The sequence below is a fragment of the Xanthobacter sediminis genome, from assembly GCF_043195015.1.
Classification (GTDB): Bacteria; Pseudomonadota; Alphaproteobacteria; order Rhizobiales; family Xanthobacteraceae; genus Xanthobacter.
Genome location: NZ_JBAFWH010000001.1, coordinates 286,657 through 344,327 on the forward strand (window position 1 = coordinate 286,657; position 57,671 = coordinate 344,327).

Genomic DNA, 57,671 nt, shown 5'->3' on the forward strand with positions numbered 1-57,671 from the left:
CATCGCCCGCACGGACGCCGCCGCGAGCGAGGGGATCGAGGGCGCTGTCGCCCGCGCGAAGCTCTATGTGGAGGCGGGGGCCGACGCCATCTTCCCCGAGGCACTCAACGATGCCGAGATGTTCCGCGAGTTCGCCCGCCGCATGCCCGGCGTGCCGCTGCTCGCCAACATGACGGAGTTCGGCCGGACCCCCTTCTTCACCGCCGCGGAGTTCGAGGCGATGGGCTATCGGCTGGTGATCTGGCCCGTCTCCTCCCTGCGCGTCGCCAACAAAGCGCAGGAAAAGCTCTACGTGACGCTGGCCCGCGACGGCTCCACAAAGGCCATGGTGGGGGAGATGCAGACCCGCGCCGAGCTCTACGACACCATCAACCTCAAGGCCTTCGAGGCTCTCGACGCCTCCATCGTCGCCACCGTGGTGCCGACGCTCGCGGCCCAATAGGCGGGCGCGGTGGGCCGGCTTCCACCGCCTGACTCTCCCGGCCGGGCCATGGAGAGTCAGGCGGCGGTCGGCCGCGGCGTCTCGCCCGCCACCACGCGGTTTCTTCCGGCCGCCTTGGCGGCATAGAGCGCTTCGTCAGCGATGCGCAGCAGGTCCGCTTGTTCCTGCTCGCCCGCGCTGCGCAGGGAGGAGACGCCGATGCTGACCGTCACCTGGCGCAGCTCGGGGACGCTGGGGCTCGGCGCCATGGTCATGACGGCGCGGCGGATTTTTTCGGCGACCATTTGCGCACCGGTCGCGTCGGTAGCCGGCAGCAGCACCACGAACTCCTCCCCGCCATAGCGCGCGGCGAAATCGCCGGGCCTGCGGATCGAGGCCGCGACCTGCCCGGCGAGCCGGCGCAGCACCTCGTCTCCCACGGAATGGCCGTGGACGTCATTGACCCGCTTGAAGTGGTCCACGTCGATCATCAGGACCGACAGGTCGTTGCCCATGCGGGTGGCTCGGCGCAGCTCGTTGGGAAATGCCATGTCGAACGCGCGGCGGTTGGGGATGCCGGTCAGCGCGTCGGTCACGGCCATGGCCTCCAGCTGCTCCTCCATCTCCTGGCTGCGCATCAGCGCTTGCCGCAGGGCCCGGAACAGCACCGCTATGAGGATGCAGACGGCGACGGTGATGGCGGCCGTGGCAAGCGCGCGCTCGTGCCATTCCTTCATCGCGGCGCTTTTCGAGATACCAACCGTCAGCAGCAGGGGAAAGTCCCCGATCTGCGCGCTCACGTAATAGCGGCGCACGCCATCGATGGCCGAGCGTTCGGCCAGCGGCGTGCCCGGGTGCTGCAGAAGCTTCTGGAATACGGAGGAGGACGCGATGTCCGTGCCGCTGTGGACGTCGTGACCGGCGGGGGGCTGGCGGAACAGCAATATTCCGTCTGTCCGCATCAGGCCCACGACGCTGTCGGGGCCGAGGTTGATCTGCTGGACGAGGTCTCGGAAAAACGCCATGCGGATCGAGCCGATGGCGGAGCCGGCGAAGCTGCCGTCGGGCTTCGTGATGCGCCGGCTTACGGCGACGCTCGGTTCTCCGTTGCCGATGCGGCTACCGAAGGGCTTGCTGATGAACGTGCCGCGCCCCGGTTCGAGCTGAGCCTGAAAGTAATCCCGGTCCGCGAAATTGCCGGAGCGTGGGGGGATGGCACCGGAATCGAAGCGGATGTTGCCCTCCGGGTCCAGCACGAGGAGCGCGCCCAGGTAGCGGGCGCTCGCCGCGCGGTCGAAAAGCAGCATGTTGCGCATCTGCGGGTTCAGGTCGTCGAGGCCGTCGAGCTGCGACGCCGCCTCGAGGCCGATCAGCGACAGCTCGATGATGTCGAGGTTGCGCTTGATGTTCGCCGCCAGCGTGCGCAGCACGTTCTCTTCGGAGCGCGTCGCGAGCAGCCAGGTCGCTTGGTAAGAGGTATAGAGAATGTAGCCCTGGACCGACACGATGGTTGTGACGAGCATTGCCACCACCATCGGGAAGATGGGGCCCCCTACAATGCGCTTCCATCCACGGCCCATGCGGCATTCCCTTTGGGAGGTCGCTGTGCTTCCTCCTTTGCCGCTTCAGCAATGAGGAAAGAGGGCGGATCTTTCAATCGCCCATCTCCATTTCCCATGGTTCACTTGCGTGAAAATTGCTTAGCGGAGCGGATATGTTCTCATCCAAAGCGGAGGCTTTTTCGCTGAAGGGCGAGGGATACAGGGATTGCAACCAAGAGTGCCGCCGGCGCCGAGCTTGTAACTTCGTCGCAAGGCAAGTGCCCGTGGCACCGGCCGCCGGCGGGAAGGGGCCAGGAAGCGCCATGCCGGCACCGAGGCCTGTGTTTCGTCATCTTGTCGAAGTCTCCCCTTGGCCGATCGCTGGGCCGGCGAAAAGGGACAGAACAGGACCGCCTCATCGGGCCAGGGTCGTTCCGAGGCACGCAGGGTGTCCAGCATCGATCCCCTCCGTCGTCGTCGCCAGATGGGGCTGTGGATACTACGCCGGCTCGCGTCGCCCGTTCTGTCGCCTTCTGGCAGCGGGCAGAGCGCGGAGATGCCTGCGGATGCGGCGCGCAGACATGCCGACGCTGTCACGGCCGAGCCGCGCGCGAGCGGCGCCAGTTTCCTCCAAATGTCAAATAGTGCATTGCAATGTATCATATTTTAGAGTTGGGCGAGCCCCTCCTGCTCTGCTCCGGCGCGGCGCGAAGGCGGCATGTCTCCCGTCGAACGGGCGCGCCCGAAGTTGCGGCAGGGCGCTCAGCATTTGGACAAATCACTGAGATTTCAGGTTAAAGCTGTTCCAAAAGAAAATGCACCGTTTAGCAATAAGTTGAATTTGCTTGAGTTTCCTCCGGGGGGATGATTTTATCTCATATGGGGGCGGTGGGAACAGCGTCAGGGTTGCGCGGTGTCTGGTAGAGAATCCAGGCCGAGAGCAATTCTGGAAGGAAAGGGCAGGTACATCGCGTGCCGTGATGGTTGATGCGGTGGCTGCATGGTGACAATCACATCGGTGTGAGATGTGGAACCTTTGCCGGCAGAAAGAGAGCTTCACATCATCTGGTCATGGTGCCGATAACTTAAAATAATACCCCCACGTCAAGCGGCGGTTGCAGGTCGCAGCCTGTGATATCAATCGGTTGAGCAGTGAGGGTCTTAAATGTCCATAACCAACGATGTCCTTTCCATGGGGGGCTATGCCGGCTCCTCACCGGCAGGCGCGGGGCGTGGCGCCGGCTTCCTGGCACGGTTCAAGATCTTCACGAAGATCCTGATGGTGGTCGGCGTGCTTTCGCTCGCCGCGCTGGCAATCACGGCCATTGGCGTGCGCTCGCTCAGCACGCTTAATTCCACCGCCCAGTCGATGAGCGAAGTTTCTGAATCCGCGCTGAACGGCGCGCGCCTTTCCATCGGCATCACCGTTCTCAGTCGGGGTGAATACCGCATCGCCATTGATCCGAGCGAGCAGGCCCGCAAGGACATCATGCGTCAGGTGGAGGTGGAGCGCGCCGGCTTCTACAAGAATTTGGAGACGCTCTCCGCCAGCCTGACCAGCCCCGACGACAGGGCGCAGCTGGACGAGATCCGCGCCTTGTTCGACACCTACATGGAACAGATGGCCGCCACCGTGCGGACCGCCGAGACCATGCAGGATCAGGAGGTCAGCGAATCCACCGCGGTGCTGCGCGAATCCGCCCTCAAGGGCCGCGCGGCCGCCGAGAACGTGCGCAAGAGCGTCGCCGCTCTGGTCCGCGCGCTCGATCTGCGCATGAGCCAGTCCGTGGCCGGGGCCGATGCGGAGTATCGGCATGCGTCCACCGTGATGATGGGTGGGGCCGCCATTGGCATCCTGGTGTCGCTGGTTCTGGGCTATCTCATCGGCCATTACGGCATCGCCCGGCCCATCCGCGGCATCGTCAACGTGCTGCAGCAGATCGCCCGGGGGGACTACAACACGGTCGTTGCCGGTACCGATCGCGCCGATGAGGTGGGCGAGGTGGCCAAGTGCGCCCTGGTCTTCAAGGAGAGCGGCCAGGAGAAGGTGCGCCTGGAGCGCGAGGCCGAGGAAGCCAAGATCCAGGCCGAGGCGGAGAAGCGGGCCGCCTTGGCTCAGCTCGCTGAGAGCTTCGAAGCTTCGGTGGGCGGCATCGTGGATATCGTCTCGTCTGCCGCGACCGAGCTTGAGGCTTCCGCCCAGACCCTGACCGCGTCCACGGAGGAGACCTCCGCCCAGAGCGGCGCCATGGCGGCCGCTTCCGAGCAGGCTTCCGCGAATGTGGAGACTGTGGCTGCAGCTGCCGAGGAACTGGCCGGTTCCATCGCCGAGATCGGCCGCCAGGTAGAGGAATCCGCGCGCATGGCCCAGGCCGCCGCGACCAATGCCGATGCCACCACGGCCAAGATGGAGGCCCTTTCCGCCTCCGCGACCAGCATCGCCGCGGTGGTGGACCTCATCAGCGCCATCGCCCAGCAGACCAACCTGCTCGCCCTCAATGCCACCATCGAGGCGGCGCGTGCGGGGGATGCGGGCCGGGGCTTCGCAGTGGTGGCTTCCGAGGTGAAGAGCCTCGCGGAGCAGACTGGCAAGGCAACGCAGCAGATCGCGGATCAGATCACCGCTATCCAGTCCTCTACCCACGATTCCGTGGAGGCGATGGCTGCCATCAACAAGGCGATCGAGGACATCAACGGCGTCTCGGGCATGATCGCCGCAGCCGTGACCCAGCAGATGGCGGCTACCGGCGAGATCGCCCGCAACGTGCAGCAGGCCGCCGTGGGCACCAAGCAGGTCTCGGAGAACATCGAGAGCGTGAGCATCGCGGCCCGCGATTCCGGAGCGGCATCGACACAGGTGCTCGCCTCCGCCGAGGAGCTGGCCAGGCAGTCCGAGCGCCTGCGCGGCGAGGTGAACGGCTTCCTCGCCAACGTGCGGGCGGCCTGACGCGCGCACTGCGAACCGTCGAGGCGCCCACCCGGGTGGGCGCCTCGTGCCATCTGTGCGATGTCCTGCCGCATTCGGGCTCGGAGGCGCCGTCCGAAAGAGGACATTTCATCAGCGGCTTCGCCGGATGCCCAGCGGACGGAGCATGTGGGTCAGGCATCGGGCTGGCCGATCGCTCTTTCTTTGTCGGTGTGGCGTGCTGACGTCGAGGCTGCCGCCGCCACCGCTGCCGATTCCTTGTCGGTCGTTCTTTAAATCTGGCAGAGGTCGGGCGCGCCACTGCCACTGCGGCCTTCGTGCAGGACCGCCCGTGTGCAGATTTGCTGTTCGGGCTGCGTGAGCGTGAGGCCTTGGGAACAGGCGGCCCGTGGCTGCGGCCAGGCCTGCCGCGCGGTTTTCGTCGGCGTATGGCGCATCCTTACTATAGTGGGGCGAAGCCCAATTGCTGCCGGGCAGGTCCTCGCCCTTGCTTGGCGCCACTCAATTCTCGCCTGAGGGTCTGGTGAGTCTGACCAAAGGCGCGAGAGTCTTTTCCCGGGTGCTTTGGTGTCAGGCGCGGCGTGCGGGTGCACTGCCGCTGAGGCGCTGTTCCGGCGTCCGCGATGCCCTGGTGAGAACCGACCGCAGCCGCATGCGAATTGCCGAGGGCGCGGGCCAGGAGGCGGCACGTCGCAGCATCTGCGGTGCCGCTTTGCTTCTCGGAGGGCGACGTCTTCTGACATTTCGCCAAGCTGGGCGCCATGCTGGGGCGCGGGCTCAGAAGGGGCGGCTTCAGACGTTCATTCAGCGCAGCGTGCGCTCGCGCAGGCGCGGAACCTTCAGACGCCGCTTTGTCGCCGTGCCCGCCTAGTGGTCTGCATTCTGGAAGAAGATGGCTCCCCGAGCAGGACTCGAACCTGCGACCATTCGATTAACAGTCGAACGCTCTACCAACTGAGCTATCGGGGAACAGGTCGTTGCCGACCGAGGAGGGCGATATAGCAACCGGTTTGCCGCTTGTGAAGTCCTAACATCGGGCTGGCGGCACTTGCCTGTGGAAATCCCCCGGCCGCGAAGGCCGGGGGAGAGATGTCGTCACGCGCGCAGGAGGTCCTGCGTTCCGGCGTCCGCTTCGGGCTCCTTGTGCTCGTGGGCGAACTGGAGATGGTAGAAGCCATAGTAGCGGCCGCGCTTGGCGAGCAGCTCCTCATGGGTTCCGGCCTCCACCACGCGCCCGCCGTCCACCACGCAGATCTTGTCGGCGCGCACCACGGTCTGCAGGCGGTGGGCGATGACGATGGTGGTGCGCTCGTGCTGGAGCGCGTGCAGGGCCTTCTGCACCTCCGCCTCCGATTCGCTGTCGAGCGCGGCGGTGGCCTCGTCGAGCAGGAGGATGGGGGCATCCTTCAGGAAGGCGCGGGCGATGGCGATGCGCTGGCGCTGGCCACCGGACAGCTGCGCGCCGTGCTCGCCGACACGGGTGTTGTAGCCGTCCTCGAAGCCCATGATGAAGTCGTGCGCATGGGCGGCACGGGCCGCGGCCATGATTTCCTCATCGGTGGCGCCGGCTCGGCCAAAGCCGATGTTCTCGCGGATGGAGCCGGAGAACAGGTAGACGTCCTGGCTCACCAGCGCGACGGCGGCGCGCACGGACCGGCGCGTCACAGTGCGCGTATCCACCCCGTCGAAGCTCACGACGCCCGACTGCGGATCGTAGAAGCGCTCGATGAGGTTGATGACGGTGGTCTTGCCGCCGCCGGACTGGCCCACCAGCGCTGTGGTCTGTCCAGGCTCGGCCAGGAGGTCGATCTCGCGCAGCACCGGCTCGGTGGGGCGATAGCCGAACACGACCTTGCTGAACTCCACGCGGCCGCGCGGCCGCGGCAGGTCGGGCGTGCCGGCCGGCTCCGCCTCGGGCGCGGGCGAATCGAGGAGGGCGAAGAGCATGCGCGCGCCCATCACCTGGCTCACCAGCTCCACATGCAGCCTGGAGAGGCGCTTGGCCGGCTCGTAGGCGAGCAGCAGCGCGGTGAGCACCGAGAAGAACTGGCCGGGCGAGCGGCCCACCACGATCACGTTGTAGCCGGCGTAGAGGATGACGCCGCCGATGGCGAGGCCGCCCAGGGTTTCCATCAGCGGGCTGGACTTGGCCTGGGTGCGCACGAGGCGGTTGGTGTTCAGCTCCAGGTCGTCAATGAAGGCGCGGGTGCGCTCGCGCATCTCCGGCTCCAGCGTGTAGGCCTTCACCGTGCGGATGCCCTGGAACACCTCCAGCGCGATGGACGAGAGCTTCACGCCGGACTGGAAGCCCGTGGCAAACAGCTTCTTCGCGCGGCGGATGAGCTTGCGCGTACCGAGCACTGCAGTGGGCATCACCACCAGGGCGATCACGGCCAGGAACGGGTCCTGCGCGATGGCGACCGATGCCAGCATGATGAGCGACACCAGATCACGGCCGATGGAGGAGATCACAAGCTCCAGCGTGCCCCGGGCGCCGGCGGCGCCCATGTTGAAGCGCATGGAGATCTCGGCCGTGTGCGACTTCGAGTAGAAGGACACGTCCTGCTGCATCAGCTTGTCGAAGGCGCGTTTCTGGTTGTCGGCGACGATGCGGTTGCCGACCTGCGCCATGGCGATGGTCTGGCCGTAGGCCGAGATGCCCTTGATGATGGAGAGCGCCATCACCGCGCCCGTCACCAGCCACACGGCTTCCGGAGTGGGATGCACGAAGATGGCGTTGACCGCGTCGTTCATGAGATAGGCGAGGGTGGCGGTGCAGCCCCCCATCATCGCCATGAAGACGAAGGCGAGGGCGTAGCCCTTCCAGTGCAGCTTCCCGTCCGAGAGCAGGAGCCGCCGCACGACGGACAGCGTCTCTTCGCTGCTGACGCGCTCCTTCGGCGGGTTGTCCGTTTTTGCGTTCATGCGCTTCTCCAGCGGAGGGCGAGGGGCCGGCCGCTTCGCGTGCTGTTCAAGCGCCATGGCCGCGGCAAGTCAATTGCGCAAGACGCCCCGCAGGCGATCAAAGCAGGCAGGCGGCCTTTGCCGCATGGGCGGGATGGTAGCCCGCAATGGCATGTCCGGCATGCCGAATGGAGGCCACGGAGGGAATCGAACCCCCGTACACGGATTTGCAGTCCGCTGCGTAACCACTCCGCCACGTGGCCTCACGAAGTGCGCTTCTTACGGTGCCGCATCGGCCAGCGCAAGGCCGGGCTGTGGATTTCCTCGGCGTTCAGCATGCGCGCTATGTTCTGTTGGCGTGCGGCGCACCTCGTGGAGCGTCGCGATGCGTTGGCTTTGTGCGCGGAACGCAGCCATGCGGTGGCGCTTCAGGTGTGCGTTCGGCATTCGCGCAGTATCAGTGGCGGACGAACTGCATCCATTGCGGACATTAAGAAGCATGGCGGGGCCAAGAAAATCGTGTAAAATGTAAAATAATACCATTTAAATATGGTTGAGAGCTGACGCAGGGTTATATAAATCACCTCTCGTCAACCGCCGGTCAGTCTGCCCACCGTCGAGTATCCTATGCGTGTTCGGTTCAATTCCAGTCACATCGTCGCGGCAATCATTGTATTTGCGATCTCGGTGGCGAGCTATTGGGGGTATCTCGAATACTCATTCTTCCTGTCGCGGCAAGATGCGATAGAGGCTGGGAGGCTGCGGGCGCAGCAGATCAGTGAAGCCGCGAGGCAGCAGCTTTCGGCCACATTCCGTGGGGCCGATTATTTGTTGCAGAACGTCCGCAGGGACTATTCACGCGCGCCTGAAGACTTCGGGCTTCTCACCACCCAGGCGCTCGCGCTCCTGCCGGCATCGGCCGAAGCGCAGATCGCGGTCTACGATGCCGGGGGGCGTCTCGTCGTTTCCAGCGGCGTCGCGCCGGTCTGGGGCGACATTTCCGCCATGCAGTTCTTCGAGGTGCTGCGGATGGAGCCGCCGGACGACCTCCTTGCGGTTGGGGAAGCAGCACGGATGCCGGGAGCCGCGCGCTGGGCTGTTCCGATGGCCCGCCCGATTCTCAATGCCGCGGGGTTTGCGGGCGTTGTCGTGATGACGGTCTCGCCGAAGTTTCTTTCAGATGAACTGGCCCTGGTGGTCCTGGGCAACGACGACACGGTGGGTGCAGTCCATATTCCTGACGGCACCTATCTCGCCCGCAGTAGCGAGATCGATATGCTGATGGGGCGCGCGGTGAAGGCCTCGCGGCCCTACCTGCGGCCGGATGCGCCGGTGCAGGGGGTCTTCACGGCGGCGGCGACCCATGAGCCGATCGAGCGCATCTATGCCTGGGCGCGGCTGAAAAACCTGCCGGTGGTGATTTTCGTGGGTCTTTCCACGGCCGATCTCCTGGCTCCCCTGGATGAGGCCATCACCGCACATCGCTGGACCAATCTGATCGGGACGCTGTCCCTGGTGGGGCTCGTCGCGGGCCTCGCCTTCCTCTCGTTCCGCGATATTCGGCAGCGGGCGGCGCTGATCCGTCAGGAGGCGCTCTATCACGCCTTGTTCGACCAGAATCACTCGGTAAAGCTGCTCTCCGATCCCCGCGACGGGCGCATCCTTGCGGCGAATGCCGCCGCTGCGACCTTCTACGGCTACAGCCGCGAAAAGCTCGCCAGCATGAACATCTCCGACATCAACTGCCTGTCGCGGGAGGAGATTGTCCAAGCCATGTCGGAAGCCAAGCTGGGCGAGAGGCCCTCCTTCGTCTTTCCGCACCGGCTCGCCTCAGGCGAAATCCGCATGGTGGAGGTATTTTCGGGGCCCATCACGGTCGGTGGCACCACGGCGCTTTATTCCATCATCCACGACGTGACCGACCGCTACGAGCTGGAGCGCAGCCTGCGTGAGAGCGAAGCGCGCTATCGCGGCATCTTCGAGGCCGTGCCTGCCGGCCTCATTCTGGTGGACGAGGCGGGCGCCATCACCGCGTGGAACGAGCGGGCGCTTGCCATCCTGCGCACCGATGAGCCGAGCCTGATAGCGCGCAGCACCGCGCTGCTGGACGCCCAGGGCGAGGTGGTCCCCCTCGATCGGCGTCCTTCCGTGCGCTGCCTCTCGGAAGATATCTCGGAGGAGCTCTTCTCCATCCGCGACGACAAGAGCCGCCTGCTTTGGCTCAGTGTCGAAAGTCGCCGCTTCAGCGCGGACGGCGACGCGCCGAAGGGCGCCATCCTTGCCTTTTCGGACATCACCCGTGCGGTGCAGCTCGAAAGGGAAGCGCTTATCAGCGAGCGCGTCTTCGAGGCGGCGGCCGAAGGAATCATGGTCACAGACCGCAGGTGGGAGATCATCCGCGTCAATCCTGCGTTCCACGAAATCACCGGGTACCAGGCGGCGGAGGTGATCGGCCAGAAGCCGAAGATGCTGTCGTTCAGGCGGAACGGCCTCAGCTTCTACAGGCCGATCTTCAAGAGCCTCGCCGCCAAGCGCCGGTGGGAAGGCGACATCACGAACAGGCGTCGTGACGGCGGCGTTTCCGTGGAGCGCACCGTGGTCAGCGCGATCGTGCAGCCCGATGGCCGGCTTACCGGATATGTCACGCTGTTCTCGGATGTGACCGCCCGCAAGAAGCAGGAGGAGGAGATCTGGCTGCGCGCCAATTTCGACGCGCTCACGGGCCTGCCGAACCGCACCCTGCTCGCCGACAGGATCGAGCTGGTGCTCGGTCGCAGCCGCCATGATGCGCGGCTGGTGGGGGTGCTGTTCATTGATCTCGACCGCTTCAAGCCGGTGAACGATCGTTGGGGCCATGCCTCGGGCGACGAGCTTCTCCGCCTGGTGGCGCGCCGGCTTTCGGGGGCCGTGCGCGCCGAGGACACGGTGGCGCGGGTCGGGGGTGACGAATTCGTGGTCTTCCTGCCGACCGTGGCGGGCGAGGCGGATGCCATGACCGTTGCGGCAAAGCTGCTCGATCTGCTCCAGGCTCCGTTCATGCTGGCCGAGGGTGAGGCGCGCATCTCAGCCTGCGTCGGCGTGGCGGTGGGGCGCGCCGGCGTGGTCAGCGCCGAGAGCCTCATTCGCCGTGCGGATGCGGCCATGTACCGTGGCAAGACCAGCGGCCGCTCGCGCGTGGTCGCGTTCGCCGAGCATGAAGACCTGCACGAGGACATGCACGGGGAACTGCACCAGGCTTGAGGCGTCTTGCCTCAGGCCTCTTCGGGCAGCGGTGCGATGCGCGTGCTGTCCTCTCCCTTGTGCACGGCGATGCCCATCCGGAAGCTCATGGCCATGCGCTCCGCATGGGCGATGGCGCGCAGCGCTGACTCGGCGTCTAGCGCGCGCCGTGCCACCGGTCGGAACAGGCTGAGCCAGCGGGCGAAATGGGCGTCGCCCACGGGGCCGAGCGTGAGATGCGGGGGCAGGGGGCGTCCATCGTACCTCCTGCTCTTGCGCAGCACCGAGGACCAGAAATCGCACATCTTGGCGAGGTGTGTCGGCCATGCATCCGGTGCGATTTTCGCATCGAACACCGGACCGATGAGCGGATCCGTGCGCACGGCGTCGTAGAATGAGTAGACGAGATCCCGGATCGCCTCCTCGGAAGGTGCGTCGGGCATGGGCTGGGCCAGGGGAATGCTGTCGGTCATGGCGGTCCTCTCCGGCGGAGCCAAGGGTCACGCAGATGGTGCTTGGGAAATGCGCCGGCGCAAGGTCCGCGCGCCCGTGTGCGACGCGCTGCCACGGCCGTGCCCGCTGGCGCCTTGCAAAAGAGGCGGCAATGTGGCTCTTGAAGTCGAGCTGACCCGCCGGGCCGCATCGCCAAGGCGCCCGGGCATGGTGGTCCGGAGGGAAGACATGATCGATTTCGTCGAGCTTCGCCGCGGCATGGTGGACGGGCAGGTCCGCACCAACGACGTCACGGACCATCGCATCGTCGGTGCCATGCTCGATATTCCGCGCGAGAAGTTCGTGCCGTCGGCGCTGAAGTCCCTCGCCTATATCGACGATGATCTTGAGATTCGCCCAGCGTCCGGCGCGGCCCCCGCCCGCTACCTTCTGGAGCCCATGATCCTTGCGCGCCTCGTTCAGCTCGCGGACGTGGACGAGAAGGACCACGTGCTCGATGTCGGCGCCGGCACCGGCTATGGCGCCGCCCTGCTGTCGCGCCTCGCCCAGCAGGTGGTGGCTCTGGAGGAGGACGCAGAGCTGGCCGCGTCCGCGGACAAGACCCTCTCCGAGCTCGGTGTCGGTAACGTGGCGGTGATGCGGGGGCCGCTGGCGGCCGGCTGGCCTGCGGAGGCCGATTACGACCTCATCGTCATCGAAGGCGCGGTGGAGGTGATTCCCGATCGCCTGTTTGCCCAGCTTAAGGAAGGGGGGCGCCTGGTCGCCGTGATCGGCGCCGGCGGCGCGGGGCGTGCCACGATTTTCACCAAGATCGCCGGCCATCCCAGCGAGCGCGTCGCCTTCAATGCGGCGGTGCCGCTTCTGCACGGCTTCAAGGCCGCTCCACGCTTCGTTTTCTGAGTCACCTGTGGCGCGTTTGCCGCGGTAATCCGAAAAGCGACGGGGGAATCGAACCACTCGGTTTCGTCTCCCGCGCGGTGCAGATATCTTGCTGCTTCGTTACCGCGCGGCGGGTGCGCAGGGCGCATCGGGTGGCGTGCCGTGCCCGGTCCAGGAGATGTAGATGTCGGTTGCGACAAGCATTCGCCGAAACGTTGTCGCTTTCCTGGCGGGATTCGGGGGTGTGGCGCTGTCGGTTGCGATGGCGCAGGCCCAGTCGCTCGATTCGGCGCTCGCTTCCGCCTACGTGAACAACCCCACCCTCAATTCCCAGCGCGCAGGGACCCGCGCCACCGATGAGAACGTGCCGAAGGCCCTTTCCGGCTATCGGCCCACTCTCTCGGGCTCGGCCGCCGCGGGCTTCGAATCTCAGCGCCAGAACATCACCGGCAGTGGCGTGTCGAGCGGCAACATCTGGGCACGCCAGTTCGCGCTGACGGCGACACAGACCATTTTCAACGGCTTCGTGACCGGGAACTCGACCCGCTCCGCCGAGGCCCAGGTGCGCGGCTCCCGCGAGACGCTTCGCAATACGGAGCAGTCGGTGCTGCTGAACGGCGCCACCGCTTATATGAACGTCATCCAGGCCATCGCCCTGCTGGACCTTCAGCGGCAGAATCTCGCGGCCCTGGAGCAGGAGCTGCGCGCCACCCGCGACCGCTTCAACGTGGGCGAGGTGACACGTACCGACGTCGCCCAGGCCGAGGCCCGGGTCGCTGACGCGCAGTATCAGGTCAGCCAGGCGATTGCAGACCTCTCCTCGGCTAAGGCGGTCTACCGTCAGGTCATTGGCGTGGAGCCGGGTACCCTGACCACGCCGAAGTCCATCGAGTGGATGATTCCCAGCACCGTCGCCAAGGTGATTTCTTCCGGCCTCGGCACCCATCCCGCAGTGAAGGCGTCCGAGTTCGCGGTCGATACGGCGCTGTTCCAGGTGAAGGTGGCCGAGGGTGCGCTGGCGCCGACGCTGCAGCTTCAGGGGCAGCTCTCGCAGAGCTATGATACCTCGCTGTCCCTGCAGTCGCAGGGCACCGCTGCGGTTGGCCTCAACCTGAGTGTTCCCATCTACCAGGGTGGCCAGGAATACGCGAACATCCGCCAGGCCAAGGAGCTGCTGAGCCAGGCCCGGATCGAGGTGGACGTGAACCGGGATGCCATCCGTTCCCAGGCCGTGCAGTACTGGGGTGCGCTGGAGGCTTCCAAGGCGCAGATCCAGGCGGCCCAGGCGGCGGTTGCGGCTAATACCCTTGCGCTCGAAGGTGTGCGTGAGGAGTGGCGGGTGGGCCAGCGCACCACCACCGACGTGCTGAACGCCCAGCGCGAGCTGACCAACTCCCGTTCGGCACTGGTGACCGCGCAGCGCGACCGTGTGGTTGCTGCTTACACGCTGATCTCCATCATCGGCCGGCTCGATGCTGTGTCGCTAAAGCTGAAGGTGAACGTCTACAATCCGGCGGTGCACTATGAGCAGGTGCGCGACAGCTGGGCTGGTGTGCGCACGCCCGACGGTCAGTAGGGGACAGGATGCGTCGGCGCTGGCAAGGCGCCGAGCGCCGGTGTCATAATCCAGAAGCTGATGATTCTGGTCAGCGGGGCGTGAGGCCGTGCAGCCGGCGCCCGTCGTTTCCGGCCGAGGTCGCGACATGCCTGCAAATCCGAAGGCGCAAGAGCCGTCGATGGAGGAAATCCTCGACTCCATCCGTCGCATCATCGCCGACGACGACCCCGCCGAGATGGATTTGCCGCATCCGCAGCCGATGACGCCCGTACGGCGCGGTGCTGTGGAGCACGGCCAGCAGCGCCCGCCTGCTCCTGCCGGTGATAGCCGCATTCCCCCCGCCCAGCCCCATCGTCTCTATGGCCGCACGCCCGACGGCGCCGCGTCCATGCAGCCGGAGGGCCCGCGGGGAGCCTATCCCCGTCAGGATGTGGATGACGCGCGGTTCACGCCTGCACAGCATCGCCACGGCCGCCCGTTTCCCGCATCTTCACCGGCCGCGCAGACAGCGCGTGGCCCGATCGCGGGTGTCGACCAGCGCAGGGCCACGCCCGCGAACCCGGAGCCGCCGTCCTGGGGCGGCATGGCGCGCGGAAACCCTGTGCCGGCAGCTCCCACCGCGGCCGAGCCGGCGGCGCGTGTCGTCCCCGAGCGCGACGCTTGGGTCGGCGATGTTCCCGTGCGCGGCAGCCGCCCGGATGCAGTCACCCGCGAGGCGCGGCCGCTGGCCTTGGATGGCCGGGCGGAGATGTTCCCCGCTGCGGATGAGCGGCGCCCCTCCGTCGCGCCTCCGGCGCGGGCGGCGCTTGATCTGCCGCCTGTCCGCCCGCAGACCAATGGTGGGAGCGCGGGCGCCACTGCCGTGCACGTGCAGGCGGCTCCTGAAGCGCCGTCCATGGAGCCGCCGCACCGGCAGATCGCCAATCCTGCTCCGATTCGCCCGGATGGGCCTGCCCCGGACCGGCGTGCGCAGCTGCCCCGCAAGGATCTGCTCTCGCCGGCAGTGGATGCCGCGGTCGCTACGGCCTTCAGGTCATTGGGCGATCTGGTGCTTCCGCAGCAGGAACGCACGGTGGAGGATCTCGTGAAGGAGATCCTGCGGCCGATGCTGAAGGAATGGCTGGACCAGAATCTCGCCGGCATCGTCGAGCGGCTGGTGCGGGCGGAGATCGAGCGCGTCACCAGTTCTCTGCGCTGAGTGCATGGCATCTCCGCCCCCGCTTTGGCCGGGGGCGCAGGACTGGTCTGATGCGCTGCGCAGTTGACGTTTTCTTTCCCGTGCGGCTTTAACCCCCGACGAAACCCATCTCGTTCCGAGCGCGACGGATGCCGGTTCCCGTCTGGCTTAGGCCGGTGCGGGCGGGGCGTCGCGGCCGTGGAGCTTCAGCCCATGCTCGAAAAAGTGTTCGATCCCGCATCCGTCGAGGCCCGTATCGCCGAGGCGTGGGAACAGGAGGGCGCCTTCCGCTGCGGTCGTCCGGAGCGCAAGGACAAGCCGGGCTTCTCCATCGTCATTCCGCCGCCGAACGTCACCGGCTCCCTGCACATGGGCCATGCGCTCAACAACACGCTGCAGGACATCCTGGCCCGCTTCGAGCGCATGCGCGGCAAGGACGTGCTGTGGCAGCCGGGCACCGACCATGCCGGCATCGCCACCCAGATGGTGGTGGAGCGCCAACTCGCCGCGCAGAAGCTGCCCGGGCGCCGCGACATGGGCCGCGCCGCCTTCATCGAGAAGGTTTGGGCGTGGAAGGCCGAATCGGGCGGCACGATCGTTGGGCAGCTCAAGCGGCTCGGCGCCTCCTGCGACTGGTCGCGCGAGCGCTTCACCATGGACGAGGGGCTTTCCCGTGCCGTGCTGAAGGTGTTCGTGCAGCTCTACCGCGAGGGGCTGATCTACAAGGACAAGCGCCTCGTCAATTGGGACCCCAAGCTCATCACCGCCATCTCCGATCTTGAGGTGGTTCCGGTGGAGATGAAGGGCAACCTTTGGCACTTGCGCTATCCGGTGGAGGGCGAGAAGGGGCGCTTCATCGTGGTCGCCACCACCCGGCCGGAGACCATGCTGGGCGATACCGCCGTGGCGGTGCACCCCGAGGACGAGCGCTATCGCGATCTCGTGGGCAAGAATGTCATCCTGCCGCTGGTGGGCCGGCGCATTCCCATCGTGGCCGACGAATATTCCGACCCGGAGAAGGGCTCGGGCGCGGTGAAGATCACGCCTGCGCACGATTTCAACGACTTCGAGGTGGGCAAGCGCCATGCTCTGCCCATGATCAACGTGCTCGACGCGGAAGCGCGCATCGACACCTCCGGCATCCGCGACGACCATTCAGGTCGCCCCGAGGCCTATGTGGAGACGCCCGACGCCGCCGGCATCCTGGCGCACCTGCAGGGCCTCGACCGGTTTGCGGCGCGCAAGCAGATCGTGGAACTGCTCACCAATCTGGAGCTCTTGGAGAAGATCGAGCCCCACACCCACATGGTGCCCCATGGTGACCGCTCCAATGTGGTCATCGAGCCCTGGCTCACCGATCAATGGTATGTGGATGCCAAGACGCTGGCGCAGCCGGCGCTTGCCGCCGTGCGCGAGGGGCGTACCGGCTTCGTGCCGAAGAATTGGGAGAAGACCTACTTCGAGTGGCTGGAGAACATCCAGCCCTGGTGCGTCTCCCGGCAGCTTTGGTGGGGCCACCAGATCCCGGCCTGGTACGACCCGTTCGGCAACGTGTTCGTGGCGCTCGACGAAGATGAGGCCTTCGAGCAGGCGTTGAAGCACAATGTGGGGAACGAGACGCTCTCGGCCGAGGAGGCGGAGGGGCTGATCCACGATGCGGACAAGCGGGCCCAGTTCCTCACCCGCGACGAGGATGTGCTCGACACCTGGTTCTCTTCCGCCCTGTGGCCCTTCTCCACCATGGGTTGGCCGGATGAAACCGACGAGCTGAAGAAGTTCTATCCCACCAGCGTGCTGGTGACGGGCTTCGACATCATCTTCTTCTGGGTGGCCCGGATGATGATGATGGGCCTGCACTTCATGGATGGCGAAGTGCCGTTCAAGGACATCTACATCCACGCCCTCGTCCGCGACGAGAAGGGCGCCAAGATGTCGAAGTCCAAGGGCAACGTCATCGACCCGCTCGACCTCGTGGACAAGTACGGGGCCGATGCGCTGCGCTTCACGCTGGCGGCCATGGCGGCCCAAGGGCGCGACATCAAGCTCGCCACCTCGCGCGTGGAGGGCTACCGCAACTTCGCGACCAAGCTCTGGAACGCGGTGCGCTTCGCGCAGATGAACGGTTGCGTGCGGGCGGAGGGCTTCGATCCGGCGAAGGTGGAGGCCACGCTCAACCGCTGGATCATCGGTGAGGCGGCCCGCGCCGCTTCCGAGGTGAGCGAGGCGATCCTGGCCTATCGCTTCAACGATGCGGCGGGAGCGGTCTACCGCTTCCTCTGGAACGTGTTCTGTGACTGGCACCTGGAGCTGGCGAAGCCCGTTCTTTCCGGCCCCGACGGCGCTGCCAAGGAAGAGACCCGCGCGGCTACCGCCTATGTGCTCGACGTGGCCATGGCTCTGCTCCACCCTTTCATGCCCTTCCTCACCGAAGAGCTGTGGGCGGAGACGGGCAAGGAAGGCCCCGCGCGCGCGAGCCTGCTGACGCTAGCGCCGTGGCCGGATCTCGCCGGCCTCGAGGCGCCCGATGCGGAGGCTGAGGTGGGCTGGGTGGTGGATCTCGTCACCGAGATTCGTTCTGTCCGCGCGGAAATGAACGTTCCGGCCGCGGCCCAGGTGTCCCTGGTTCTGGTGCAGCCGGGTGCGGAAACCGCCACGCGGGCCGCGCAGTGGGACGATGCCATTCGCCGTCTGGCGCGCCTCGGCTCTGTCACCGTCGCCGATGCCATGCCGGCGGAATCGGTGCAGATGGTGGTGCGCGGCGAGGTCGTGGCCCTGCCTCTGGCCGGCGTGGTGGACCTTGCTGCCGAGCTTTCCCGCCTGAAGAAGGAAGAGGGCAAGCTCGACCAGGAGATCGCCCGCATCGACGGCAAGCTCTCCAACGAGAGCTTCGTGGCTCGCGCGCCGGAAGAGGTGGTGGAAGCCGAGCGCGAGAAGCGGGCGGAATATGTGCTGCGCCAGGAGAAGGTGCGGGCCGCCATCCGGCAGCTCTCCGCGAGCTGAACCTGCCCGGACGGCGCGGCTCTCGGGTCGCGCCGTGGGGCGTTGCAGCCGCGCCACACCCGGTCCTCCGAGGGTGGAAAAACGGCGCGGCTTCTTATTTCATAAAGGTTAACCATTCCTTTCCCGGTGGGCGTCGTCTGTGACGGCAAAGTCACACCACGCCCGTTTCCCTCCGCGCGCCGCTGCCGTCGCCCCAAACGCCGCGATCCCGCCACAAAACGCCACGAAACCCGAGTGCGGGACGGGGCGGACAAGCGTAGCTCGGATAGGTATTCCGACCGCCGCGTTGAAGGTAGGGTCCGGATGCGCACGCATTGGATGGCAAAAAGGTTCGGAATGCGGAGCGCAGCGGGCGGGTGCCTCAGAGAGGTCGCGACCCGGCCTTCCCTCGGCCCCGATATTGCCGCTGCCGCCAGCAATAACCTTCGCATCATGTATGCGGATCGTCTTTCCAGCTCGAAAGGCCGCCTTCGGGGCGCGCGTCGGCTCCCGCGCGGGCCGGGCGAAGCGGCCCTGCAGCAGCCCCCGCGCAGGCTCGCATGCGGCGTGAAGCCGGCGGTGCGGGCGGGTGTGCGCGCAGCGTTCCGCCCCTTTGCGCAGCGGGCGGCGGGGGCTCTGTTTGCTGGCGTGGTGGGGCTCATGCTCGCCGCGCCGGCGGCCCAGGCCTTCGACGGTACCACTCTCGACGGTTCCTCATCCGCCGCGCGCAGCGCCCAGCCGCTGACGCCGCCGGCCGATGTGCCGCTGGCGCCGGCCGCGCGGCCAGTGGATGAGGCCTTCCGCACCGGCGCGCAGGCGCTGCGCTCGGGTCAGACGGCGAAGGGGCTCGACGCCCTCGGCTATGCCGCCGCCCAGGGCCATGCGGTGGCGCAGTGGAAGCTCGGGCGCATCTATGCCGACGGCGATGGCGTGAAGCGCGACGATGCCAAGGCCTTCAGCTATTTCAGCAAGATCGCCAATTCCCACGCCGACGATTACCCCGGCACCGCGCAGTCGCGTTTCGTGGCCAATGCCTTCGTGGCGCTCGGCGGCTATTATCTGGTCGGAATTCCCGCCGCAGGCGTGAAGCGCGACCCGGTGCGTGCGCGCGACATGTATTCCTACGCTGCCTCCTACTTTGGCGATGCGGACGCGCAATATCATCTCGGCAAGCTTTATCTCGACGGTGTCGGCGGGCCGAAGGACGCGCGCAACGCCGGCCGCTGGCTGACGCTGGCCGCGCAGAAGGGGCAGTTCGAGGCTCAGGCCATGCTGGGCGAGCTGCTGTTCCGCGGCGAGGAGGGGGTGCCCCGGCAGGCGGCGCGTGGCCTCATGTGGCTGACCCTGGCGCGTGATGCCGCCGCCCGTCCGGAAGACCACTGGGTGGTGGAACTGCACGAGGAAGTGTTCGCCGAGGCGAACGCCGACGAACGGGCCATGGCGCTCACCTATCTCGAAAACTGGCTGAAGACCGCGAAGCGCTGAGGCGCAGGCTGCGGCGGGCGTTTCCCTTCGGGCCGCGGCTGGCGGTCATCCGTGGGCCGTGAAGGCGACGTCTCTTGCGGACGGCGCGGCCATTCATCCCCGCACCTTTTCTTTTCTGGTCGCCGGCCTCCCGTGCGGCGTAGAGATGCCGACGCCTGCCGGTGCCGGATCTCGGGCATTTTCAAGCGCAGCGGGTCCCGATTCGCGTGAGGAAAATGCGTAATATCAATGCTGTAGTATGATTTCTGCGTGCCCATGCGCGCGAAAAGCACTTTGGACGCAGAGGGTGCTCTGGGGCTGGAATGGCGCGCGGCTTCCGCACGCGGGGCCCTGCGTCCAGTCGGAGAACCGTGCGTCCGTCGTAGCGGAGGAGCGCGCTGCTTCAGTCCACCGGCTTTTCCGCCGGGTGGCGCGGCAGGCCAGTCCCCAGGCCCTCGCACATGATGAGGGCGGTAGAGGTCCAGATGTGGTGTGTGGGCACTACGCTGTCGGGCGCATCGAGGGTGCCGAGGGTGACATCCACTCCCGCCTCCACCGCCATATCGAACAGGATGGGGCTGCCGCAGGCGCCGCAGAAGCTGCGGGTGACGCCGGGGGAAGAGGCGTAGGCCGCGAGTGTGCCCTGCGTAAGCTCGAAGTCCGCGCGTGCCACGGTCGCCCAGGGCAGGGCACCGGCGCCGGAGGCGCGTCGGCACATGGTGCAGTGGCACCAATAGGCGCTTTCGATGCGTCGCAGGCGGTAGCGGATGGCGCCGCACAGGCATCCGCCCTCACGCGGTGCGCTGGACCCGGCAGCGCTCATGGGGCGATCGCGAAATCGGCCCAGACGGGCACGTGGTCAGAAGGCTTCTCCCAGGCGCGCACGTGCTTGTCGATGCCGGTGGCGATGAGCCGGTCGGCTGCCTGGGGCGACAGCAGAAGGTGGTCGATGCGGATGCCGTTGTCCCGCTGCCATGCGCCGGCCTGGTAATCCCAGAAGGTGAAGGTGCGCCCGGCGTCGGTGCTGGCGCGGATGGCGTCGGTGAGGCCGAGGCTCAGCAGGCTCCGGAAGGCGCTGCGGGTGCGCGGCAGGAACAGCGCGTCTCCCACCCAGGCGGCGGGGTCGGCCGCATCCGGCGGGGCGGGGATGACGTTGAAGTCGCCGGCCAGGATCAGGGGCTCCTCCAGCTTCAGCCGGTCGGCGGCGAAGGCGGCGAGCCGGTCCATGAAACGCAGCTTGTAGGGGTATTTCTCCGTGTCCGGCGGATTGCCGTTGGGAAGGTAGATGCAGGCCACGCGCACCACGCCGCCCTTCACGGAAACCACCGCCTCGATGAAGCGGGCCTGCTCGTCGCCATCGTCGCCGGCGAGGCCGTGGGTCACGTCCTCCAGGGGCAGCCTGGAGAGCAGGGCGACGCCGTTGAAGGTCTTCTGCCCATGCACGGAGACATTGTAGCCGAGCTGCTCGAAGGGCTCCTTCGGGAAGGCGTCGGTCTGGCACTTGATCTCCTGGAGGCAGACCACGTCGGGGCTCGCCTCCTTCAGCCAGGCGATCGCGTGGTCGAGCCGCTGGCGGACGGAGTTCACGTTCCAGGTGGCGATGCGCATGGGGTCCGCTCTCCTCGCGCCCGGCGATATGGGCGGCGCGAGCATACTCCGGCCGGGCGCCGGGGCAACGGGGTGGGGCGTGTGCCGGCGCTAAAGCCGGTGCCGGGCGCAATGCCGAGGGTTGCGGTGCCCGGCAAAGGGTGGCATGCACGGGGCTTGCCCCTGCACGGATGGCGGCCCCATGACGTTCGCGTCCATCGCGTTTCTGTTTTATTTTCTCCCGCTTTTTCTGGTCAGTTATTTCTCAGCGAAGACGATCCAGACGCGGAATTATATCTTTCTGGCTTTTTCCCTCGTCTTCTATGCGGTGGGCTATACGCCGCACATCATCATCCTGCTATTTTCCGTAAGCGTGAATTTCTTTCTCGCCCAGGCCATCGATCGGCGCGAGGGGGCGGGGCGCAAGCAGGTCCTGGCGCTCGGCGCCACGTTCAATCTGCTGCTGCTCGGCGTCTTCAAGTACACCGGCTTCCTGGTGGAAAACCTGAACGTGCTGCTGGAGCCCGCGCACGTGGCGCTGCCGGTGCCGCAGATCGCGCTGCCGCTCGGCATCTCCTTCTATTCCTTCCACGCCATCTCCTACCTCGCCGACATTTACAAGCGGAAGGTGAAGGCCAATTCCGATCCGGCCCAGTTCGGCCTCTACATGTGCATGTTCCCCCAGCTCGTGGCGGGGCCCATCGTGCGGTATTCCACGGTGGCGCGGCAACTCGGGGACCGGCGGGTCACCTGGGGGCGCTTTTCGGCCGGCGCGCGCCTGTTCGCCATCGGGCTCGCCTGGAAAGTGCTGATCGCGGACGAGGTTTCGCGCCTCGTGGTGAGCGTGTTCGACGCCACCAGCAACCCCACCTTCGTGGAAGCGTGGCTGGGGCTCTATGCCTACACCGTGCAGATCTATTTCGACTTCGCGGGCTATTCCACCATGGCGGTGGGGCTGGGCGTGATGGTGGGTTTCGCGCTGCCGCGCAACTTTCGCCTGCCTTACACCGCGCGCTCCATCTCGGATTTCTGGCGGCGCTGGCACATGAGCCTTTCCGCCTTCCTGCGCGACTATCTCTATATCCCCCTTGGCGGAAACCGGCGCGGCGAGCTGCGCACCTATTTCAATCTCTCCGCGGTGTTCCTGCTGTGCGGCCTGTGGCATGGGGCGAGCTGGAACTTCGTCATCTGGGGCGCCCACCATGGCGCTTTCCTCATCATCGAGCGCGCCTTTCTCGGCCGCTGGCTGAAGCGCCTGCCCGATGCGCTCTCCCACCTCTATGCAGTGGTGGTGGTGATGCTCGGCTGGGTGTGGTTCCGGGCCGACACCCTGCCCGGCGCGCTGGACATGTTCGCCGGCCTCGCGGGCGCGAACGGCTTCAGCCGCCCGTCCATGGCTCTGGGCTTCGGGTTGCACACCCTCTCCATCGCGGCGCTGGTCGCGGGCGGGCTCATCGGCTTCTTCCGCTGGCGGCGTTGGTCGATCCTGTCGGGCGAGGGTGGGGCAGCGCGCTTCGCCGATTTCGCCTTCATCGGGGCTCTGCTGCTGCTGAGCGTTGTGTGGGTGGGAGGCACTGTGCCCACGCCCTTCCTCTACTATCGCTTCTGAGGCGCCGGCCATGAACCTGCTCGCGCGTCACCGCCGCTATCTCGGGGCCCTCGTGGCCGGCTTCTTCGGCCTGCTGCTGCTGTCGAACATCATTCCCGATCCCGTGGGCGGGTGGAAGGCGCGTACCCCCATCGACCCCGGCTGGGGCTTCATGCAGAAGGCTGGGGCGGTGCTGCGCAATGCGCCCGCCTTCATGCAGGACAATTTCGGCTTCCGCGCCACCATGCCCGCTCTGCGCCGCGCCGTCCGCTCGGCCCTGGGCGCGCCGGATACCACGCCCATCTATGCCGGCCGCGACGGGCGGCTGTTTTGGGCCATGGAACTGACGCCCGAGCAATCCGCCGGCGCGGTGGTGCGGGCCGCCGCGGTGGCGCGCTTCGCCACCATGATCGGCGTGATGCAGCGCGAGCTTGCACCCCTCGGCACCAAGGTGGTGGTGGCGCTGCCGCCCAACGCGCAGTCCGTGGAGGTGGAGGCGCTGCCGGCCTGGACCGACCTGCTGCGCTATCCGGTCACCGAATATGGCATGGCCCTCGACGCCCTGCGCGCCGAGGGCGTGGCGGCGGTGGACCTGCGCCCGGCGCTGCGGGAGGCGCCCGCGCCGCGCTACCTGCACACCGATACCCATTGGAACACCCGCAGCTCGGTGCTGGCCTTCAATGCGGTGATGGCGGCCGCGGGGCATCCCCTCTGGCGGGTGGACCCGGCCGAGGTGGTCGGCCCGCCCGAGCCCATGGCGCGTGGTGACCTGCTGCGCTCCATGCGCATGCCGCCCGAGATCGACGACGAGAACTTCAAGATCCAATTGCCGCCACGTGCCGGGAAGGGACGGGCCGACCCCGCCCTGGCGCACCCGAATGTGCATCCGCTGTTCGCATCCCTGGCGTGGGACTACGCCCCCACGGGCGCGCGCGTGCTGATCCTGGGCGATTCCTTTACCAACGGCCTGTGGCCGCGCCTGTTCGTGAATGCGCAGGTGAGCGTGGTGGGCTGGATGCACGCCTCCCGCACCGTGATGGGCGCGTGCGACTTCAATTTCGACGATGTCCGGCGTTTCAAGCCGGACCTGCTCATCTATGCGCGCACGGAACGCTACTTCGTGTGTCCGCCGAGCGCTTGGCCGGTGGGACTGCGGCAACCGGACCCCGGCGCCATTCCGGCGGGAGCGGTGCCGTGAGCGCGCTCCCGCCAGGAGTGCAACAGGCGCGCGAAAGCATGCGGCGGGGCTAAGCCCTGCCGCACCTGCCCGGTGGACTCAGCCGCGGCCTGTCAGACCGCGAAGCTGGAGCCGCAGCCGCACTTGGCGGTCGCCATGGGGTTATGGATCTTGAAGGCGGAGCCCATCAGGTCGGCCACGTAATCGAGCTGGGAGCCCTTGACGTAGTCGAGCGAGATGCGATCGAGCACGATCTTGGCGCCTTCCTTTTCAATCACGAGGTCGTCCGGCTCCTGCACGGTCGTCATGTCGTACTTGTATGAGAAACCGGAGCAGCCGCCGCCTTCCACGGAAAGGCGCAGGAAGGTGCCCTCCGGCTCCGATGAGAGGATGTGGCGGATGCGGCGGGCAGCCGCGTCGGTGACTGCGAAATCGGGAGCCTCGGCAGACGCGGGCTCCTGGGTCGGGGCGAGTGTGGCGTCCATGGTATCGACTTTATGAAATGAAGATGGCAATGCCTCAAGTTAAGCCCGGAACACTTCGAATTAAAGGGCCGGGGACGAAAAACGCGCGGGCGGGAGGAATCTGAGATGGCTGTTTCCGGCGCAAGGCCCCGCGTTTCCTGGGCTTGCGATCCCGAAATCTCGCGCGGACGGCTGGTGTTTGAGGCGGAGATGCCGCCCCGGAGCGGGTTTCGGCGCGACTGCGACCGCATCATTCACTCCACCGCGTTCCGGCGCCTCAGGCACAAGACGCAGGTGTTCTCCTTCAACGAGGGCGACCACTACCGCACCCGCCTCACCCACACGCTGGAGGTGGTGCAGGTGGCACGTTCCATCGCGCGGGCGCTGGGCCTCGACGAGGACCTGGCGGAGGCGCTGGCGCTGGCGCACGACCTCGGCCATCCGCCCTTCGCCCACGCCGGAGAGCGGGCGCTCGACGCCTGCATGGCCGGCCATGGCGGCTTCGACCACAATGCCCAGTCGCTGCGGGTGGTGACGCGTATCGAGCGCCGCTATGCGGAGTTCGACGGCCTCAACCTCACCTGGGAGACGCTGGAAGGCATCGTCAAGCACAATGGGCCGCTCACCGACCGGGAGGGCAGGGGCATCGGACACTATGCGGGCGGCTTGCCCCACGCCATCGCGGTCCATTCCGCCCAGCAGGACCTGGAGCTGTGGAGCCACGCCGGCCCCGAGGCCCAGGTGGCGGCGCTGGCGGACGACATCGCCTATGACGTGCACGATCTCGACGACGGCATCCGGGCCCGCATGTTCACCCTCGACGAGCTGGAGCCGCTGCCGCTGGTGGGGGAGGCCATCCGCGAGGTGCGGGCGCGCTACCCGGATATCGAGATGGCCCGTGCGGTGAACGAGGTGCTGCGGCGGGTCATCACCCGCCTCATCCTGGACGTGGTGCGCCAGGGTGAGGCCGCGGCCGCCGAGGCCGGCGTCTCTTCCGCGCAGGAGGTGCGGCGGCTGGGGCGCACGCTCATCACCTTCTCGCCGGAGATGGGAGAGGCGGAGAAGGCGCTGAAGGGCTTCCTCTATCCCCACATGTACCGCCACGAGCGGGTGAACCGCATCATGGCGGAGGCGCAGCGGGTGGTGCGTGAGCTCTTCGCCCACTTCATGGCGCACCCGCGGGAGATGCCGCCCTCCTGGCACGCCGACCTCGAAAGCCTGGATGAGAACCGCCTCGCCCGCCGCGTGACCGATTACATCGCCGGCATGACCGACCGCTACGCCCTCGACCAGCACGCCCGTTTCTTTGACACGACGCCTGATCTGCGATAGGCGCCGCAGCGACCAACCCGATCGGACCTTTCCATGAACGTCTACGCGATCTTCGCCGATTTCGTGCGCGAAGCCGTCGCGGCCCTCGTTGCAGAGGGCCAGTTTGCCGAAGGCCGGGGCGCCGGCCTCGACCTCTCCCGCGTGGTGGTGGAGCCCCCGCGCGACGCGAGCCACGGAGACCTTGCCACCAATGCCGCGCTGGTGCTGGCCAAGGATCTGGGGACCAAGCCCCGCGACCTCGCCGAGAAGATCGCCGGCAAGCTGAAGTCGCTCGCCCATGTGGCGAAGGTGGACGTGGCCGGGCCGGGCTTCATCAACCTCACCCTCGATCCCGCCTTCTGGCCGCGGGTGCTGGCGGCGGCGCTGGGGCAGGGCACGCGCTTCGGCCGCTCTGCGATGGGCGCGGACGAGCCGGTGAACGTGGAATACGTTTCCGCCAACCCAACCGGCCCGATGCATGTGGGCCATTGCCGCGGCGCCGTGTTCGGCGACGCCATGGCGAACCTGCTCGCCTTCGCCGGTTACAAGGTGACGCGCGAATACTACATCAACGACGCCGGCGCCCAGGTGGACGTGCTCGGCCGTTCCGCCTACCTGCGCTATCGCGAGGCGGTGACCGGCGAGAAGGCGGAGATTCCCGACGGGCTCTACCCCGGTGATTATCTGGTGCCCGTCGGCAAGGAGCTGGCGGAGATGCACGGGGCGGAATATCTCGCCTCGCCCGAGAGCGAGTGGCTGCCCATCTTCCGCAGCTTCGCCATCGGCGCCATGATGAACATGATCCGCGAGGACCTGACGGCGCTCGGGATCGAGTTCGACGTGTTCTTCTCCGAGCGCTCGCTCTCCGCTGGCGCGGTGGACAAGGTGGGCGCCACCATCGAGGCGCTGCGTGCTTCCGGCGAGGTCTATGAGGGCCGCCTGCCGCCGCCCAAGGGCGCGCCCATCGAGGATTGGGAGGACCGCGAGCAGACCCTGTTCCGCTCCACCGAGTTCGGCGACGACGTGGACCGGCCGCTCAAGAAGTCCGATGGCAGCTACACTTATTTTGCCGGCGACATCGCCTACCACCAGGACAAGGTGGCACGCGGCTTCCTCAAGATGATCGACGTGTGGGGCGCCGACCACGGTGGCTACGTCAAGCGCATGCAGGCGGCGGTGAAAGCTGTTTCCGGCGGCAGGGCCAGCCTGGACGTGGAGCTGATCCAGCTCGTGCGCCTGTTCCGCAACGGCGAGCCGGTGCGCATGTCGAAGCGGGCGGGCTCCTTCGTCACCCTGCGCGACGTGGTGGACGAGGTGGGGCGCGACGCGGTGCGCTTCATGATGCTGTTCCGCAAGAACGACGCGCCGCTCGATTTCGACCTCGCCAAGGTGATCGAGCAGTCGCGCGAGAACCCCGTGTTCTATGTGCAGTATGCCCATGCGCGGGCGAAATCCATCCTGCGCAACGCCGCCGCGGCGCTGGCTGACCTGCCGGCCGAAGCCTCCGCTTTCGCGGATGCGCAGCTGAGCCGGCTCAATGACGAGGGCGAGCTCGGCCTGCTGAAGCGCATCGCCTCCTGGCCGCGGCTGGTGGAGCAGGCGGCGAGCGCCCGCGAGCCTCACCGCGTGGCCTTCTATCTGCATGAATTGGCAAGCGATTTCCATGCCCAGTGGAACCGCGGAAAAGACCTGCCACATTTACGCTTCATTATCGAGAATGATCGAGATTTGACCTCGGCCCGCTTGGCCCTGGTGCACGGCGTGGCCACGGTGCTCGCCTCGGGTCTGAAGGTGCTGGGGGTGGAGGCCGTCGACGAGATGAAATGAGCTCGTTCGGCGCCGTCAATCGGCTCCCTTGCGGCCTCCTGGGGCCGGAAAGCAGATCCGTCTGGGGCGGGGCGGACGAGAAGACATCGAGGCGACATGGTCGACGAAAGCAGGTTCCGCTACCGCCGTGACGGGGGCTCCAGGGACGACGGCGACGCCGGTGCGCGGGTGCCTTCCGCGCGCGAAGGCGCGCCCTATGCGCAGGACCCGCGCCAGGCGCCAGCGCGTCAGGCCCCCCAGGTCACCGCACGGCAAGAGGGCCTGCGTCAGGGAGCGGCGAGCCAGGGCGCCCCTGGCCAGATGCCGTCCCGGGCCGATGCCGCGCGTTTGGATGCCGCGCGTGCGGAGCCCGGCCGTCCGGCCTCGCCGCGCCAGGGGCAGCCGCAGGCTCCCGCCCGCGAGCCCGCTGCCCCTCTGCGCCAGGCGGCTCCGCCGCGCGCGCCGCAGCCTCCCCGGGATCTTCCCCCGCAGGACGCCCCCGCCGCGCGTCCCGCTCCGGCCCGTCCGGCGCCCGCCGCGGCCCGTCCCGCCGCGCGCCTTCAGGCGGACGGCGGCGTCGATCCCCTTGCCGAGCTTGCCCGTCTGATCGGTGAGCAGGACCCCTTCGTCGATTTCGCGGACCTTCAGGCGGAGGCGCCCGCCGCCCGCGCCCCGGCCGCTCCTGTTTCGCGTGCTGATCCGCGGGCCGCCCCGCGCGCGGACGCCCGCGCCCCGGAGACCCGCCAGCAGGATCCCCGCCAGCAGGATCCCCGCCCTCAGGACCCCCGCACGCAGGCGCTCCGCGCCGATGCCGCACGGGGCCAGGACCCCCGGCTTGCCCGGCGCCAGCCCGAGGCCGGGCAGGCTGGCCCGACGGGTGAGCTTCCCGCACCGCGCGTGCCGGCGCGGCCCGCGGCGCCGCGGCAGGCCATTGCCCGGGTGGGTCAGGACCCGACCCAGGTTCGCGCTCCCGCTCCCGATTCCCAGGCGGCCCGACCGGATCCCCAGGTGCGCCAGGACCCGTCGGCCGCCCGTGCTGCTGCACCGGCGCCCCAGGCCCGTCGGCCGGATGTGGGCTTCGGCGAGGCGGACTTCGCCGATCCCACCCGCCGTCCCCCGCCGCGCCCGGCGGCCGCGCCCGATCTGCCGCCGAGGCAGGCGGCACTGGCCGCGCCGCCGCAGCGGGCCGCCCTTCTGCCGCCGCGCGGAGATGGCGAGCCGGTGGACCGCAGCGCGACTTCCGTGCGCCTCGGCTATGGTTCCCTTGCTCATCAGGCCCAGGTGGCTGCCCAGGCGGCGCACACCGGACGCAGGGCTCCGGACCCGCGCGCGCTGCCCGACGAGGGCGACGACTACGAGCCGATGGCGCCGCGTCCCGCGCCCTCGGCCGAGCCGAAGCGCCCCGCAGCAGCCCCGGCGCAGTCCCAGGCCTATGCCCAGCCTCCTCAGCAGGAGGCCAGCGCCGCTTATGCCTATTCCGCGCCCCGGCGCGCCGATGGCGAGGACGATTACGAGGAATATGACGAGGCCTACGACCCCCAGTACGGTGAGGACGGCTACATGCCGCCCCACGGCGAGGAGGTCTTCGATGGCGAGGCGCGGCGCCGGAAGGGCCGGACGGCCCTGCTGATGGTGGCCTCGGTGCTCGGCATCATCATCGCCGGCACCGCGGGTGTGTTCGCCTACCGCATGGCGGTGCATGGCAGCCCCGCCGGGACCAGCGGCGGCGCACCGGTGATCCGCGCCGATACCGCGCCGAGCAAGATCGTGCCTCCGCCGAACAGCGCTCCCCAGGACGCCCAGCAGAAGCTGATCTACGACCGCGTCGGCGGCGCCGCGCCCGGCAGCGAGAAGATGCTGCCGCGTGAGGAGCAGCCGGTGGACGTGAACGCCGCAGCCGTGCGTGGCACGCAGCCGGCGGCTACCGATCCGGTCATCAACTCGCTTGCCACGGAGCCGAAGCGGGTGCGCACCCTCACTGTGCGTTCCGATGGCACCATCGCGCCCGAGGGTGCGCCGGCGGCGCCCACCGCCGCCCCGTCGGCCGGTTCGCCGTCGCTCGCCGCCTACACCGCGACCCAGATGCCGGGCGCGCCGCCGCCCATGCTCCACGCGCCCAGCGCCTCCACCAAGATCGACGCCCCGCCGGTGAGCCGCACGGGTGACTTCGTGGTGCAGGTGGCCTCCCAGCGTTCCGAGGCGGATGCCCTGGGCTCCTGGAAGGCGCTGCAGACGCGCTACCCGAACCTCCTCGGCAGCTATGCGGCCTCGGTGAAGAAGGCGGACCTGGGCGACCGGGGCATCTACTACCGTGCGCAGGTGGGCCCCTTCGCTTCCAAGGACCAGGCCAACGAGCTGTGCCAGGCGCTGCGCGCCCAGGGCGGCGATTGCATGGTGACGAAGAACTGAAGATCGCCTCGCCTATCGGCGGGCTTGAATGCGAGAAGGCCCCGGATGCACGCATCCGGGGCCTTCTGCTTTTCTTGGGATGCCGCCGATCAGGCCGGCTTCAGGGGCGCGCCGATGCGGCCGGCGAGGTCCTGGATGTACTGGTAGGCGGTGCGGCCCGAGCGGGCACCGCGCGTGGTGGCCCATTCCAGCGCCTCGGGCCGCCATTGTGCCTCGGTCACGGGCAGGGCGTGGTGCGCCACATAGGCGGCGACCATGGCGAGGTATTCCTCCTGGCTGCACTTGTGGAAGCCCAGCCAAAGGCCGAACCGGTCGGAGAGCGAGACCTTCTCCTCCACCGCCTCGCCGGGGTTGATGGCGGTGGAGCGCTCATTCTCCATCATGTCGCGCGGCAGCAGGTGGCGGCGGTTGGAGGTGGCGTAGAAGATGACGTTGTCCGGCCGCCCCTCGATGCCGCCTTCCAGCACCGCCTTGAGGGACTTGTAGGAGGTGTCGTCGGCATCAAACGAGAGATCGTCGCAAAATACGATGAAGCGGTGCGCCGAGCCGCGCACCAGCCCCATGAGGGTGGGCAGGGTCTCGATGTCCTCGCGGTGGATCTCCACCAGCTTCAGCCGGCCGGGCTGCTCCGGCGGCAGGGCGCGCTCCACGGCGGCGTGGGCGGCCTTCACCAGGGAGCTCTTGCCCATGCCGCGCGCGCCCCAGAGCAGCGCGTTGTTGGCCGGAAGGCCGGTGGCGAAGCGGCGGGTGTTGTCCACGAGCTGGTCGCGCATCCGGTCGATGCCTTGCAGCAGGTCCATCTCGACGCGGTTCACTCGCGGCACCGGCTCGAAGCGCGGCGGCTCGGTCTGCCACACGAAGGCGTCCGCGGTGTCGAAGCCGGGCGCGGGCACCGGCGGCGGCGCGAGGCGGTCGAGGGCGGCGGCGATGCGCTCAAGGAGCGCCAGCGTTGCGGAATTGGCGGTCGTATCCGTCTGTTCGGGCATGTTTTCCTCCCCGTCGACCCGATAGAGCGCGCCCGGTTGGCGGGCAAGGCAGCAGGCGCGTGGCTTTTCATCAAGCCATGCCTGCGCTGCATGGGAGCAGCCTGCCCGGCGTTGCCTGTGTCCTCCGCGCATCAATGCGGGGACGGAATGTGCATTGCGGCAATCCTGCCTTAACTTTTCCGCATCAGGCTGAGAGCACTGGGGTGATCGGGGCGAGCCGGACCCACGGTGCGCGCGAAGGCCACAAGCCTGCGCGAGCGCCGGAGGCGGGGGATCGGTTTAACGCGAAGGGCGATGCGGTGGTGATCCGTCACCATCGGTGCTGCCCTTTCTGAGAGCAATTGCCGGAGAGGCCGATGCGACCCAAACGACATGCGCCCGCCGCAGTCCTCACTTCCGCCGTGCTGCTGGCGGGCGCGGCCCACGCGCAGGATGCGGTGACCGCGAAGACCACGCTGAACGCGGACGGCACCACCTCCATGACCTATGCGAACAGCCTGTCGGATCTCTCCACCCAGGTGGGGCTCGACATGTCCGCGGCCAAGACGAGCGTGGTCCCGGCGCAGGCGGCAGGCGCCGACACTGTGAGCGGCAAGGCCTTCGCCAAGGTGACCCTGGATGCGCTGCCGGACTGGCTGCTGTGGCAGAAGGGCTCGGTGAACGTGGCGGTGAGCCCCACCGAGGAAGAGAGCAAGCTCGGCACCACCCTCTCGCGCAGCTGGACGGTCAACGACGGCCTGAAGGCGGAGCTTTCCGACACCTACCAGGTGGGCCGCACCGGCACCGCCAATGGCTGGCAGATGGACAAGAAGCTGAGCGTGACCGGCCTTTCCACCGACACCACGCTTTCTGTCGGCGCGCGGATGACCGACGAGGCCCAGCGGCTGCTGCCGAGCCTCAGCGCGCAGCAGAAGGTGCTGGGCGGCCTCAACGTCACCACCACGGTGGCGGACACGGGCAGCGACATCAACAAGAGCATCACCGCCGGCTTCTCCCACCGCTGGTGAGGGCCGCGCTGGCGGGTGCGGGGAGGGCGGTGATTGTCCTGCCGGCCGCGACGGCGGGCTTGAGAGCGCGGCGCGCTTCCCCGCCCGGCCTTAGCGCCAGAGAATGGCCGCGAGGAACCGCCCGGCCACCAGCAGCAGGAAGACGCCGAAGCCGATCTCCAGGTGCCGGCGGCTCAGCCGGTGGGCGAGCCGCGCGCCCATGGGGGCGAACATGGCGGCGAGCGGCGCCATCAGCACGAAGCCCAGCACCGAAACATAGCCGAGCGACAGCGGCGGCAGCTCCGAAAGGTGCGGCCAGCCCGCCACCGCATAGCCGATGACACCGGGCAGCGGGATGAAGATGCCGATGCCGGCCGAGGTGCCAACCGCCGCGTGGATCGGCACCCCGTAGAGCAGCAGGATGTTGGTGGCGATGCCGCCCCCGGAGATGCCGACCAGGGACGAGGCGAGGCCGATCCCGAAGCCATAGGCCCCCATGGCGCGCGAGTCCGGCAGCGTGTCGGCGATGCGGATGTCGTTGCGCCCCATGAGGCTCTTCAGCCCCAGCATGCCGACCACCACCACGAACACCGCCTGCAGCACCCAGCCTGGCACCCAGGCGGCGATGGCGCTGCCCGTGAGGATGCCGACGATGGCCGGCACCCGCCAACGCTTCACTACGCCCGGCAGCACCGCGCCCTTCTTCCTGTGCGCGCGATAGGAGGTGATGGCGGTGGGAATGATGATGGCGAGGGAGGTGCCCACGCAGAGCTGCATGCGGACGCTCTCCTCCACCCCCATCACCCCGAACACCTCGTAGAGCACGGGCACCATGACGCCGCCGCCGCCCACGCCGAACAGGCCGGCGATGATGCCGGTGAGGACGCCGCCGGCAAGCAGGGCGAGGCACAGGGTGGCGAGTTCGCCCCAGGGGATGGACGAGAGCACGCGGAACCTCCTTGGCGCGTCGGCGGGCCGGGCGCGGGCCGGCTCGCGAAGAACCATCGGGACGACGGATGGCCGGAGCGCTTCATCGTGCCGGCGTCCGGCGGGATTTCGCCGGGGCGGGAAAGGAAGGTCCCGGTCAGGGGAAGGGGCCGCGCCGGGACAGAGGGGATTCCACGGGCGCGGCAGGTGGAAGAAGGCCTGTGTGCGCCAGTTCGGCGGCCCTGTCCAGGCCCCCCGGCGGCGCGGGTCCGTGCCGTCGGCGCTTCGGTTTTCGCTCGGCGCAGCATGGGTTTCGCCCCCAGCGCCGCGCGGGCTTGGTCAAAGGCTCGGGAGCCAGGCTCAGGCCGCGGCGAGGTCTCGGCGCCGGACGTGGTCCACCGCTTCGCGCAGCACGGCGAGCCCCGCACCCGGCTTCACGGATTCGGTGGCAAGGTGCCGCCGGTAGAGGCGCGAGCCCCGCCGGCCGCCGAACAGCCCCAGCATGTGGCGGGTGATGTCCGACAGGCGGCCGCCGGCTTCGAGGTGCGCGGCCACATAGGGCTCGAACGTGTCGAGGGCGGCATAGGTGTCGGCCGCCGGGGCGGGGGTGCCGTAGAGGCGCGGGTCCACCTCATGCAGCAGCTCCGGCTCGTGGTAGGCGGCGCGGCCGAGCATGATGCCGTCCAGCCCGGTGGCTGCGGCAAGGCCAGCCTCGATGCTGCCGATGCCGCCGTTGAGCACGATGGGCACATGGGGCAGGCGCTGCTTGAGCCGGCGCACGCGGTCGTAGTCGAGGGGCGGGATGTCCCGGTTCTCGCGTGGGGAAAGGCCCTTCAGCCACGCCTTGCGGGCATGGACGACGAGGGCGTCCGTGCCGGCCGCGATCACCGCGTCGGCGAGCTGGTCCAGCGCTTCCTCGGGGTCCTGTTCGTCCACGCCGATGCGGCACTTGACGGTGACGGGAATGGCGACGGCCGCCTTCATGGCGGCGACGCACTCACCCACCAGGGCCGGCGTGCGCATGAGGCAGGCGCCGAAATTGCCGCCCTGCACGCGGTCGGAGGGGCAGCCCACGTTGAGGTTGATCTCGTCATAGCCGAAATCGGCGCAGATGCGCGCCGCCTGCGCAAGCTGGGCGGGATCGCTGCCGCCGAGCTGCACCGCCACGGGGTGCTCCGGCGCATTGAACCCCAGCAGCCGCTCGCGGTCGCCATGGATGATGGCCGGCGCCGTCACCATTTCCGTATAGAGCCGCGCATGGCGCGAGAAGGTGCGGTGGAAGGCGCGGCAATGCCTGTCGGTCCAGTCCAGCATGGGCGCAACGGAGAAGCGCAGGCTCTTGGGATCCAAAGGCAAAATTGGGAAGCTCCGCTTCGGGCCCGGCGGGTCGCGCGCCACTGCCCTTGAATGTCTGCCGTCCGGCAGTTCGGTCCTCAGCGGCCGTGCCGTGCCGGGGGATGGTGATCGTCCACGCCACCATATCAGGCGGCACGGAAGCCGCTCAACCGGCGGTGCCGGGCGATTTCCCGGTGCCTTAATCCGCTGGCGAGGCCTCCTCGGCCGCCGCGGAGGATGAGACGGTGGCATTGGGGTCTCCGGGCTCCGTCTCCCAGGCGAGGCCGGGGATGGCGACGATGCGCCGCCCGCGCCCATCCTGCCGGCAGACGATGACCTGGCGCTCCTCCATGTAGGCGATGAGGCGCCGCGCCCGCCCCGGCGAGCGGCTGCCGTAGGCGCGGGCCACCTCGGAATCGGAGGGGCAGGGGCGGTGGTCGAACGCCGCGCGGGCGAGGGAGAGGAACACGCCCTGCATGTCCTCCGGCAGGGCCGCGGCCATGCCCAGGACTTCCGCCCAGGGAGAATCCTCCGCTTCCGCCTCGGCGAGGTCGATGCCCGCATGGGCCACCGCCAGCCTTCGGCGGAAGGCGGAGAGGGAGAGCGCGTCGCTGCCCAGGCGACGGATGCGGCAGCGCACCAGGAAATCCTGGTAGAGCACGGCGATGGAGCGGAAGCCGGCGTCACTTTCGGCCAGGATCTCGCGGAGCGCGGAATCGATGGCCGCCTCGCGCTGCTCGGGCGTCAGCGCCGGCGCCACGTGGGCGGGCGCCACCGGCGGGGCTCCGGAGTGAGTGGGGGCGCCATGGCCCGACGGGTCGGGGAGGGGCGGCTGCCCGGCGGGTATGCCGCGGGCGAGCTGGGCCAGCACATCGGCGGTGGGGGCCACCGAAGGCGCCCGGCGCGGGATCAGGGTGCGGATCTCGTCGGCGCCGGGGGTGAAGATGAGGTCGTGGGCGTCTTCCGCGGCGGCGGGCTCGGGCAGGGGCAGCAGCCGGGGGCTGGTGGAGCGCGCCTGGGTTTCCACCGCGCCGATGCGCACCGGCAGCGGGCGCCGGGCCAATGCCGGCCCAAGGGCCACGAAATTGCCGCTCTCCAGGTCGCGGAACATTTCCGCCTGCCGGCGCTCCATGCCCAGCAGGTCGGCGGCGCGGGCCATGTCGATGTCGAGGAAGGTGCGGCCCATGAGGAAGTTGGAGGCTTCCGCCGCCACGTTCTTTGCGAGCTTGGCGAGGCGCTGGGTGGCGATGACGCCGGCCAGCCCGCGCTTGCGCCCGCGGCACATGAGGTTGGTCATGGCCCCGAGGGAGACCTTGCGCGCCTCGTCGGAAACCTCGCCGGCGGCGGCGGGGGCGAACAGCTGCGCCTCGTCCACCACCACCAGCAGCGGATACCACATGTCGCGCTCGGCATCGAACAGGCCGCCCAGGAAGGCGGCGGCGGCGCGCATCTGCTGCTCGCTGTCCAGTCCTTCGAGGTTCAGCACCACGGAAACGCGATGCTGCCGCACGCGGGCGGCGATACGCTGCAGGTCCGCCTCGCCCCGCTGGGCGTCCACCACCACGTGGCCGTAGCGATCCGCGAGGGTGACGAAATCGCCCTCGGGGTCGATGACGGCCTGCTGAACCCAGGGCGCGCTCTGCTCCAGGAGCCGGCGCAGCAGGTGCGATTTTCCGGAGCCGGAATTGCCTTGCACCAGCAGGCGCGTGGCCAGCAGTTCCTCGAGGTCCATCACGGCCGTGCCCCCGCCGGAGCGGGTGCCGAGGTCGATGGACACCTTCGTGGGCGTCGTCATCGCGGCGCCCACCCAGTGTGGACAGGGCAGGAAATCATGCCCGCACTCATATCAATTCGCGGCGCGAGTTCAACCACGCCGCTGCCCGCCGGTGGATAGCGGGGCCGGCACCGGGCGGTCGCGCTGCACCTGGAGATGAGGCGTCGCATACACACATATGATTGTCCCGCGCGGAGGGGCGGGACACCATCCGCACGGGCCAGAGGCGGGGCGCCCGCCGGTCCATTTCAACGGAGACGCACCATGAAACGATCAGGTTCCGCCGTCTGGACGGGGGGCTTCGCCCAGGGCTCGGGCACCATTTCCACCATCAGCGGCGCGCTCGCCGCAGCGCCCTACAGCGTCAGCAGCCGGTTCGAGGATCGGCCCGGCACCAATCCCGAGGAACTGATCGGCGCCGCGCACGCGGGCTGCTTCTCCATGGCGTTCGCGCTCATCCTCGGCGAGGCGGGCTTCACGCCCGAGCGCATCGAGACCGAGGCGGACGTCACCCTCACCAAGGGGGCCGACGGCTTCTCCATCTCCGCCGTCCATCTCACCCTGCGCGCAAAGATCGCGAACCTCGACGAGGCGCGTTTCCGCGAGCTGGCGGACAAGGCCAAGGCTTCCTGCCCGGTCTCCAAGGTGCTCAATGCCCGGATCAGCCTCGATGCCACGCTGACGGCCTGAGCGGGGAGGCGGCGCCGCCGACGCGGCGGGGGCGCGCCTTCAGGCGAGCATGCCCTGAGTGCGCAGCCAGGTTTCGTACCAGCCGGGCCATTGCGCGGTCGCCGTGCCCGGCCGGCCCATGCCGAAGCCGTGTCCGCCGCTCGGCATCAGGTGCGCCTCGGCCGGCACGCCGGCGCGGGCGCAGGCCTCGGCCATGATCACCGTGTTCTGCGGACTGGAGATGGGGTCGTCCTCCGCCTGGACCAGGAAGAAGGGAGGGTCCCCGGCCGCCACATGGGTCTGCACCGACCATTCCGCGCTCTGCCGGGGTGTCGGGTGATCGCCGATCAGGCGCCGCCGGGTCGAGGTGTGGTCGTAGGGTGGCTCCAGGGTGATGACGGGATAGATAAGTGCGGCGGCTGCCGGCCGTGCCGGCACATTGTCCGCGGAGTCTATTGGCGCGTGGGATTGGAAGGCGAAGCGGGTGGCGGTGAGGCCCAGCAGGTGGCCCCCCGCAGAAAAGCCGAGCACGCCGATCCGGGCGGGATCGCGCCCGCTTCCGGCGGCATCGGCGCGGATCAGGCGCAGGGCTCTCTGGGCGTCCTGAAGCGGGGCGCGTGGGCCGTCTCTCCATCCCTCCCCCGGTAGCCGGTAGACAAGGATGAAGGCCGTGATGCCGCGCGCCGCCAGCCAGCGGGCCGCCGGGCGCGCCTCCTTGTCCATCTGGATCTGCCGGTAGCCGCCGCCGGCCGCCACCAGCACCGCTCCGCCGCCGGGCCGCGCCGGCCGGTGCACCTCCAGCATGGGAAAGGCGATGTTGCTCAGCGCCCCGTTTTGACCCACCTTCGGTGGTCCGGAAGGGCCGCCCCCGCCCGGCGGTACCCCCGGCCAGAGGGGCATGGTGTCGGTCGTGTCGGGCCCAGTGCTCGCTCTCTCCGGAGGGGACGCCCAGGCGCCTCCCGAGCCGAGGGCCGCGATGGCCATCATCAGTGCGCGGCGGTGGATCACCTGCATATCTCCTCTGCTCGCGGCCGCCCGTGCGGAAGGCGACGCTCATGCGAGGCCGTGTATCCGGATTTGAGAGACATGCGTCGGTTTACCCGACTCGGCGATGAAACGGAGCGACCGGCATGCTTCACCCGCCGCCGCCCCCCCGGGGAGGCAGGCCGCAATCGGGCGATTCTGGCGTGGGCGCCGGGGGAACCCGTCCATATGCGGCGTGCCCGTGGCGCGTGCGTGTCGGCGGCATGGTCGGCAAAGGATTGTTAACGTTAAGTTTTGGTAACGGAGGAGCCGCCTGCGTCGCGGCTGGACAAGGGGCCGCGGCTCGTTCAATCACAAATGTCTTGCAATCGCCGGGCGACCGCCTAAAAAAATGATCCAACCTGGATTGGTCGGGCTGGCGGGAGCGGGTGATGCAAAACCGGATATTGCCGTATGCGCACCTTATGGACGAGATCCAAAAGAAGGAGCTCGGCCCGTTCAGTCATTTCCTCGATGGCATCTGGCGGCATTTTTCGGCGTCTGCTGCGAGTACGCTCGCCATTGCCGGTCTGTGGGCGCTGATCGAAGGCGGGTTCGCCGTCTACATGATGCCGGTGAGCGTTCTGGTGACGCAGATGGCGAGCGGCCTCTATGGCCTGCGCGCTTGGCGTGAGTCCGAGCGGCGCAAGCGCGTCTACGACGGCAACTCCTGCCAGGATTATCTGCGTGCTCTGGAGCAGCGCGCCCGTGGCGTGATCGCGTCCCAGCGCGGCTCGGTCTGGATCGTCATGGACCCCGACAGCCTCGACAAGGTCTCTCAGATCCGCGTGATGAGCGAGCGGGAGTACCAGCAGTTTCGCGCCCAGGGGATCGCTTCCGGCCGTCCGCTGGACGAGGTGCGCATCCGCCAGGGCTCGCTGGGCCTCACCCAGGTGCGTGATGGGCGCGAGCACGCGCCGCAGGAAGTGGATATCCTCACCGGTCGCATCAAGATGCGCCCAAGCTCCGGGCGAATCGAGCGCTGGAGCAAGGAGAGTGAGGAGTATGCCCGCGGCCTTCAGCGCGCCCCTCAGCGGCGTGCCGGAGCGGAGGGGGCGAAGTCCGTGGGCGCTTCTTCTGCGGGACTTTAGCTTTCGGCCAACTGGCGTGCGCTGCCAAGAGGCGTGACAGCCGATTCGCTGCATCTTTTGGGCTGCGAATCGCCGTGAGTCTCCAATTCCCCGAGTCGGCCAGGGTCCCGTTTACGCGGGGCTTTTCGCGTTTTCGAGCGAGGCACGGAATAACGTCCGCCATGCGTCAAGCGGCGTTATCCCCAGAACGGATCCATTCCCTCGGCGGACGCCCATGCCTTCGCGAGGGGGCTTTGCAGCCCGGGCTTCCTCTGGCCTGGAGCGGCTCGGCCCGTGGGATGCGGCGCGCTGGGCGTGGGTGTCGGCAGATTGTCGTTTGCGAAGCGGCGCCCGGTGCAGGAAAATAGCGAAGCACGTCGCCGCGGCGGCACAGCCAACGGGTCCCGTCACGTGAGCACACGTTTCCTTTCCGTCCTTCTGCTGGCGGCCTGCGCTGTGGTGGGCACCGTCGCGTCGCGTCCGGCATCGGCCCAGAGCGCGTTCCAGACCCATGTGCCGGCCGCCATCCTGGTGGACTTCGAGACCGGAACCATTCTTTACGAGAAGGATGCGGACCGGCAGTTTCAGCCCGCAAGCCTCGTCAAGGTGATGACCGCCGCGGTGGTGTTCGGCCAGATCAAGGCGGGCAAGATCACGCCCGACACGCCCTTTGTCGTCAGCGTCAATGCCTGGCGCCGGGGCGGCGGCCCCTCGGGTGGTGCGGCCATGTTCGCGGAGGTGAACAAGCCGGTGCGGGTGGAGGATCTGGTGGCGGGCGCGGTGGTCGTCTCCGGCAATGACGCCGCCATCGCTCTGGCCGAGGGCATCTCCGGCACGGAAGGCCAGTTCGCGGTGCTCATGAACGACACGGCGAAGTCCATCGGCATGACGAACAGCGATTTCCGCAATGCCACGGGTTTCGCCGATCCCGCCCAGCTCACCACCGCCCGCGATCTCGCGACCCTGGCGCAGCACGTGATCCGCGCCTATCCCCAGCAGTACGCGGTGTTTGCGCTGCCGGGCATCGACTGGAGCAAGATCAAGCAGCGGAACCGAAATCCCTTGTTGAACGCCGGCGTGGGCGCGGACGGGCTGCAGGTGGGGTGGCTGAAGGACGTGGGCTACAACCTGCTCGGTTCGGCCGTGCAGAACGGGCAGCGCCTCGTGGTGGCCGTGCTCGGCGCCAAGACTGAGAAGGAGCGCATGGACGAGGCCCGCAAGCTGCTCGAATGGGGCTTCCAGTCGTTCCAGCAGCGCGAGATCTTCGCCGATGGCGCGGAGGTCGGGCGGGCCCAGGTGTTCGGCGGGGCCGGCGGCTCTGTGGGGCTGGTGGCCAAGGGGCCGGTGCGCCTGCTCACCTCCCGCCGCGGGGGCGAGAAGGTCACCGCCCGCGTCACTTATGTCGGGCCGCTACGGGCGCCGGTCGTGCCGGGCACGCAGGTGGGGCAGATGGAGGTGACGCGCGGCGACATCAAGGTGCTGGACGTGCCGCTCTACACCGCCGCGGAGGTGCCGGTGGGCACGCTTTGGGACCGGGCGCTCGACGGCGGCATGACCTTCATCGGGGATTCCACGCGGGATCTCGTGGCGAAGGCGTTCGCGAAGCTGCATAAGTGACGGCCCGAAGCCTCAGGGACCGCGCCATGCTTCATTCCTCCCGCCCGCGCGGCTGGTTCATCACCCTGGAAGGCGGGGAGGGCACGGGCAAGTCGACCCAGGCGCGCCTCCTCGCGGAACATCTGCGCGCGCGCGGTCGCAGGGTGGTGGAAACGCGCGAGCCGGGCGGCTCCTCGGGGGCCGAGGCGGTGCGACATGTCCTGCTCTCCGGCGCCGCAGAGCCCCTGGGCCCGCGGGTGGAGGCGCTGCTGTTCGCGGCGGCGCGGGCCGACCATGTGGACACCCTCATCGCGCCCGCGCTGGCGGAGGGAGCGGTGGTGGTGTGCGATCGCTTCATTGATTCGACCCGCGTCTACCAGGGCGCCGTCGGCCGGGTAGAGGAGGAGCTGCTGCGCGCGCTGGAGCGCGTGTGCGTCCGCACGCGGCCCGACCTGACCCTGGTGCTCGACGTGCCGCCCGACATCGGGCTGGCGCGTGCCTCCGCGCGCGGCAAGGGGGCGGTGGCAGATCGTTTCGAGAAGGAGGGCCTTGCCTATCATACTGCGGTGCGCGACGCTTTCCTCGCCCTTGCCGCTGACGATCCCGCCCGCTGCGCGGTGGTGGATGCCACCCCGACGGCAGAGACCGTGGCCGCGCGTGTTGCCGCGCTGGTGGATGCACGCCTCGCTGCCGTTCCGGTGCCGGAGGCTTACCGATGAGCGAGGGGCCGGCGGGAGACATCCTGCCCGAGGCGCCGCATCCGCGTAGCCAGGATCGCCTGTTCGGCCACGGCACGGTGGCGGCCGACCTCGCTGCCGACTGGCGCGCCGGGCGCCTGCCCCATGCGCTGCTGCTGGGCGGGCCCGAAGGCGTGGGCAAGGCGACGCTGGCCTATCGGCTCGCCCGCGCGGTGCTGGCGGGGCCGGAGGCGGCCGGGGGGCCGCTGGCGCTTGATGTGCCGGCCAACCATCCGGTGTTCCGGCAGGTGGCGTCCTTCACCCATCCCGACCTGCTGGTGCTGCGCCGTGTGCCCGAGGCGGGAGAGGAGAAGATCCCCACGGTGATTCCGGCAGAAATGGTGCGTCGGGTGCGCGCCTTCTTCGGCGCCACGGCGGCCGGCGGCGGCTGGCGGGTCTGCATCGTGGACACGGTGGACGAGCTCAACGCCTTTGGCGCCAACGCGCTGCTGAAGACGCTGGAGGAGCCGCCGCCGCGCGCGCTGTTCCTCCTTATTTCCCACGCGCCGGGGCGGGTTCTGCCCACCATTCGCTCGCGCACGCGGCTGGTGCGGATGCGCCCTCTGGCGACAGAGGAGGTGCTGGCGGCGCTGGACCATCTGCGCAGCCAAGGGGTGGAGATGGACCCGGCGCTGCTGCCTTCGGCGGCGGAAGCGAGCCAGGGCAGCGTGCGGCGCGCCGTGGTGCTGGCGCGGGGCGAGGGCATGGAGGTGCGCGCCGCCACCCTGCGCGCTCTCGAACAGCTTCCTGCGCCCAGGGCCGAGGAGCTGCACGCCCTCGGCGCGCGCCTTCAGGGCGACAGGGGCGACGGGCTCGCCCTGTTTTCCGAGGCGGTCAGCGACTACATCGCCGCCCGTGCCACCGGTGGGGGCGAGGCGCGCCATCGCCTTGTCCGGCTGGGCGAGGTGTGGGAGAAGGTCAGGCGCAGCGTGATCGAGGCCGATGTGTTCAACCTCGATCGCAAGGCGCTTGTGTTCCGCATCTTTGCCGACCTCTCCGAAGCCGTGCGCTGAGACTGGCGCCTCGGCCGGATCGTGGCCGGCATCTCCGTTCGAGCCGCCTCCGAGCCGTCAAAGAGCCGCCCATGCCGACGAAGCCGCCGTTCTACATCACCACCGCCATCGCCTATCCCAATGGCGTGCCGCACATGGGCCACGCCTATGAGGCGATCGCGAGCGACTGTATCGCCCGCTTCATGCGGCTCGACGGCTATGACGTGCGCTTCCTCACCGGCACCGACGAGCACGGCATCAAGATGCTCCAGACCGCGCAGAAGGCCGGCCTGACCCCGCGCGAGCTGGTGGAGCGCAACGTGCCGCGCTTCCAGGCCATGGTGGAGACCTTCGGTCTCTCCAACGACGACTTCATCCGCACCACCCAGGAGCGGCACTATGCGTCCGCCCAGGCCATCTGGGCGAAGATGGAAGCCAACGGCGACATCTACAAATCCACCTATTCCGGCTGGTACTCGGTCCGCGACGAGGCGTATTACGCCGAGGACGAGACCGTGCTGAACGCCGATGGCGTGCGCCTCGGCCCCCAGGGCACGCCGGTGGAGTGGGTGGAGGAGGAGAGCTACTTCTTCCGCCTCTCGGCCTACCAGGACCGCCTGCTCGCCTATTATGCGGAAAACCCCGGCTTCATCATGCCGGAGGCGCGCCGCAACGAGGTGGTGAGCTTCGTTTCCGGCGGCCTGCAGGATCTCTCTATCTCCCGCACCACGTTCGACTGGGGCATCCCGGTGCCGGGCGATCCCAAGCACATCATGTACGTGTGGGTGGACGCGCTCACCAATTACATCACCGCGCTCGGCTATCCCGACACGGACGACGACCTCTTCAAGCGCTACTGGCCGGCGAACCTGCACGTCATCGGCAAGGACATCATCCGTTTCCACGCGGTCTACTGGCCGGCGTTCCTGTGGTCGGCGGGGCTGGAGGCGCCGCGGCGCGTGTTCGGCCACGGCTTCCTCTTCAACCGCGGGGAGAAGATGTCGAAGTCGGTGGGCAACGTCATCGATCCGTTCGACCTCGCGAGCACCTACGGTGTGGACGCCATCCGCTATTTCTTCCTGCGCGAGGTGTCGTTCGGCCAGGACGGCTCCTACAGCCACGAGGCGATCGTGGCGCGCATGAACGCGGATCTCGCCAACGACCTCGGCAACCTCGCCCAGCGCTCCCTGTCCATGATCGCCAAGAACCTCGACGGCGTGGTGCCGGAGCCGGGGCCGCTGCTGGCCGACGACGAGGTGATCCTCGCCCAGGCCGACGGCATGCTGGAGAAGGCGCGAGAGGCCATGGCGGCCCAGGCCGTGCACCAGTATCTCAACGCCGTGTGGGCGGTGGTGGCGGATGCCAACCGCTATTTCGCGGCCCAGGCCCCCTGGGCCCTGCGCAAGACCGACCCCGCCCGCATGGCCACCGTCCTGTGGGTGACGGCGGAGGTGATCCGCGAAGTGGGGCTCCTGGTGCAGCCGGTGATGCCGCAGAGCGCCGCCAAGCTGCTCGACCTCGTGGCCGTGCCGGCGGAGGAGCGCGGCTTCGAGCGGCTGGGGCCGGAGAACCGCCTGCCGGCGGGCCGCAGCCTGCCGACCCCCGTGGGCGTCTTCCCCCGCTATGTGGAGCCGGAGGCGGCGCAGTCCTGAGGCCAGGGGCCTTGTGCGTGGCGCGCGGGCTTCCGGTGAAGTCCGCGGTGTCCGCGCAAAACCCGCCCGGCGCCGGTCAGGGATCGGCGCCGATGGCATGGGCCGCCCCGCTCTGCGGGGCCGGCCTTCAGCGGCGTGACGCCGCGCGTTTCAGCGGGTGAGGCGGTCGATGACCTCCGTCAGCCGCTCGTCGGTGGCGCCATAGGCGGCGATGGCGCCCTCGATATCGCTCGCCTGGAGCTTGCGCCCCAGTTCGCGGCCCGAGGTGCGGATGGCCGCGAGGGCGGGCGCCAGCGCATCGCGCAGACCCGGCGGCAGGTCGCGCTCGGCGCCGAGCGGCGGGTTGTCGTAGGCGCGGTCGGCGCGGGCACCCACCAGGCACTGGGCGAGCGCCCCGCGCCACGCGGAAAGCTCGGCGGCGAAGGTGCGCGGCGTGTTGGCGTGGCTGCCGTCGGTGTCGAGCTCGCCCAGCACGGTCATGGCGGCGTCCTGGGCCTTGGCCAACAGTGCACCGGACGAATCGCCGTCCGCCTTGTTCTGGGCGGCGAGCCGCGCCACCTCGGACAGGGAGGCGGCGATGGAGTTGGTCGCGGTCTTCTGCTCGCCCAAGGCCTGGCTGATGCTCTCGATGCGCTCGGTGGCGGAGCCCACGCGCTCGGAGACGAGATCCATGTTGCGGGAAACCTCGTTGAAGGCGCGGGTGCCGCTTTCCACCCGTCCGCCGCCCGCCGCGACCGCCTGCGACACGGCGGCGAGCACCTGGTTCAGCTCCGCGAGCTTGGCGGCGATACCGGCTGTCGTGCGGGCGGTCTGCTCCGAAAGCGCCTTCACCTCGGATGCCACCACCCCGAAGCCGAGCCCCGCCGCGCCGGCGCGGGCGGCCTCGATGGTGGCGTTGAGCGAAAGCAGCTTGGTCTGCTTGGAGATGGTGTCGATGTCGCGCGCCATCGCGCCGATGGCGCGGATGGCGCCGGTGAGCTGATCGGTGCGGGACTGGATGTCGGTGAAGGCGGAGGCGATCTCGCCGATGGCGCCGGCCGCCTGGGCCGCCTGGGAGACCGTCTGCGAGACGATGCGGGCGGCGTCGGTGGACTGGTCCTGGGTCACGGCGGCGGCCTGGGCGATGTTGTCGGTGGTGCGCGCCAGCTCTTCCACCGCGCTGGAGATGGCGACGCTCTCGCCCGAAAGGCGCTGGGCATTGCCACTGCCCCATGCCAGCAGGCAGCTGAGATCCCCCAGCAGCCGCGCGGCGTCGGCGACACCGGTGGCAAGAGCCGAGGGGCGCCGGATGCCGGCTTCCGCCAGCAGCCCGGCCGCCGCGGCGGTCATCGTGATCGGCTCATCCCTGTAGGCGTCCATGTCCGGCCTCCCCCTGCGGGCAATGTATTTCGTCCCAGGAATGAAATTTTCCGTCAATTATCGACTGTTGTCATTCCCGCCGACAGCTTGCTTCGGCAGGCGGCGGCCTGTCCATTGCCGTGTGTGCCGAAATGGGGGGGCGCCGGTGCCGTCGGCGGGGAAGGGCCGGCGGGGACAATGGGGGCGGGCGTGATCCGGCGGCGCCATCGTCGGCGCATGCGGGGCATTTTCGCAATTCAATCAGAGGCGAAAATGCTCTACGGTGCCCCGGCCCGGCCAGACGGTGCCAGGGCACTCAGGGGAGGCTCCGGGAGCATTGCCGATGACGAGGCTGAAAGGGTTATGTGGACTCGCGGCAGTGCTGCTGTTGACGGCCTGTTCGGGCGACCGCGGCGGCCAGCCGCAGGCGACCTATGACCCCATCCCCCCCATGATGCCGGCAGAGGCGCCGCCTCCGGTCGCGCCGGAAGTGCCGCGCATCGAGGTGCGGCTGCAGGGCGCGGATGCGACCCTGGTGCGCGGGCGTCTTGCCACCGCGCGGCGCGCGCGCGGCTATGCCATCACGGTGGACCAGCCCTCTCAGCTCGTGGCCGAGAAGCGCCTGCCGCCGGACGAGGCCCTGAAGCGCACCAATGGCGCGTCCTCCAACGCCGCCTTCCGCCTCGATTACATCTTCAACACCTCGGGCGGGGCAGTGACGGTCTCGCTGGAAGCGTCCATCGTCGCCAATCCGGGCAGCCCCGGCGAGGTGGTGCGGGCCATCGCCATGCCCGGCCCCGATGCCGATGCCCTCAAGAAAGAAATCTCCGACTCGGTCTGAGCGGACGGGCCCCGGCCTCAGCGCCGGGGCGTTCCCGCGATGCGCTCCGCCACGATCACGGTGGCGAGCGCCGCGATGGATTTCAGCACCGCGCCCAGGATGAAGGGCAGGAACGCGTTCTCGAACGCCGGCACGATTCCGCTCTTGGTGGCGATCCAGCCGGCTCCCATCGTCATCAGCGCCAGATGGCCGAAAGCGATGGCCGCGAACAGTTGTAGCGGCCGCAGCTGGGCCCAATATTGCTGGGCGGCGCCCACGCCCACCGCCACCACCACGAAGCCCGCGATGAAGCCGCCGGACGCCCCGGACAGCACCTGCCATCCGCTGGCGCCATTGGCGAACACCGGCACGCCGGCGACCCCGAGCCCCACATAGGCCACCGCCACCAGGGACGAGAGCTGCCAGCCCATCAGCGCCGCGAGCGTCAGCACCACATAGCTCTGCAGCGTGATGGGCACGGGCTGCATGGGAATGGTGATCTGCGCGCTCCAGGCCAGCAGCGCCACCGAGATGACCACCAGCGCCAGCGCCCAGGGCGGGGAGGCTTCCGCGAGGCGCAGGAAAGCGGGGCGGAAGGGCGGCACGGCGGGGCTCCTGCAGGCGAATCGCGGCCGGCATCCTCGCATGGCCTCCGGCGCCTGTCGCGGCTGCTCGACGGCGCGCGGCGTTGGGCTTAAGGGAGGGGCAGCTTACCGATATCCGTGACCGCGCTATGCTCGTCGACAGCCATTGCCATCTCGATTTCCCCGATTTCTCCGCGGAGCTGCCCGATGTGGTGGCGCGGGCGCAGGCGGCCGGGGTGGGCCATCTCGTCACCATCTGCACGCGGGTGCACGCCTTCGAGGCCGTGCGCGCCATCGCCGAGCGGTTCGATGCGGTGAGCTGTTCCGTGGGCACCCACCCGCACAATGCCGCCGACGAGCCCGAGGTGACCACCGCCGACCTGGTGGCCCTCGCCGCCCATCCCAAGGTGGTGGCCATCGGCGAGGTGGGGCTCGACTATTTCTACGACACCTGTCCGCGCGAGGCGCAGGCCCGGGGCTTCCGCACCCACATCGCGGCCGCGCGCGAGACCGGCCTGCCGCTGGTGATCCATGCCCGCGACGCGGACGAGGACACCGCCGCCATCCTGGAGGAAGAGAGCGCCAAGGGGGCTTTCCCTTTCCTGCTGCACTGCTTCACCGCGGGGCCGGAACTGGCGCGGCGGGCGCTGGCGCTCGGGGGCTATGTGTCCTTCTCCGGCGTCATCACCTTCAAGAAGAGCGCGGACCTGCGCGCCATCGCGGCCACCATCCCGGAGGACCGAATCCTGGTGGAGACGGATTCGCCCTACCTCGCGCCCGTGCCCCATCGCGGCCACCGCAACGAGCCCTCGTTCGTGGTGGAAACGGCGCGGGTGCTGGCCGAGGCGCGGGGCGTGAGCGCGGCGCAGGTGGCGGAAGCCACCACGCGCAACTTCCGGCGCCTGTTCACAAAGGCGGTCGTGTGACCGGTCCGGCGCCGGTGAAATGAAGGGGAGGACGCCATGAACCACGATCATTACGCCGACAGCTACATCCGCGGCATCCTGGAGGAGGTGCGGACCGTCGCCATCGTCGGCGCCAGCGCCAACAGCGCGCGGCCGTCCTATTTCGTCATGAAGTACCTCGCGGAGCGCGGCTACCGGGTGTTTCCGGTCAATCCGGGCCAGGCGGGCAAGGAGGTGGCGGGGCTCACTTTCGTCGCCACCCTCGCCGACGTGCCGGAGCCCATCGACATGGTGGACGTGTTCCGGGCGCCTGAGCACCTGCCGGCGGTGTGGGCCGAGGTGTCCGCGCTCTCCCCCTTGCCGAAGGTGCTGTGGATGCAACTCGGCGTGCGCCATGACGAAGTGGCCGCGCAGGCGGAGGCTGCGGGCCTCAAGGTGGTGATGAACCGCTGCCCGAAGATCGAATATGCGCGCCTCTCGGGCGAGATCGGCTGGACGGGGGTGAACTCCCGCACCTTGTCGTCGCGGCGGCCGAAGCGGCTGGGCGAGGGGGTGCAGCGCCTCTCCATCGCCGCGCGCAAGCCGCAGGGGCCCACATCGCGCTGAGGCTTCTTCTTTGAGCGAATGGCGATCCTTTCGCTTGAAAATGCTCTAGAACACGAAAAAAATGTGTTTTCTGATAAATTACATCGGAATATATAACTTACGGCGGCCCTCCGAGGCCTGCACCATGGGAGAGAGCCCCCGATGACCGACGAGATCCGCCCCGAGGCGCCCGTGCACGAGCCAGGTTTCGCGACCCTGGCGATTCACGCCGGCGCCCAGCCGGACCCCACTACCGGCGCCCGCGCGACCCCCATCTACCAGACCACGTCCTTCGTGTTCGACGACGTGGACCACGCGGCGGCGCTGTTCGGCCTTCAGACCTTCGGCAACATCTACACGCGCCTCGGCAACCCCACCAATGCGGTGCTGGAGGAACGGGTGGCGGCGCTGGAAGGCGGCACGGCGGCGCTGGCGGTGGCTTCCGGCCACGCGGCCCAGCACATCGTGTTCCACACCCTGCTGACGCCCGGTGACGAATTCATCGCCTCGCGCAAGCTCTATGGCGGCTCCATCAACCAGTTCAGCCACGCCTTCAAGAGCTTCGGCTGGAATGTGAAATGGGCGGACCCGGACGACCTCTCCACCTTCGAGGCCGCCCTCTCCGACAAGACCAAGGCCATCTTCGTGGAAAGCGTGGCCAATCCGGGCGGCGTGGTGGTGGACATCGCGGCCATCTCCGCCATCGCGAAGAAGGCGGGTGTTCCCCTCATCGTGGACAACACCCTCGCCACGCCCTACCTGTGGCAGCCCATCAAGCACGGTGCCGACATCGTCGTGCACTCGGCCACCAAGTTCCTGGGCGGCCACGGCAATTCGCTCGGCGGCGTGATCGTCGACGCCGGCACCTTCGACTGGTCCGCCTCCGGCCGCTACCCGTTCCTCTCGGCGCCGCGGCCCGAGTACCAGGGCATGGTGCTGCACGAGACCTTCGGCAACTTCGCCTTCGCCATCGCCGCGCGGGCGCTGGGGCTGCGCGATCTCGGGCCGTCGCTGTCGCCCTTCAACGCCTTCCTCATCCTCACGGGCATCGAGACCCTGGGCCTGCGCATGCAGCGCCACAGCGACAATGCCCTGGCGGTGGCGAAGTATCTGGCCGCGCACCCCAAGGTGGAATGGGTGAGCTATCCCGGCCTCGAGAACGACCGCTACCACGCCCTGGCGCAGAAATACCTGCCGAAGGGCGCGGGCGCGGTGTTCACCTTCGGGCTCAAGGGCGGCTACGAGGCCGGCGTGCAGCTGGTCTCGAACGTGGAGCTGTTCTCGCACCTCGCCAACATCGGCGACACGCGCTCGCTCATCATCCATCCCGCCTCCACCACCCACCGCCAGCTCACGGACGAGGCGAAGGTGGTGGCCGGGGCGGGGCCGGAGGTTGTGCGCCTGTCGGTGGGCATCGAGGATGTGGCGGACATCATCGCCGACCTCGAGCAGGCGCTCGCCAAGGTCTGAGCTTCGCCGGGCGGGGCGGGTCGGCATCACGTCCGGTTCCCTCCCGCCTAGCCATCCGAGAGCACCACGCCCTCAGGCAGCGATGCAGGAGGCCTCGTGACCGGGCGATGGAATCGGTCCAGTGATGGTCCAGCCTCAAAGGGGGAAGGGCCCATGGCATCCGCTTTCTTCCATCCCGTCGTCGTGGTGTTCCTGGGGGCGGGCCTCGGCGGAGTGCTGCGCCATTTGGTGAACCTCACCATTCCCAGGCTTCTCGGCGTCGGTTTTCCCTTCGCCACGCTGCTCATCAACGTTAGCGGTAGCCTGCTGATGGGCCTCATCACCGGCTATCTCGCCTTTAGGGATGGCGAGGCCTGGAGCCAGAGCCTGCGGCTGTTCCTCACCACCGGCGTGCTCGGCGGCTACACCACCTTTTCCACATTCTCGCTGGACTTCCTGTTCCTGATGGAGCGCGGAGACACCGGTCTTGCGCTGCTCTACGCGTCGGCCTCGGTGGCGTTCGGCTTCCTGGGCGTGTTCGCGGGCATCTGGGCGGTGCGCATCCTCACGTGATGCGCCATTTCCCGCGCGAGACGTGACGGCGCGCCCGCCATGCACTATTGCCAGACGGAAAGGCGGAACGCCGCCGTGCGAGGATGGGTCCAAGATGGCAGTGGAGCTGAAGACGGTGAGTGAGGACGAGGCGGGCATGCGCCTCGACCGCTGGTTCAAGCTGCATTACCCGGACCTGTCCTTCGGCCACCTCCAGAAGCTGGTGCGGACCGGGCAGGTGCGGGTGGATGGCGGGCGCATCAAGACCTCCACCCGCCTTGATCCCGGCCAGAGCGTGCGCGTGCCGCCCCTCGGCGAGGAGGCGTCGGCGGAGGGCACGGGGCCCGCAGGCGGCGAAAAGGGGGCTTCCGACGGGTCGGCGCCACGCGCCGCATCCAAGGGCGCGGCCAAGGTGAGCCCCAGGGCTGGTGCGAAGGGCAATGACGATCTCACCTTCCTCCGCTCCCTGATCCTCTATGAGGATAAGGACGTGATGGTGCTCAACAAGCCGTTCGGCCTCGCCGTGCAGGGCGGCTCCGGCACCTACCGCCACGTGGACGGCCTGCTGGAGACCATGCGTGACAAGGACGGGCAGCGCCCGCGCCTCGTCCACCGCATCGACAAGGATACGTCCGGCTGCCTCCTGGTGGCGAAGACGCGCCTTGCCGCCTCGGTGCTCGCCAAGAGCTTCCGCTCGCGCGAGGCGCGCAAGGTGTATTGGGCCCTGGTTCCCGGCGTGCCCAAGCCCCGCCAGGGCCGCATCTCCACCTATCTCGCCCGTGACGAGGAGGAGGAGAAGATGCGTGTCGCCCGCCACGGCGAGGACGAGGCGAGCCACGCCATAACCTATTATGCGGTAGTGGATCAGGCGGCGCAGAAGATGAGCTGGCTCTCCCTCAAGCCGGTGACGGGCCGCACCCACCAGCTGCGCGCTCACCTCGCCCATATCGGCCACCCCATCGTGGGTGATCCGAAGTATTTCAACATCGAGAACTGGGAATTGCCCGGCGGGCTCCAGAACAAGCTGCACCTGCTGGCACGGCGGCTGGTCATTCCCCATCCGCGCGGCGAGGGGGTGATCGACGTTTCCGCGCCGCTGCCGCCGCACATGGCGCAGTCCTTCGCCGTCCTCGGCTTCGATGCCAGCCAGTACGACCCCATCCTGGAGGCGCCGGAGGGATGAGGCGCCGGGGGCGCTTGCCCGTGCTTCTCGCGGCGGCGCTGGCGGGGTTGCTTGCGGCGGCTTTGCCGGCGCGGGCGCAGGAGTTGGATATCCTTTCCATCTACCGCGAGCTGCAGGTGGCGCAGCCCAACGGTTTCCCGGCCTACGAGATCGCCCCTTCCCCCGATGGCGGCGTGCGTATCGAAGACGGGCCGCAGGGGGCTTCCCGCGGCCATCCTGCGCTGCTGCTCGACGCCATGGGCGCCTTTCTACGCGTCACCGACGGCGGGGCGGGCGACGACGCCATGGTGACCGAGCTGGCGGCCTGGATCGACCGGGAGGGCTTCCCCCTGGTGGCGCTCAGCGAGCGCGGAGTGCGGCAGGGCGTGCCTTTCGGCGGGCGGCTGCGCTTCTACTCCCGCGCCTCCAGCCGCTGGAACCTCGTGACCGATCGGGTATGGCCGAAGGATCTCGATTTCACCCTGTGTCGGGCGCGGGGCGAGGAGGTCACGGAGGAGACCGCCGGCTGGGACGCGCTCGGCCCCATGGTCGCGCTGCTGCCGAGGGCTGGGACGGACATCGCCGCCTGGTGCGTCGGTGCAAGCCCCGTCGCGGGCACCGGAGCCGCCATCATCTGGGACCGGACGACGGGAACCTTCACGCGCGGGCCGGCGCTGAAGGGGGCGGCGCCATGGGTAGCTGCCGGTCGCGACTGATCCTGCCGCCTGGCCTTGTCGCGGCGCAACGAAAGCATCGATTCGTCTCTCGCGGCGCAATATTGAAAATTTCATTCGACTTTTGTCGGAATTCAGCCTCACTCTTGCCGTGTCGATGGCCACTCCGGGGCGATTTGGGGCCCGCTGCACTTGAAGTGTGCTTCTCTTCGCCTATGGTGCCCGCCCAATGGGTAGCCCGCCGGGTCAATGGGGGCGGCCCGCGATAAACAGTCGCCCGAGGGACACGCACCCATGACACCCCTGCTCGCGCTCGCCCGCGGCATCGATGCGATCAATACGCGCATCGGCAAGATCGCCGCCTGGCTCATCGTTGTCGCCATCTTCGTGTCGGCGATCAACGCCATCGTGCGCAAGCTGTTCGATGTCAGCTCCAATTCGTGGCTGGAGCTGCAATGGGTGCTGTTCGCGGCCGTGTTCCTCCTGTGCGCGTCCTGGACGCTGATCGACAACGAGCACATCCGCATCGACATCGTGAACTCCCACCTCTCCAAGCGCATGCGGGATGGCATCGATATCTTCGGCCACCTGTTCTTTCTGCTCCCGTTCTCCATCCTGCTGCTGTGGACTTCGGTGCCCTTCTTCCTCACCTCTTATGGCATCAATGAGCAGTCGCTGAACGCCGGCGGCCTGCCGCAATGGCCGGCCAAGGCGCTGGTCCCGCTCGGCTTCTTCTTCCTCACGCTGCAGGGCATCTCCGAGCTCATCAAGCGCGTGGCCATCTTCACCGGCCGGATGGAGGACCCCAACGAGGGCACGGGCGGCAGCCATGCGGCGCTCGCCGCCGAGGCGGAGCGCCTGATGGACGGGCAGGCAGAGGCCAATGGGCAGAGCGGGGCGCAGGGCGCCTCTTCGCAGACCGAGCGCTGAGGAACGGAACCATGGCCATCGCTTCGTTCGCGGCCCTGCGCCGCCTCCGCCTCGCGCACATCGGCGTGGTGCTGCTCGCCGCCTTCGCGCTTGTCGCCTTCCTGCCGGATGTCGCCTTCGCGGCCGAGCCCGGCTTCCGCGGCTGGTTCATCCACAACATGGCGCCCATCATGTTCGTGGCGCTGGTGGTGTTCCTGCTGCTGGGCTATCCGGTCGCCTTCTCGCTGGCGGCCAACGGCCTCATCTTCGGCGTCATCGGCATCTGGCTCGGCCTGTTCCGGCCCGATTTCCTCCAGGCGCTGCCCGAGCGCGTCTACGGCACCATGAACAACGAGGTGCTGCTCGCGGTGCCGTTCTTCACCTTCATGGGCCTCATCCTCGAGCGGTCCGGCATGGCGGAGGACCTGCTCGACACCATCGGGCAGGTGTTCGGCTCCATTCGCGGCGGCCTTGCCTATGCGGTCATCTTCGTGGGCGCGCTGCTGGCGGCCACCACCGGCGTGGTAGCGGCTTCCGTGATCTCCATGGGTCTCATCTCTCTGCCCATCATGCTGCGCTACGGCTATGACCGGCGCGTGGCCTCAGGCGTCATCGCCGCCTCCGGCACGCTGGCGCAGATCATCCCGCCGTCCCTCGTGCTCATCGTCATGGCCGACCAGCTCAACCGCTCGGTGGGCGACATGTACGAGGGCGCCTTCGTCCCCGGCCTGCTGCTGGCAGGCCTCTATGCCGTCTACATCTTCATCATCTCCTCCATCTTCCCGCAGGCGGCGCCGGGCCTGCCGCTGGAGGCTCAGACCCTGCGTGTGCAGGGCGAGAAGACCGGCTTCGCCACCCTGCTGGGCGCGCTGACGGCGGCCGGTTTTGCGGTGCTGATCGCCACGGGAGCCCTGCCAGGCCTCACCGCCGGCACGCTGCCGGGCCTCGCCAACACGCTGGTGTGGGGCATCGGCGCGTTCGCGGTGCTTTATTTCATCCTCTCGGGCACCGCGCGGCTGCTCACCGCCTCTCTTTATCTGGTGATGGCGCTCGCCATCGGCCTCTCCATCGCGCTGATGGAAGAATGGGGGCTGAAGTTCGGCTCCGATTATGTGGTGCTCACCATGTCGGCGACGGTGGCGCTCGCCTTCGTCATCGCCGTGGTGAACCGGGTGTTCCGCCTGGGCCTGCTCTCCAAGCTGGCGGAACAGGTGGTGTTCGTGATGGTGCCGCCGCTGGCGCTCATCTTCCTGGTGCTCGGCACCATCTTCATCGGCGTCGCCACCCCCACGGAGGGCGGCGCCATGGGCTCGGTGGGCGCGTTGGCGCTCGCCGCCGCCCGCGGGCGCCTCAAGTTCGACCTGATGCGCCAGGCCACCTATTCCACCGCCAAGCTCTCGGCCTTCGTGCTGTTCATCCTGCTCGGCGCGCGTGTGTTCTCGCTCACCTTCTACGGCGTGGACGGCCACAAGTGGGTGGAAGAGCTGCTGGTGTCGCTGCCCGGTGGCCAGACCGGCTTCCTGATCGCGGTGAACCTGCTGGTGTTCGTGCTGGCCTTCTTCCTCGATTACTTCGAGCTGGCCTTCATCATCATCCCGCTGCTGGGGCCGGCGGCGGACAAGCTCGGCATCGATCTCATCTGGTTCGGCGTGATGCTGGCGGTGAACATGCAGACTTCCTTCATGCACCCGCCATTCGGCTTCGCCCTGTTCTTCCTGCGCTCGGTGGCGGCGAAGACGCCTTATATCGACCGCGTGACGGGCAAGCTCACGCAGCCCGTTACCACGGGGCAGATCTATTGGGGCGCGGTGCCGTTCGTGCTGATCCAGCTGCTGATGGTCGCGCTCATCATCCTGTTCCCGCAGATGGTGACGCACTACAAGTCGGACAGCGTCCAGCTCGACCAGACGCAGATCCAGCAGCAGTTTGACAGCCTGTCGCCGGGGCTCGACGCGCCTCCTCCGCCGCCGCTGGATTTCGGCAATCCCAATTAGGCGCTGCCACATTGCTCTGTTAGAGCTGGTTTATCAGGGCTCTGCCCCGGCGGGGCCGATAGACCGGTTTCTCCTGCTACCTTCCGGGGAACGGAAGGGCGTACCGCCCGATTCAGGCGGTACGGGCAGGGCGTCAGATCCGGTCGGCACCCGGCCGGCGGCCGGCGGAGACGGTGAGGCATGAACACGAAGCACGACTTCTGCCCCGGCTGCGGAGCGCAGGTCTATCCGGAAGAGACCCAGTGCCCCTTCTGTGGGCGCTCCCTGCGCTCCAGCATCCTGACGCCGGTGGTGGCTGGGGTTGCGGGCACGCTGGTGGCGCTGGTCGCCGGCGCGCTCGTGTGGTGGGTGCTCTCTTCTCCCGCGCCGCGCCCTGCGGGGCCCGCAGCCGAAGCGCCGCCGGCGCAGACGCCGCAGGCGGCGGTCGCCCCCGCGCCAGTGGTCGCTTCCCCGCCGCCGGCCGCCCCTGTGATGCAGGATTCGGCAGCTTCGCCCGCTGATGCGCCACGCCCGGCACAGCCTGACACAGTTGCCGCGCCCGCTGGCGAATCTGCGCCTTCGGCCTTCGCGCCGCCGCCTGATCACGCCACCGGGGAGGCCGCCCCGACCGTCGCCGTGGCGCCGACGGCGGCTCCCTCTGCCGCGCCCGAGGAGATCCCCGAGGGCGACCCGGAATCGCGGCGCGCCTTCGCCCGCAGCAAGCAGGACAGCTTTGCCCAGAACGGGCTCGACCTGCAGGTGAGCACCTCCGGCCCGAAGGACACGGTGCTCGTCATCAAGTTCAATTTCGCCGCCAAGACGGCGGCGGAGCTGATCGTGGCCGGGCCTTTCCCCAAGCAGTGCCAGCAGCGCGGCTTCCGGGAGATCTTGTTCCAGGACCCTTCCGGCCCCACTTGGGTCTATGACATCGCGACCCAGAAGATGACCCAGAAATGACGCTGCCCGACGGCCGCCCCGGCGGCACAGACACGCCCGCCCCCTTGGCACTGGTGCTGTTCGATTGCGACGGCACGCTGGTGGACAGTCAGCACATGATCGTGGCCGCCATGCACGACGCCCACGCCGCGCAGGGGCTTGCCGTGCCCACGCGCGGGCGCCTGCTCTCGGTGGTCGGGCTTTCCCTGCCCGAGGCGTTCACGGTGCTGGCGGAAGGGGACCCGGCCTATCCCGTCGCGTCCATGGCCGAGGCCTATCGCAGCGCCTTCATGCGCCTGCGCGACAGCCGCCCGCCGGAGCCCATGTTCCCAGGCGCGCGGGAGGTGCTCGCGGCGCTCCGCGCGCGGGACGACGTGGTGCTCGGCATGGTTACCGGCAAGGCGCGGCGCGGGGTGGGGCGGGTGCTTCAGGCCCATGACATGGAGGGTTGGTTCTCCACCATCCAGACCGCCGACGATGCCCCCTCCAAGCCCCATCCGGCCATGGTGCAACAGGCGATGATGGAGGCCGGAATCGGTCCCGCCCGTACCGTGGTGGTGGGCGACACCTCGTTCGACATGGCCATGGCGCGTGCGGCGGGTGCCAGCGCGCTCGGCGTCGCCTGGGGCTACCACGCCACCGACGAGCTGTGGCACGCGGGTGCCCAGCGTGTGGTGGAGCGGTTCGAGGACGTTCCGGCGGCGCTCGCCGAACTGCTCGGCACCGAGGCGGGCGAGGGGAGGGTGGAATGCGCGAGCTGCTGACCGACCTGGAGACGGAAGGCGCCGATACGGCCAATCCCATGGCCCGCGCCCAGGCCGCGCAGCGCCCCCAGCGCATGAAGCGCTTCTACAAGGACGTGGCGGTGGGCGAGGCGGAAGGCGGCTTCATCGTGCTGCTGGACGGACGCCCCGTGCGCACGCCGGCGCGCGGCCTGCTGAAGGTGCCCACGCGGGCGCTGGTCGAGGCGCTGGTGAAGGAATGGGAGGCCCAGGCCGACGAGATCGACCCCCTCTCCATGCCGCTGACGCGGCTCGTCAATGTCGCGCTCGACCGGGTGGAGGCTGAAGTGGGCGCGGTGCGCGACGAGGTGGCGCGCTACGTGGGCACCGACATGCTCTTCTACCGGGCGGAGGGCCCGGACGCCCTGGTGGAGCGGCAGGCCCTGCATTGGGACCCTGTGCTGGCCTGGGCACGCGAGGCGCATGGGGCGCCCTTCTTCCTGGCCGAGGGCGTATGCCATGTGGCCCAGCCGGAGGAATCCCTGGCGCAGATGCGCGCCCTGGTGCCGCACGAGGCGCTGCCGCTGGCGGCGGTGCACGTGATGACGACGCTTACCGGCTCCGCCCTGCTGGCGCTGGCGGTGGCGGGAGGCGTGATCGAGGCCGATGCCGCCTGGCAGGCCGCCCATGTGGACGAGGACTGGAACCGCGAGCTGTGGGGCGAGGATGAGATCGCCGCCGCCCGCCGCGCCGCCCGCCGCCTGGAAATGGATGCCGCCGTGGCGCTGCTGCACCGGGATGCGCAAGGCGGCTGACGTGGCCGCTCTTTCCGCTGCTTCGGCATCATTGCAGCCCTCGGCGCGCTAAATGGCGCGGGGATGCTACGAAGCGCGCCGCGAGGGTGGCGCCGCCGGCTGAGCGCCGCCGGGGCTGGGTATTCCGGTTTCCGTCTTCGCCTGCTTCATCCTGTCAGCATCTGGAGCGGATCGGCGGCGGGAAGGAAACTCCGGCTGATCGTCCTGTGTCCGCGGCAGCTCCTTGTCTGTGCCAGAGGAGAAGCGCGCCTTTCGGCGCGCGGTCGGGCGGTCCGGTGCAGGGCAGGCGACGGAGCGCTGGTACATCAGGCCCCTCGTGCTCGGTGATGCAGATCGTGGGCTCCACTGCACCTTCCGGCGAAGCAGATGACAACGCGCGTGAGGAGCTCGCGTCGATGTCACAGCTTGAAACGTTCTCAGCAGGTCCGAGAGCGCGTCAACGCCGAAGGCCTGTGGGCTTTTCTCGTGGGTCTTCGGCCAAACCGGTGCGACGTCTGAGCCTGACTGATGTGATGCCGCCGAGAACGGAGGCCCATGGGTGTCACGCACTGCATTTCGCGCGCTGCGGCCTTTCCTCTTCCCCCTGACGCGGCTTGCGGCCCCTCACGCTACGGTTCAGCGGCGGGCATTGAAGAAT

Annotated in this window: 45 protein-coding genes and 2 tRNA genes (1 of these 47 running past the window's edge); 32 read left to right on the forward strand and 15 right to left on the reverse strand. The window is 68.5% G+C overall.

Going from position 1 to position 57,671, the window contains the following annotated elements; all coding sequences use genetic code 11:
* Positions 1–442: the 3' end of a methylisocitrate lyase gene (gene prpB / locus V5F61_RS01125; RefSeq protein ID WP_393987036.1), read on the forward strand. It extends 476 nt beyond the left edge of the window; 442 of the gene's 918 nt are visible here — the last part of the coding sequence; its start codon lies off the left edge, out of view; the stop codon is at positions 440–442.
* A gap of 56 nt (positions 443–498) precedes the next feature.
* Here the strand turns inward: prpB and V5F61_RS01130 are convergent, their stop codons facing one another.
* Positions 499–1,944: a sensor domain-containing diguanylate cyclase gene (locus V5F61_RS01130; RefSeq protein ID WP_393987037.1), complete on the reverse strand. Its 1,446-nt coding sequence runs from the start codon at positions 1,942–1,944 to the stop codon at positions 499–501.
* A gap of 1,183 nt (positions 1,945–3,127) precedes the next feature.
* Here V5F61_RS01130 and V5F61_RS01135 point away from each other — a divergent pair.
* A complete protein-coding gene (locus tag V5F61_RS01135; protein ID WP_393987038.1) occupies positions 3,128–4,909 on the forward strand; it encodes a methyl-accepting chemotaxis protein in 1,782 nt (593 codons plus the stop codon).
* A gap of 872 nt (positions 4,910–5,781) precedes the next feature.
* On the opposite strand, the gene V5F61_RS01140 is transcribed toward V5F61_RS01135, so the two are convergent.
* The 3 genes from V5F61_RS01140 to V5F61_RS01150 form a co-directional block, all read right to left on the reverse strand.
* Positions 5,782–5,857, reverse strand: a tRNA-Asn gene (locus V5F61_RS01140).
* Positions 5,858–5,983: 126 nt separating this feature from the next.
* Positions 5,984–7,813, reverse strand: a complete 1,830-nt coding sequence (locus V5F61_RS01145; RefSeq protein WP_393987039.1) for an ABC transporter ATP-binding protein — start codon at positions 7,811–7,813, stop codon at positions 5,984–5,986.
* Positions 7,814–7,981: 168 nt separating this feature from the next.
* Positions 7,982–8,055: transfer RNA gene (locus tag V5F61_RS01150), tRNA-Cys, on the reverse strand.
* 565 nt (positions 8,056–8,620) lie between these two features.
* Here V5F61_RS01150 and V5F61_RS01155 point away from each other — a divergent pair.
* Positions 8,621–11,032, forward strand: a complete 2,412-nt coding sequence (locus tag V5F61_RS01155) for a sensor domain-containing diguanylate cyclase (RefSeq protein ID WP_393987040.1) — start codon at positions 8,621–8,623, stop codon at positions 11,030–11,032.
* An 11-nt stretch (positions 11,033–11,043) separates the two neighbouring features.
* On the opposite strand, the gene V5F61_RS01160 is transcribed toward V5F61_RS01155, so the two are convergent.
* A complete protein-coding gene (locus V5F61_RS01160) occupies positions 11,044–11,484 on the reverse strand; it encodes a group III truncated hemoglobin (protein ID WP_393987041.1) in 441 nt (146 codons plus the stop codon).
* A gap of 208 nt (positions 11,485–11,692) precedes the next feature.
* Between V5F61_RS01160 and V5F61_RS01165 the strand changes: the two genes are divergently transcribed.
* From V5F61_RS01165 to V5F61_RS01185, 5 genes are all read left to right on the forward strand, one after another.
* Complete coding sequence (locus V5F61_RS01165) at positions 11,693–12,364, forward strand: protein-L-isoaspartate O-methyltransferase family protein (RefSeq protein ID WP_393987042.1); 672 nt, start codon at positions 11,693–11,695, stop codon at positions 12,362–12,364.
* 163 nt (positions 12,365–12,527) lie between these two features.
* Complete coding sequence (locus V5F61_RS01170) at positions 12,528–13,919, forward strand: TolC family outer membrane protein (protein WP_393987043.1); 1,392 nt, start codon at positions 12,528–12,530, stop codon at positions 13,917–13,919.
* An 88-nt stretch (positions 13,920–14,007) separates the two neighbouring features.
* Entirely contained in the window at positions 14,008–15,099 is a 1,092-nt protein-coding gene (locus V5F61_RS01175; RefSeq protein WP_393987044.1) for a DUF2497 domain-containing protein, read from the forward strand.
* A gap of 192 nt (positions 15,100–15,291) precedes the next feature.
* Complete coding sequence (locus V5F61_RS01180; RefSeq protein WP_393987045.1) at positions 15,292–18,078, forward strand: valine--tRNA ligase; 2,787 nt, start codon at positions 15,292–15,294, stop codon at positions 18,076–18,078.
* A 639-nt stretch (positions 18,079–18,717) separates the two neighbouring features.
* The gene (locus V5F61_RS01185; protein ID WP_393987046.1) at positions 18,718–19,542 is read left to right on the forward strand and encodes a tetratricopeptide repeat protein; all 825 of its coding nucleotides are present in this window, start codon (positions 18,718–18,720) and stop codon (positions 19,540–19,542) included.
* A 382-nt stretch (positions 19,543–19,924) separates the two neighbouring features.
* On the opposite strand, the gene V5F61_RS01190 is transcribed toward V5F61_RS01185, so the two are convergent.
* Together V5F61_RS01190 and xth are read right to left on the reverse strand one after the other, a co-directional pair.
* Complete coding sequence (locus V5F61_RS01190) at positions 19,925–20,344, reverse strand: GFA family protein (RefSeq protein WP_393987047.1); 420 nt, start codon at positions 20,342–20,344, stop codon at positions 19,925–19,927.
* Complete coding sequence (gene xth, locus V5F61_RS01195) at positions 20,341–21,129, reverse strand: exodeoxyribonuclease III (RefSeq protein ID WP_393987048.1); 789 nt, start codon at positions 21,127–21,129, stop codon at positions 20,341–20,343. The genes V5F61_RS01190 and xth overlap by 4 nt, the downstream gene beginning before the upstream one ends.
* Before the next feature lie 181 nt (positions 21,130–21,310).
* Here xth and V5F61_RS01200 point away from each other — a divergent pair, with 181 nt between their 5' ends.
* Positions 21,311–22,717 carry an MBOAT family O-acyltransferase gene (locus V5F61_RS01200; RefSeq protein ID WP_393987049.1) on the forward strand — a complete coding sequence of 469 codons (1,407 nt, stop codon included), beginning with the start codon at positions 21,311–21,313 and terminating at the stop codon, positions 22,715–22,717.
* Between the two features lie 10 nt (positions 22,718–22,727).
* Positions 22,728–23,894 carry an alginate O-acetyltransferase AlgX-related protein gene (locus tag V5F61_RS01205; RefSeq protein WP_393987050.1) on the forward strand — a complete coding sequence of 389 codons (1,167 nt, stop codon included), beginning with the start codon at positions 22,728–22,730 and terminating at the stop codon, positions 23,892–23,894.
* A gap of 92 nt (positions 23,895–23,986) precedes the next feature.
* On the opposite strand, the gene V5F61_RS01210 is transcribed toward V5F61_RS01205, so the two are convergent.
* Positions 23,987–24,358 (reverse strand): HesB/IscA family protein, encoded by a 372-nt coding sequence (locus V5F61_RS01210; protein WP_393987051.1) that lies wholly within the window; start codon positions 24,356–24,358, stop codon positions 23,987–23,989.
* Between the two features lie 105 nt (positions 24,359–24,463).
* Between V5F61_RS01210 and V5F61_RS01215 the strand changes: the two genes are divergently transcribed.
* The 3 genes from V5F61_RS01215 (at position 24,464) to V5F61_RS01225 (ending at position 29,863) form a co-directional block, all read left to right on the forward strand.
* Positions 24,464–25,669 (forward strand): deoxyguanosinetriphosphate triphosphohydrolase, encoded by a 1,206-nt coding sequence (locus V5F61_RS01215; RefSeq protein WP_393987052.1) that lies wholly within the window; start codon positions 24,464–24,466, stop codon positions 25,667–25,669.
* 33 nt (positions 25,670–25,702) lie between these two features.
* The gene (gene argS, locus V5F61_RS01220; protein WP_393987053.1) at positions 25,703–27,475 is read left to right on the forward strand and encodes an arginine--tRNA ligase; all 1,773 of its coding nucleotides are present in this window, start codon (positions 25,703–25,705) and stop codon (positions 27,473–27,475) included.
* Positions 27,476–28,462: 987 nt separating this feature from the next.
* On the forward strand, positions 28,463–29,863 hold the full coding sequence (locus V5F61_RS01225; protein ID WP_393987054.1) for an SPOR domain-containing protein: 1,401 nt from the start codon (positions 28,463–28,465) through the stop codon (positions 29,861–29,863).
* 89 nt (positions 29,864–29,952) lie between these two features.
* Here V5F61_RS01225 and V5F61_RS01230 read toward each other — a convergent pair whose 3' ends face one another.
* Entirely contained in the window at positions 29,953–30,849 is an 897-nt protein-coding gene (locus V5F61_RS01230; RefSeq protein WP_393987055.1) for an ATP-binding protein, read from the reverse strand.
* 356 nt (positions 30,850–31,205) lie between these two features.
* Here V5F61_RS01230 and V5F61_RS01235 point away from each other — a divergent pair, with 356 nt between their 5' ends.
* The gene (locus V5F61_RS01235) at positions 31,206–31,856 is read left to right on the forward strand and encodes a hypothetical protein (protein WP_393987056.1); all 651 of its coding nucleotides are present in this window, start codon (positions 31,206–31,208) and stop codon (positions 31,854–31,856) included.
* Positions 31,857–31,946: 90 nt separating this feature from the next.
* Here V5F61_RS01235 and V5F61_RS01240 read toward each other — a convergent pair whose 3' ends face one another.
* The 3 genes from V5F61_RS01240 to V5F61_RS01250 all read right to left on the reverse strand — a co-directional run bounded on the left by V5F61_RS01240 (position 31,947) and on the right by V5F61_RS01250 (position 35,892).
* Positions 31,947–32,783, reverse strand: coding sequence for a sulfite exporter TauE/SafE family protein (locus V5F61_RS01240; protein ID WP_393987057.1), 837 nt, complete (start codon positions 32,781–32,783; stop codon positions 31,947–31,949).
* Between the two features lie 339 nt (positions 32,784–33,122).
* Positions 33,123–34,118, reverse strand: a complete 996-nt coding sequence (gene dusA / locus V5F61_RS01245) for a tRNA dihydrouridine(20/20a) synthase DusA (RefSeq protein ID WP_393987058.1) — start codon at positions 34,116–34,118, stop codon at positions 33,123–33,125.
* Between the two features lie 178 nt (positions 34,119–34,296).
* On the reverse strand, positions 34,297–35,892 hold the full coding sequence (locus tag V5F61_RS01250) for a helicase HerA domain-containing protein (protein ID WP_393987059.1): 1,596 nt from the start codon (positions 35,890–35,892) through the stop codon (positions 34,297–34,299).
* A 243-nt stretch (positions 35,893–36,135) separates the two neighbouring features.
* Between V5F61_RS01250 and V5F61_RS01255 the strand changes: the two genes are divergently transcribed.
* Entirely contained in the window at positions 36,136–36,561 is a 426-nt protein-coding gene (locus tag V5F61_RS01255; RefSeq protein WP_393987060.1) for an OsmC family protein, read from the forward strand.
* Positions 36,562–36,600: 39 nt separating this feature from the next.
* Here the strand turns inward: V5F61_RS01255 and V5F61_RS01260 are convergent, their stop codons facing one another.
* Positions 36,601–37,554 (reverse strand): alpha/beta hydrolase, encoded by a 954-nt coding sequence (locus V5F61_RS01260; protein ID WP_393987061.1) that lies wholly within the window; start codon positions 37,552–37,554, stop codon positions 36,601–36,603.
* A 401-nt stretch (positions 37,555–37,955) separates the two neighbouring features.
* Between V5F61_RS01260 and V5F61_RS01265 the strand changes: the two genes are divergently transcribed.
* The 5 genes from V5F61_RS01265 to metG all read left to right on the forward strand — a co-directional run bounded on the left by V5F61_RS01265 (position 37,956) and on the right by metG (position 43,610).
* The gene (locus V5F61_RS01265; protein WP_393987062.1) at positions 37,956–38,654 is read left to right on the forward strand and encodes a hypothetical protein; all 699 of its coding nucleotides are present in this window, start codon (positions 37,956–37,958) and stop codon (positions 38,652–38,654) included.
* A 390-nt stretch (positions 38,655–39,044) separates the two neighbouring features.
* Positions 39,045–40,250, forward strand: a complete 1,206-nt coding sequence (locus tag V5F61_RS01270) for a D-alanyl-D-alanine carboxypeptidase family protein (RefSeq protein WP_393987063.1) — start codon at positions 39,045–39,047, stop codon at positions 40,248–40,250.
* A gap of 26 nt (positions 40,251–40,276) precedes the next feature.
* Positions 40,277–40,948 (forward strand): dTMP kinase, encoded by a 672-nt coding sequence (gene tmk, locus V5F61_RS01275; RefSeq protein ID WP_393987064.1) that lies wholly within the window; start codon positions 40,277–40,279, stop codon positions 40,946–40,948.
* Entirely contained in the window at positions 40,945–41,979 is a 1,035-nt protein-coding gene (locus V5F61_RS01280) for a DNA polymerase III subunit delta' (protein WP_393987065.1), read from the forward strand. The genes tmk and V5F61_RS01280 overlap by 4 nt, the downstream gene beginning before the upstream one ends.
* Positions 41,980–42,050: 71 nt before the next feature.
* On the forward strand, positions 42,051–43,610 hold the full coding sequence (gene metG / locus V5F61_RS01285) for a methionine--tRNA ligase (RefSeq protein ID WP_393987066.1): 1,560 nt from the start codon (positions 42,051–42,053) through the stop codon (positions 43,608–43,610).
* 150 nt (positions 43,611–43,760) lie between these two features.
* Here the strand turns inward: metG and V5F61_RS01290 are convergent, their stop codons facing one another.
* Entirely contained in the window at positions 43,761–44,969 is a 1,209-nt protein-coding gene (locus V5F61_RS01290) for a methyl-accepting chemotaxis protein (RefSeq protein WP_393987067.1), read from the reverse strand.
* A gap of 322 nt (positions 44,970–45,291) precedes the next feature.
* Between V5F61_RS01290 and V5F61_RS01295 the strand changes: the two genes are divergently transcribed.
* Positions 45,292–45,789: a hypothetical protein gene (locus V5F61_RS01295; RefSeq protein WP_393987068.1), complete on the forward strand. Its 498-nt coding sequence runs from the start codon at positions 45,292–45,294 to the stop codon at positions 45,787–45,789.
* Between the two features lie 17 nt (positions 45,790–45,806).
* Here the strand turns inward: V5F61_RS01295 and V5F61_RS01300 are convergent, their stop codons facing one another.
* Positions 45,807–46,373: a biotin transporter BioY gene (locus V5F61_RS01300; RefSeq protein ID WP_393987069.1), complete on the reverse strand. Its 567-nt coding sequence runs from the start codon at positions 46,371–46,373 to the stop codon at positions 45,807–45,809.
* 128 nt (positions 46,374–46,501) lie between these two features.
* On the opposite strand from V5F61_RS01300, the gene V5F61_RS01305 reads away from it, so the two are divergent.
* From V5F61_RS01305 to V5F61_RS01355, 11 genes are all read left to right on the forward strand, one after another.
* Complete coding sequence (locus tag V5F61_RS01305; RefSeq protein ID WP_393987070.1) at positions 46,502–47,278, forward strand: TatD family hydrolase; 777 nt, start codon at positions 46,502–46,504, stop codon at positions 47,276–47,278.
* 36 nt (positions 47,279–47,314) lie between these two features.
* Entirely contained in the window at positions 47,315–47,863 is a 549-nt protein-coding gene (locus tag V5F61_RS01310; RefSeq protein ID WP_393987071.1) for a CoA-binding protein, read from the forward strand.
* 141 nt (positions 47,864–48,004) lie between these two features.
* Positions 48,005–49,312, forward strand: coding sequence for an O-acetylhomoserine aminocarboxypropyltransferase (locus tag V5F61_RS01315; RefSeq protein ID WP_393987072.1), 1,308 nt, complete (start codon positions 48,005–48,007; stop codon positions 49,310–49,312).
* A 153-nt stretch (positions 49,313–49,465) separates the two neighbouring features.
* The gene (gene crcB, locus V5F61_RS01320) at positions 49,466–49,864 is read left to right on the forward strand and encodes a fluoride efflux transporter CrcB (RefSeq protein WP_393987073.1); all 399 of its coding nucleotides are present in this window, start codon (positions 49,466–49,468) and stop codon (positions 49,862–49,864) included.
* A 94-nt stretch (positions 49,865–49,958) separates the two neighbouring features.
* The gene (locus V5F61_RS01325) at positions 49,959–51,026 is read left to right on the forward strand and encodes an RluA family pseudouridine synthase (RefSeq protein ID WP_393987074.1); all 1,068 of its coding nucleotides are present in this window, start codon (positions 49,959–49,961) and stop codon (positions 51,024–51,026) included.
* A 14-nt stretch (positions 51,027–51,040) separates the two neighbouring features.
* Positions 51,041–51,721, forward strand: coding sequence for a hypothetical protein (locus tag V5F61_RS01330; RefSeq protein WP_393987075.1), 681 nt, complete (start codon positions 51,041–51,043; stop codon positions 51,719–51,721).
* Between the two features lie 252 nt (positions 51,722–51,973).
* On the forward strand, positions 51,974–52,609 hold the full coding sequence (locus V5F61_RS01335) for a TRAP transporter small permease subunit (RefSeq protein WP_393987076.1): 636 nt from the start codon (positions 51,974–51,976) through the stop codon (positions 52,607–52,609).
* A 158-nt stretch (positions 52,610–52,767) separates the two neighbouring features.
* Positions 52,768–54,582, forward strand: a complete 1,815-nt coding sequence (locus V5F61_RS01340) for a TRAP transporter large permease (protein ID WP_393987126.1) — start codon at positions 52,768–52,770, stop codon at positions 54,580–54,582.
* A gap of 180 nt (positions 54,583–54,762) precedes the next feature.
* Entirely contained in the window at positions 54,763–55,518 is a 756-nt protein-coding gene (locus tag V5F61_RS01345; protein ID WP_393987077.1) for a zinc ribbon domain-containing protein, read from the forward strand.
* Positions 55,515–56,261: an HAD-IA family hydrolase gene (locus V5F61_RS01350; RefSeq protein ID WP_393987078.1), complete on the forward strand. Its 747-nt coding sequence runs from the start codon at positions 55,515–55,517 to the stop codon at positions 56,259–56,261. Before V5F61_RS01345 ends, V5F61_RS01350 begins: the two co-directional genes overlap by 4 nt.
* On the forward strand, positions 56,246–57,034 hold the full coding sequence (locus V5F61_RS01355) for an ATP12 family chaperone protein (RefSeq protein ID WP_393987079.1): 789 nt from the start codon (positions 56,246–56,248) through the stop codon (positions 57,032–57,034). Before V5F61_RS01350 ends, V5F61_RS01355 begins: the two co-directional genes overlap by 16 nt.
* The last annotated feature ends 637 nt before the right edge of the window (positions 57,035–57,671 follow it).

Excerpts from the sequence above, each read along its gene's own strand:
- V5F61_RS01130 (WP_393987037.1), bottom strand. The coding sequence starts at position 1,944 with ATGCTCGTCACAACCATCGTGTCGGTCCAGGGCTACATTCTCTATACC.
- V5F61_RS01135 (WP_393987038.1), top strand. The coding sequence starts at position 3,128 with ATGTCCATAACCAACGATGTCCTTTCCATGGGGGGCTATGCCGGCTCC.
- V5F61_RS01145 (WP_393987039.1), bottom strand. The coding sequence starts at position 7,813 with ATGAACGCAAAAACGGACAACCCGCCGAAGGAGCGCGTCAGCAGCGAA.
- V5F61_RS01160 (WP_393987041.1), bottom strand. The coding sequence starts at position 11,484 with ATGACCGACAGCATTCCCCTGGCCCAGCCCATGCCCGACGCACCTTCC.
- V5F61_RS01165 (WP_393987042.1), top strand. The coding sequence starts at position 11,693 with ATGATCGATTTCGTCGAGCTTCGCCGCGGCATGGTGGACGGGCAGGTC.
- V5F61_RS01170 (WP_393987043.1), top strand. The coding sequence starts at position 12,528 with ATGTCGGTTGCGACAAGCATTCGCCGAAACGTTGTCGCTTTCCTGGCG.
- V5F61_RS01180 (WP_393987045.1), top strand. The coding sequence starts at position 15,292 with ATGCTCGAAAAAGTGTTCGATCCCGCATCCGTCGAGGCCCGTATCGCC.
- V5F61_RS01185 (WP_393987046.1), top strand. The coding sequence starts at position 18,718 with ATGCTCGCCGCGCCGGCGGCCCAGGCCTTCGACGGTACCACTCTCGAC.
- V5F61_RS01190 (WP_393987047.1), bottom strand. The coding sequence starts at position 20,344 with ATGAGCGCTGCCGGGTCCAGCGCACCGCGTGAGGGCGGATGCCTGTGC.
- xth (WP_393987048.1), bottom strand. The coding sequence starts at position 21,129 with ATGCGCATCGCCACCTGGAACGTGAACTCCGTCCGCCAGCGGCTCGAC.
- V5F61_RS01200 (WP_393987049.1), top strand. The coding sequence starts at position 21,311 with ATGACGTTCGCGTCCATCGCGTTTCTGTTTTATTTTCTCCCGCTTTTT.
- V5F61_RS01205 (WP_393987050.1), top strand. The coding sequence starts at position 22,728 with ATGAACCTGCTCGCGCGTCACCGCCGCTATCTCGGGGCCCTCGTGGCC.
- V5F61_RS01210 (WP_393987051.1), bottom strand. The coding sequence starts at position 24,358 with ATGGACGCCACACTCGCCCCGACCCAGGAGCCCGCGTCTGCCGAGGCT.
- V5F61_RS01215 (WP_393987052.1), top strand. The coding sequence starts at position 24,464 with ATGGCTGTTTCCGGCGCAAGGCCCCGCGTTTCCTGGGCTTGCGATCCC.
- argS (WP_393987053.1), top strand. The coding sequence starts at position 25,703 with ATGAACGTCTACGCGATCTTCGCCGATTTCGTGCGCGAAGCCGTCGCG.
- V5F61_RS01230 (WP_393987055.1), bottom strand. The coding sequence starts at position 30,849 with ATGCCCGAACAGACGGATACGACCGCCAATTCCGCAACGCTGGCGCTC.
- V5F61_RS01235 (WP_393987056.1), top strand. The coding sequence starts at position 31,206 with ATGCGACCCAAACGACATGCGCCCGCCGCAGTCCTCACTTCCGCCGTG.
- V5F61_RS01250 (WP_393987059.1), bottom strand. The coding sequence starts at position 35,892 with ATGACGACGCCCACGAAGGTGTCCATCGACCTCGGCACCCGCTCCGGC.
- V5F61_RS01255 (WP_393987060.1), top strand. The coding sequence starts at position 36,136 with ATGAAACGATCAGGTTCCGCCGTCTGGACGGGGGGCTTCGCCCAGGGC.
- V5F61_RS01260 (WP_393987061.1), bottom strand. The coding sequence starts at position 37,554 with ATGCAGGTGATCCACCGCCGCGCACTGATGATGGCCATCGCGGCCCTC.
- V5F61_RS01265 (WP_393987062.1), top strand. The coding sequence starts at position 37,956 with ATGCAAAACCGGATATTGCCGTATGCGCACCTTATGGACGAGATCCAA.
- tmk (WP_393987064.1), top strand. The coding sequence starts at position 40,277 with ATGCTTCATTCCTCCCGCCCGCGCGGCTGGTTCATCACCCTGGAAGGC.
- V5F61_RS01280 (WP_393987065.1), top strand. The coding sequence starts at position 40,945 with ATGAGCGAGGGGCCGGCGGGAGACATCCTGCCCGAGGCGCCGCATCCG.
- metG (WP_393987066.1), top strand. The coding sequence starts at position 42,051 with ATGCCGACGAAGCCGCCGTTCTACATCACCACCGCCATCGCCTATCCC.
- V5F61_RS01290 (WP_393987067.1), bottom strand. The coding sequence starts at position 44,969 with ATGGACGCCTACAGGGATGAGCCGATCACGATGACCGCCGCGGCGGCC.
- V5F61_RS01295 (WP_393987068.1), top strand. The coding sequence starts at position 45,292 with ATGACGAGGCTGAAAGGGTTATGTGGACTCGCGGCAGTGCTGCTGTTG.
- V5F61_RS01305 (WP_393987070.1), top strand. The coding sequence starts at position 46,502 with ATGCTCGTCGACAGCCATTGCCATCTCGATTTCCCCGATTTCTCCGCG.
- V5F61_RS01310 (WP_393987071.1), top strand. The coding sequence starts at position 47,315 with ATGAACCACGATCATTACGCCGACAGCTACATCCGCGGCATCCTGGAG.
- V5F61_RS01315 (WP_393987072.1), top strand. The coding sequence starts at position 48,005 with ATGACCGACGAGATCCGCCCCGAGGCGCCCGTGCACGAGCCAGGTTTC.
- crcB (WP_393987073.1), top strand. The coding sequence starts at position 49,466 with ATGGCATCCGCTTTCTTCCATCCCGTCGTCGTGGTGTTCCTGGGGGCG.
- V5F61_RS01325 (WP_393987074.1), top strand. The coding sequence starts at position 49,959 with ATGGCAGTGGAGCTGAAGACGGTGAGTGAGGACGAGGCGGGCATGCGC.
- V5F61_RS01335 (WP_393987076.1), top strand. The coding sequence starts at position 51,974 with ATGACACCCCTGCTCGCGCTCGCCCGCGGCATCGATGCGATCAATACG.
- V5F61_RS01340 (WP_393987126.1), top strand. The coding sequence starts at position 52,768 with ATGGCGCCCATCATGTTCGTGGCGCTGGTGGTGTTCCTGCTGCTGGGC.
- V5F61_RS01345 (WP_393987077.1), top strand. The coding sequence starts at position 54,763 with ATGAACACGAAGCACGACTTCTGCCCCGGCTGCGGAGCGCAGGTCTAT.
- V5F61_RS01350 (WP_393987078.1), top strand. The coding sequence starts at position 55,515 with ATGACGCTGCCCGACGGCCGCCCCGGCGGCACAGACACGCCCGCCCCC.
- V5F61_RS01355 (WP_393987079.1), top strand. The coding sequence starts at position 56,246 with ATGCGCGAGCTGCTGACCGACCTGGAGACGGAAGGCGCCGATACGGCC.